We start from the raw sequence: 53,677 nt of genomic DNA, 5'->3' as shown, positions 1-53,677 counted from the left end.
GCCTCCAATTCTTCCTTGTTGTCAGAACGATTTCCTCTATCAACTCTGATGCTGAAAAAATGGCATCCAATCCACCGATTGCCCCAGATGCTATGTAAACTCTCCTGCCCGTTTTCCTGCAGACTTCCCTGACTCTGCTGAGAAAATCCCTGTCAGCGAAGGCCCCGGTGCTCAGAACAATTAGGTCTATGCCAGCCTTAAGAATTTTCTCCGCATAGTCCTTAACAGCTTGCTGCGATGCAGCCTCAACGGCCACATCCATCTCCCTCTGGAGGAACTCGTCAATGCCTCTAACCATCTTCTCGTGCTCTCCCCTTACATCCAGAATGGCAGCAATCTCAAATCCGTTCCTTTCAAGCCACTCAGCCAGAAATTTTCCAATTGCCCCGTATCCAATTAAGCCGACTAACATAGCTCAAACATCCTCTCTATCGCCCTTCTCGCTTTCTCGGCAATTTTTTCATCCACTCTAACCACATTTCTCTCCTCAACGAGCGCTTTAACAACGCCATCCATCGTGTTCCGCTTCATCGCCCTGCAGACACTCTCTTTGAGGGGCAGAATGGTTTTGTCGCTCTGCTGTCTCAACCGCTCAATCAGACCTATTTCCGTTCCTATAATCACCTTCTCAGCATCGCTTTGCTCTACAAATCTGACCATCTGGCTTGTAGAGCCCACAAAATCAGCAAGCTTCTGCACTTCAGGTCTGCACTCAGGATGCACTATTATGGTGGCATCCGGATGCTTTTCCCTCGCTGTCAGAACATCCTTAGCGGTGAAAGACTGGTGAACACAGCAGTTTCCATATTGCGGGACCGCTATAACCTCCTTCCCTGTTTTCTCGGCAGCATACCACGCAAGGTTTGCGTCAGGACCAAGCAAAACTCTTTCAGCATCAAGGTTCTCCACAACCTTCGCCACGTTGGCAGAGGTGCAACAAACATCCGCCACGGCCTTTGTCTCTGCGTGGGTGTTTACGTAGGCAACGAAGGGAGCATTGTACTTCTCCTTGGCCTTTTTCACCATCTCCGCATCAATCTGCATTGCCATCGGGCAGATTGCTTCCGTTGAGGGAATCAGCACCTTCTTATCGGGATTCAGGATTGCTGCAGTCTCCGCCATGAAGTCAACTCCGCAGAAAAGGATTATGTCTGCATCAACATCCTTTGCAGCCATTGATAGTTCAAGCTATCTCCAACGAAGTCTGCAACGCCCTGAATTGGCAGTATCTGGTAGTTGTGCGCCAGAATGACCGCATTCTTCTGCCTTTTCAGCCTTTCAATGTCGAACATTTGTTCGGCGAACATATGTTCGATGGAGATGAGATGAATATAAAGTTTTTGAAGTTCTTTTTATCTTGTAGTATCCCGAAATAACTTCACACCCCAACAAGATTGCCACGTGAGGAAGCTAACAAACAAGGACATACTCAGAATAGTGAAACAGTGGCTGAAAGGAAAGCCGATAACAAAGATAGCAGAGTTCTTTCAGGTGACAAGGCAGAGAATCCATCAGATAATCAAACACTTCAAAGAAACTGGTGAGATTCCCTTCCTGAAGAAACCGGGAAGAAAACCCAAGGAAATTGACGAGGAAACAGAAAGAATAATCCTGGAAGCACACAAAAGGTTTAATCTCGGTCCAGTTCACTTAGAAAAGAGAATAGAGGAAGAGTACTGCATTCACATCCCCCACAACACGATCTACAAGGTTTTACTCAACCAAGGTTTGGTGGAGGAGAACATGAAGAAGAAAAAGCAGCGGAAGTGGGTTCGCTATGAAAGAGATCACTCAATGTCTTTATGGCAGGGAGACTGGAAGAGGTTGGAGAGAAGTGGATAATCGCTTTCATGGACGATGCTTCCCGCTTCATCACCTGCTATGGAGTATTTGACTCTGCTACTACTGAGAACACAATCAAGGTGCTCAAGAAAGGATTCGCTGAGTATGGCATTCCGGATGAAATCCTCACAGACCATGGTACCCAATTTGTTGCAGCGAAAAGCAGAGAGAAGGCTAGGCACAGATTCAGGGAGTTTTTGGCCGAGAATGGAGTAAGGCACATTCTTGCGAGAGTGAACCATCCACAAACGAATGGGAAGATAGAGAGGTTCTTTGGAGAGGTTGAAAGAAGAGCTGGAAAGTTTGGCTCAGTTGATGCTGTTGTAAGATGGCATAATGAGATTAAGCCTCATAGAAGTTTGGACTGGGATGAACCTTGCAATGTGTTCTGGTACAAGCTTCCTCCAGAGAGAGTTATGTGGTTTGTGAGGAGGTGGTGGGATTGAAGGGAAAGTGTAAATATAATTTGGGATACCACATTCAGTTCTGCATCACGGAAAAGAATTTTTAAAGTGATAAAAACAAAAGATATGCTCAAAACTCCCAGCGATGCCGCAGTTGCTGGCTGCCTCTCCCTGCTGCTTGAGGTTTCCGGAAATCCCAAGGCGGGCAATGTTGACAGGGAGCACGACTTTGACGACCTTAAATTCGAGCACTTCCTCGCCTCCGCTGCAGGAGCATTTCCAGCTTTTCTGGAAGTTGCGGAGAAAAGGATAATTGGAGAAGGTGTGCTGAGAGCTGTGAAGGAGAGCATGAGGTGGCACAGGGCTGAGAACGTTCACTTCGGCGCCTTCCTGCTCCTTGTTCCCCTCATCTCTTCATGGGACGCAGGCGGTATGGTTGATATAGCCGAAGCTGCAAGAAACAGGCTCAGAAGAACGGACTTCAGGGACAGCTTAAGCGTTCTCGAGGCTTTCAGGCTCAGCAATGCGAGAGTTGTTGAGGCCGGAGAGCTTAATTTGAAGGACAGAAAAACCGAAGAAGAAATTGCGCAGAAAAAAATAAATCTCTACGAGTGGATGAAGATGGCTCCCGAGGAGAACCTGATAGCCAGAGAGCTAGTTGATGGCTTTAAAATCAGTATTGAGGGGGCAAAGTTCCTTTTAAGCTTCGGAAATTCTGGAAAGGCGGTCGTTGAGCTTTACTACCATCTCCTTTCCAAGTTTCCAGACCCGCTCGTGATTGCCAAGATGGGCAGAGAGTATGCGGAGAAGATTACCGAGTGGGCTGAAAAAGCGAGAACAGAAGAAGAAAGAAAAGAGCTTGATGAAAAGCTGCTAAAGGATGGTGCAAACCCCGGGACCATAGCCGACTTAACGGCCTCGTCCATCTTCTTAGCGCTTGCGGAGGGCTGGAGAATATGAGGCTTGCTGATTTTGGATTCACGGATGGGATTAACGAAATTATAGCCATCACCGAAAACGAGGATGGTAGCTGGAATGCAGCACCCATTGGCATTATCGTTGAAGATTCCAGCTCTGATACGGCTAAAGCAAAGCTATACAGAAACAGAACTAGAGCAAATCTCGAAAGGAGTGGAGTTTTGTTTGCCAACGTAACCGATGACGCTTTGGTTTTTGCAGTCTCCTCCTTCGGAAATCTAAACGATGATTGGTACGCATCCCCCAACCCCCCTATCATCAAGGGCGCAATGGCGTGGTGCAGGTTTGAGGCGGAGATGAGGAGTGGTGTGGCGCACCTCAAACTGACCGATGGAGAGATTATTGAGAAAAGGGTGAGGGCAATCAACAGGGGGCTGAGCGCGGTAATAGAGGCTTTAGTTCATGCCACAAGATACGTGGCAATCAAGAGCGATGAGAGGAGAAAGGAGCTGCTCGAAAGGATTCACTACTACAGAGAGATTGTACAGAAGTGCGGGAGCGAGAGGGAGAAGAGGGCCTTCGAAATAATTATGGAAAAAATTGGCTAAATTACTCTTCAGATTTCTCTTCTTTCTTCTTCGGTGGCCAGGGGTGAATCTTCATCTTGTGGTCGCAGAGCTTCTGCACGATGTCGAGCTTCGCCTCGCCAAACTCGGCGTAGTCCTTTTCTCTGATGTAGTCCAGAATCTGCTTCGCCACTTCAGTTCTGACCATCACCGTTGAAAAGCGATTTGGGCTGCCAACGCTGCCCACGCTTACGTCACTCTCAACTGCCGCAAAGTCCTGGCAGACTTTACATCCTGATGGTATGATTTCCTCAAAGTCCTTTACGGGAATTCTCACCTTGCTGCCGTCCTTCATCTCAACGATGAACTTCCCCTTCTTGATGTCCGTCTTAACGGCATTCCTTAAGTCAGCGTTTGCCTTTTCGAGCAGGAATTTGTAGAGGTCGTGGTGGTAGAAGTTTTCCGTGCAGAAGAGGCCGATTGCAAGCTTAACCCTCTCGAACTTCTTAAAGGCCTGCTGCATCTTTCTTACTGCTGAAACCATGCACGGAGTGCCGACAAACCCCACCGCCTCCGATTTAAGCACGGCCTCCTTTAACGCCGGAAGGACGTCGGCGTAGCTATACTTCGTACCGGTAATTTTGCGGTCGTAAAGCTGCTCCGGGGTCTTTATGGTGACAACCCTCGTCCTCCAGTTGGAATCTCTCGCAACAAAGATTGCCCTCTCGATTATCCCCATCTCAAGCGCTGAAGCGGTGAATTCCGTAACCATGGCTCCATCCTGTCCAACGAACCTCTTCGACCTCGCTGCCACAACCTCAATGTACTCTCCAAGACCGTTTTTAGGTGTGTACTCCCATCTCGGGCAGACCTTGATGCAGGCTCCGCAGTCAACGCACTCCTTGACCCAGTTGGGAAAATCGATTGGCGCGTCACCGGCTGTTATTCCATTGACCGGGCAGATTGACGCGCACGCAGCGCAGTGGCAGCAAAGTCCCGCATCGATTACCTCTGCTTTCAGATTGCCAAAATACTTTTTCTTGTGCTTCTTTTCGGGCAGTGCAAACTGCCACTCTCTTGCAATCATTCTCCCACCTCTTCGAGAGTGAGAATCTGCATCGGACACTGCCTCACGCAGAGCCCGCATCCGGTGCACAGGTCGGTCTGAATCTGGAGAACGCATCCCGTTCCTGTGACCTCTTCATCTATTGATATCTCGCATTTCTCAACCTTAATCGCGTTTTGCGGGCAAACATTGGCGCACAACCTGCAACCGAGGCAGCTTTCTGGCTCAGTGCAGGCAGCCTTCCTTTCCTTTACCTTCACAGGCTTTGGCGGCACTTCAAGAGAGTCGAGCTCCTTTTTCCTTACAAGGGTCCAAACTTTGCGGTCTACGTAGTACTCAACAGTCTGCTTCTCCTCCCTGACAATCTCGGGAACCTTGGTGATTTGTTCGCACTCAGTCTCATTTCATCCATCGATTTGAAAGCAACATCATGAACCTTGCTTGTGTTTAAAGCTCCGGTGGGACAGCTATCAACGCAAAAGTGGCAGAAGATGCACTTAGCATAATCGATGCCCGGATACGCCCTATCGAAATACTCCATCTGTATCGCGTTGGCAGGACAGATTTGGGCGCAGCGGAAACAGCTGATGCACTTCTCCCTGTCAAAGACTATAAAGCCTCTGAAGCATTCCGGATACCTCCTCCTCTCTCTCGGATACTCAACCGTTATTCTGTCGGGCTTTATGGCCTGCTTTACAGCCTCGCTGATGGCTTCAGCATGCCTCTTGAGGTTTTCAATCGGGTCAGTTTTAACCTTACTCAGCCTGATCATGACAACCACACTCCTAAGGCGCCTCCAACAACCAGCGCTACGATCGAGAGGGCAAGCATTGAGGTCCACCCTATTCTCAAAGCCTGGTCAAGCCTGTATCTAGCGTAGATTGACCTCACTATGACCAGTATCGAAATCACAACGATCGTCTTAATGAACATCCAAAGCGGACCGTTCAAATCGCCGAGCAGAGGGCAGTAGATGCCGCTCCATCCACCAAGGAACAGAATCGTGAAAAGGAGAGTCATTATGTACAGCTTTTCGTAGGCGAGAACCATGACAAGGCCGAAGAGGATTCCAGAGTACTCAACGAATGGGCCGAAGGCGATTTCCTGATCAGCCTCAGGAATCTCGAAGGGCAGTCTTGAGGTGGCCATCAGCATTGCGATGAGGTAAACGATGAACGCAATCGGATTCAGAAGTGCTCCCGGTATGGCAGACTGCTTCTCAACTGCAACGTAGGCATCTCCGCTGCCGTAAAGGAAAATCATCGAAATAACCGCTATTATGAACGGAACCTCGTAGGCGAAGTACATGAAAGCTTCTCTGACCGAACCGATGTAGGCGAACCTGCTGTTGGAGGCCCATCCTATGGCGACTATTGTGATGGGAATCAGGGCGATGAACGTCACCGTAAGCTGAATTGCGTTGGGTGTGTAGATTCCAACCGCACTTCCAGCGGGAATGAACATTATCGGCAGAAGCACAGGGATGAAGGCGAGAATCGGAAGCTGCACGAAGTAGGGACGATGAGCCTCTCTGTGAACTATGGCCTCCTGGAAGAAGTACCTTATGCCATCCGCAAGAGCCTGAATAGCTCCCCTAATAGGCCTTGCAACCTCAAGAGGACCAACTCTCCACTGAATTCTGGCGGTTAACTTTCTCTCGTACCACACAATGTAGAGCAGATAGAGAGTCAGAACTCCAAGTCCGGGCATTATTATCACGGCAAAGAACGGTTTCCAGAGTATCAGTGCTACGAGAATGTTGATTAGCGGGATTTTCATTAAGTAGTCTACAATCGGTGCAATCAGCGGAATATTCATCATGTTCGAGCTGAAGATTTCGTAAAAATAATTCAAGGCATCAGCAATCATCACAACCACCTCACCTGTCAGCTTCGGGCGGGAAGTAGCCGAAGCTCCCGTATATGGCCTGCAAATCGGCCAGCCTTTCTCCCTTCATGGATTCCATGAAGCCCCTGAGGTAAAGCCATCCAGGGCTTACTATCCTGAGCCTGTACGGAACGTTAGACTCTCCATCGCTGATTATGCTGTAGATTATCGTTCCCCTCGCCCCCTCCGTCAGAGTCGTGTACTCTCCCGAAGGAAGGACAATGTTCGAGAGGCTGTCGAAGAAGGAGCCCCTGATATCCTTCTCGTTTTCAGCAACCTGCTCGCTGATTACTCTTCCCTCAGGCATTTCCTTGATGCACTGCCTTATGATGCTAAGACTCTGCCCTACCTCGTTAACTCTGACCAAGAACCTCGCATAACCGTCTCCGGCATCAGAGACGGGCATTTCCCACGTGAGGTCATCGTAGGCCTCGTAGGGCTCCACCTTTCTCACATCGTACTCAACACCGCTCGCTCTCAGGAAAGGCCCAACGACGCCGTATTTTATTGCCTCCTCCTTGCTGAGAACGCCGACGTCCTGAAGTCTCGCGATGACCGTGGGGTTGTTGATGAAGATTCTCTCGAAGGACTTCAGCCTCCTTTCCATTGCGAGAGTCATGTCGTAAATCCACTTCAGCGTTGCATCGTCAGCATCCCTCCTCACACCGCCGGGAATTATGAAGGAAGAGGTGAACCTTGCTCCTGTCAGCCTTACAAGAGCCTCGCAGATCAGTTCCCTGAGTCCAAAAGGATACATGAAGCCGGTTGTGTGGCCGAGGAAGACTGCAAGAATTGCAGCATCGTATAGGTGTGTTCCCACTCTACCAAGCTCGGCAAGCATCGTCCTGAGGAACTTCGCCCTCTCTGGAACCTCTATGTCCAAAGCTTCTTCAATCGCCCTTACATAGCCAAGATTGAAGTTCGGAGCATCCATTATTGCAGGTCTCTCAACAAGCGGAATGTTCTGAATGTAAAGGCGGTTTTCTGCTAGCTTCTCCATCGACCTGTGAACGTAACCGGGATCGGGAATGACTTCCTGAATTATATCTCCCCTCACCCTCACAATAAGCCTCATGTGGCCGCTGCCGGGATGCTGAGGACCGACGAGAACCAGAAAGTCATCGCTCCTGTAGGTATCCTCCACGTATTCAGGCGGGATGGGGATGAACAGAGACCTTAGTTCTCTTGGGGGCTCCACGGGAATGTCGAGAGCGTATTCCTCCATGTTCATCACCTCACGTAAACCTCCTCCTCAAGCTTGAAGTCCTTTCTCAGCGGGAACTCCGGAGCGTCTGGAGCGAGAAGGAACTTTCTGCCCATCCACGGATTGCCCTCGAAGATTACGCCAAAGAAGTCGTGCATCTCCCTCTCCATGTAATCCGCACTCGGGAACATGCTCGCAAGGCTCTTCACCCTCGGATTCTCTCTCGGAATATCCGCAAAGACGTTGACTATGACCGGCATGAGTTCTTTGACGCTGTAGCTGGAGAAGTGGTACTCCACGATGAACTTGTCCTCATTCGGTACGTCTATCACATTAACGTTCTTAACGTGGTCGAACCCCATCTCCCTCAGCCTCATTGCAGCCCTTGGAATGTAATCGCTTTCCACCTTAACAGCTATTCTGTTCTTTCCGGTAATTGTCACAGATTTGGCCTCCACTTTCGCCTTAATCTCCTCAACCAGCTTCTGGCCGAACTCCCAATCAACCTCCTTCGGAGCGTTCACTATGACTGCCGGTGCCTTAGATATTTTCTTCGGTGATTTTGGCAGAACTCTTGGCTTTCTGCCAGCCTCCAGAGGTACTTCGGGGAATGTTGCGGAGGTCTTTGCCTCGCCGGTCTCTATCTTGAACTGAAGCTGCCTTATCCCCCTGAGCAGGGCCTCAGGGGTTGGGGGACAGCCGGGAATGAAGAAGTCAACCGGAACTACGTCGGATGGTTTGACCATGTGATAGCCATTCCAGAAGATTCCTCCCTGCAAACCGCAAGCCCCCATCACGATGACGAACTTCGGATCAGGCATCTGCTCCCATGTTATCCTCAAAACTTTCGCCATCTTTCTTGTGATTGCTCCCTCAACAATTATGAGGTTCGTCTGCCTCGCGATACCGTAGTTGAGGGCGCCGATCCTCTCTCCGTCATAACCACAGGCGAAAGCGTGAGCAAGTTCAGCTCCGCAGCATGCTGTAACGAGGTGGACCGGCCACAGGCTCCACTTGGTTCCCCACTTCTTAATAGGGCCAAGCGGGCCTCCTCTAACAAATTCGATGAATTCATCCATTGATATCACCCCTCAATTTGGCAATTTCAAGCGAGTAGTTGTAGGCTACATGCAGCGCTGGTAAAAGCAGAATGAATGCAAGAACTGTCAGAGCTATTACGTCCAGCGTAGGTGTTCCCGAAAGCAGCAGAATTATGACCAGTATTGGTTCAAAGGCCATGAACATTATCATGAAACCTATGTACTGCATCGGTAGCGTCCACTTCTGCAACCCTACCGGAGGGTTTCCTGCCTCGAATCTTGAAACTTTAACCTCAGTCGGCCTGTATCTGGGCAGAATTTTTGCAAGTGCCAGTACCGCAATGTCCGTGATCAGAGCGACTGCAACGACGATTACCACAACCAGCGTGTTTTCAAGCATCGACATGCTTCACACCCCCTTCATCATCGAAACAACGTCCACAAACCACATTGGCGGTATCAGCGTTATCAGCATTGCAATTGATGCAAACAGCACTACCGCACTCGTCAGATTGAATTTCCAGCCGGTTCCGAGCAATCTTGCAAGTCTAACGTAATAGGGAACTGAGATTGCGGAGTTAAGCACGAGTATTACCGCCAACCAGATGAACTGCGAGTAGACGAGGGAGTAAATTATGAACAGCTTGCTCCAGAACCCCATGAGCGGCGGCAGGCCGATGAAGGAGAATGTCAGCATATACGCTGTTATCGGAGATGTTCCCTCATTCTTTATGCTTGCGAAGTACCCCACCTTGCCAAATGAGTTTACGAAGAGCTGGAGCAGACCTCCCGCAATTGCAAAGTAAACGTACTCCTTCCCTGCGGTTACTGCGGCAAAGGTCGCAAGAATGTAACCCATGTTCGCAACGGTTGAGTATGCGAGGATTCTACTGGGTTCATTCGTTGTTAAAGCTCCAATGTTTCCGACGAACATCGATGCAGCAGCGATCAGCCCAACCACGATGAGGAGGAGTCCGAGAGATGGCGTTGCGGTTGCAACGACTATCTTGTAGGCGATGATGAATGGAACAAACTTTGCAAGCGAGGCTATTATCGAAATCGGAATGGGGTCTGCTGAGGCGAAAACGTCCGGAACCCACTCGTGAACCGGAGCTATACCCACTTCCATGCTCAGGCCGACAATCAGCATTAGGAAAGCCAAGGAGTAAACCAAAGTATTCGTCGTTGAATACAGTAGAACCGCTCCGGTTATAAAGAGGACTGTGGCGATTACCATGAAAGTAACGTACTTGATGCCAACATCCACATTCAGTCCCCTGTCGCTAACCATGACAAGCAGGTAAGTCGGAGCCGAGACGACCATGAACAAAGCGAGCATCATTGCAAGGTCATCAACAACAAAGGCGTAAATCGTCGCCACTGCCATTATCGCGACCAACGCGTAATCCACACCAGCAATTTGGTTCTGCCTTATGGCGTAGAGGGAGAAGATGTTCAGCAGCGCCACGAAAAGAATTAAAGCTGAGTAAGCGTTTCCGCTTGCCATCATTGCAACAACAGCAACTACGCTCGCCACAAGCGATATTCTGATGTCCTTGTAGCTGAGAGCTGCTCCAACTGCGAGGATTATCAGCGATGCAAGCAACTCTATCATGCTATCCACCCCGCCGCGACTGCAACAACCACAATCAGCATTACGAAGCCAATCACAATCTGCAGATACCTTTCAAGCCTTCCGTTCTGGATGAACCTCACTCCGTGAGAGTAAACCTCAAACATTCCGGGAATTGCCTGATGACAGGTAAAGTCTATCAGCATGTTTCCGTAATCCACAACCTTCGCTATCGCCCAGCCAATTTTCGGCACAATGTAGTCATTGAGGAACATCATGTACATCCTGTCACCGAAGAACTGTCCCAGCGGTGATTTAATCTGCGGCTTGAAGAATCCGAAAGCGTAGGCCACGAGGACGATCATGCCCACTGCAAAGGAGGATGGCAGTAACCCCTCCTCGACGAACTCTTTAAACGGCTCCTCTGGAGACGTCAGAATTGCTGCAAGGATTACGAGAAGCATTGAAACCATGATAAGATACGCCGTGCTCATTATCTGTCCGCCGTGAAGGTGGAGGTGCACCTTCTTGCCCTTGAAGAAGTTCATGCTGAGGAACTTGCCGAGGAAGCCTGAGTAGATTGCTGAAATCGTTACGAGAAGGGCAAGTGGAATTATGCCGAACTCGTGCTCAAGGTGGTGCATGACACCATCCATTCCTGACTTCACCCAGTAGGCTGTGAAGGGCGGAATTCCTGAGAGGAAGATTGTGGCAACAACCGTCGCAACAAAGGCCCACTTGAGCTTCCTCGCCACCTCAGTGTCTCCACCAAGGAACCTGTCGTGGGTCTCGTGGATGAGATGGCCCGCGACAAGGAAGAGCGTTGCCTTGGCGAAGGCGTGGGTGATGAGGTACCAGAATGCTACCAGCAGAGCGAACTTCCCGACCCAGTAGCTTGCCGCTGCCGATGCGAACATCAAACCGAGGCTGGACATTGTTGAGGCCGCAAGCAGAACCTTCCTTTCAAGGGAGCTTGTTGCAACAAGAGCGGCGTAGAGGGATGAGACCAAGCCGAGGAACAGCACGAGAACGTAAACGTATTCGTAGCCCTCAAGGTGAAGCTCCCAGGGCTGGATGTACCAGCTGAGCCTCATGAAGAGATAGGTTCCGGCTGCAACCATTGTGGCTGAGTGGAGCAAAGCGCTCACAGTTGTCGGGCCTGTCATGGCCGTCATCAGCCACTCGCTGAAGGGTAGCTGGGCTGACTTCGTGAAGGGCCCCATGAGGAAGGCCACAAGGAGGATTACGACTCCGGCAACGCCTATTTTCTCCTCCAGCCCAGCCCAAGGAATCTCGGTAATGTTTAGCGTGCCTGTTAAGGCGAACAGGGCACCGATGGCGAAGAACATCGGCATGTCTCCCACTCTTATCGTGGAGATTGCTCTCCACCCTCCGGTGCTGGGTGACCAGAACATGTTGAGGCCTGCAACCTTTCTCTTCAGAATTCCGACGTAGCTTAGCTCGTCATCATCCCTGAACCAGTGGCCAATCAACCCCCATGAGGCAATTCCCAGACCTTCCCAGCCTATGAGGAGCATCAGGAGGTTGTCGCTGTAAACAACGAGGAGCATTGATGCGGTGAAGAGGTTGAAGAAGAACCAGTACCAGCCAAGCCTGTAGTCGTCCCTCATGTACTCAAGGCCGTAAACGCCAATCAGGAAGGCTATCACAGCAGTCAAAGCCCCCATCAGCTTGCTTAGGTAGTCGAAGATGAACACGAAGTTTATGTTGAAATCCGGCAGCCAGTAGATGGTGTACTTGATTGGCTCGGCTTCAGGTGAAAGTTCTCCTACGTTAAAGAGTATGTAGAGAGCGACGCAGAGTGAGACGAAAAGGCCCAGAACTGAAAGAACGGGTAGCTTTCTCGCCCACTCAGGGCGGGGGTCCATTCCCCACGCTATTGCGATGGGAAAGCTGGCTATGATTGGCGTGAAGAAAAGCAATGCGAGAAGTTCAGCCATCATCGGAAGCTCAACCATTTCGCTCATGGCATAACACCTCCAATTCCGAGAACAACCTTAAGACCGCTGAGCAGCGCAGTTGAGAGTGGAGGGAATATGAAGGCGACGCTGAAAAACGCCACAACGTAGAGCGGGACGTCGAGCAGTCTGCTGACTTTCGGCTTCTCGTAGCCAGCAGGCGTACCGTAGTATATAACCTTCATCGTGTAGAAGCTGTATAAGCCCGAAATTATGAACACCACTACGACTGCAAGAATCACCGCAAGGTTGAACCCGTATATTGTAGTGAGCCCCGCAAGGATGTAGAACTCCCCGAACATGCCTATTGTGAGAATGCCGCTTAGAGTCATGAAGCCGAGAAGGGCTGCGTTGGCAATTGTCGGGACGTACTCATGCATACCGCTCATCCTGTTAATATCTCTGAGACCGTGGAATGACGCGATTATCGCTCCCGCCGTCATGAAGAGGATCGACTTTCCGAAGGCGTGGCTGATGTACTGTATAACCACACCAAGAAGCCCGTAGCTGCCGAGGCACAGGGCGATGAGAACGTACCCCATCTGTGAAACGGTTGAGTATGCGAGCAGCCTCTTGTAGTCCTTCTGCTTGAAGACCGAGAAACCGGCGTAAATGCTGGATACTATTGCGTATGCAATTATGATGTCTCTGTATTGGTCAATGAATGAGGAATCGATCATGTAAACTCTCAAAAGGACGTATCCGGCAAGACCGACGGTAAGAGGGCTTAGCAAGGCACTGACAGGTGTTGGTGCTTCAGCGTGCGCCCACGGCAGCCAGATGTGCGGCCCCAGCCCCGGAAGCTTCACAAGCATTCCGAGGAAAATCAGCAACCATGCCGTAAAGCCAACGGCCTTGACAGCGTTGAACGCCATCGTGCTGTTTTCGAAGCCTATTATCAGGATACCGAGCAGCGCCAGAACTCCTGCAATGTGCGTCCAGACAAAGTACAGAACGGCAACCCATTGCCTGTTTCCGTAGCCGTACATGTATATCAGCAGGAAGGAGGCAAGAAGGGAGATTTCCAAGAAGATGTAGAGCAAAATGAAGTTCCCAGCATAGACAAGCCAGAGCATTGCCACGGCGTATAGATTGTAGAGGAACCAGTACTTCCTGAACTCCCACTCTATGCTTCTAATCTCCCCATCGTGAAGCATCTCCTCGAATCTGTGCTTCATGTAAGGCAGCGAGTAGAAGGCAACCATCGCAGAAACGAGACAGATCGTGAAGCCGAAGGCGTTGCTTATCGGATCAGCGAGAAGGTAAAACTCGCCGACGGGTGCAGGCAGGCTCATTATGGGCACTTCAATGGTTTCTTTTGTTGTCAGCAGAAATCCGAGAGTAACAAACATCGGAATCAAGAAGGAGATTGCCGAAAGCCATGTCGCGGCTTTGGGCTTTAAAGCGGGGAGAATGAATGCAACCACAAGGGGGATGATGAGGGAGAACACGAGAATTTCAGCCGTCATAAGCTATCCCCTCCTACAGCCACCTTATCTACATCGATACCTCTCTTCCTCCTGTCAAGCAGTATTATCGCCGTCACAAGAACCATGAGCTCTGTGCTGCTCGTAAAAGCCGTTATTATCGCTACTGCGTAAGCCATTGGAGGGTTAATTGAGAACAGAGGAACTATGGCGAGGAACACAGCAGCGAACATCAGCTCAAGGCTGATCAGAAGGCGAATCACATCCCTGGCAGAAATTGCTGTGAGGTAGGCAATCAGCAGAATCGCTCCCGAGGTTGTCAAAATTACCGCGAAATTGGACACATCAGGCACCATCACAGGTCAACCCTCCGTGCGAGTTTTATTGCCGAAAGCATCATCAAAACGACCAGAGTGAAGAGGAAAGCGACAACGAAGAAGTAGTCGGTTGCAACCGCCGAGAACACCTCCGGATTCACGACCTCAATGCTCTCCACAGCCATACTCGCGTAGGCTAAGGCGAGAATCGCAAACACGACTATAACCGGCACAACCCAGAAGATGTTGACCTTCCTCGAAACTCCCGCCCTGTAGGTGGCTGCAATGGCCACTGTTACGATGCCAACGGCTCCAACGAATATCAAAGCTATTATAACGACCACTGGTTGGATGTTGAACGCCGCGTAAATCGCTGCAACGAAGAGCATCGTCACCGACATGTAAAGCGCAGCGTAAAAGTTATCCTTCGTCAGCAGAACACCGATGGACGACGCAACGGCAAAAAGACCGGCGACAGCTATTATCAGTGTGTCGATGTTCATGTCCCGAAGTCACAGCCACACACTAATAAATTTTACTAAATCGATAGTATTTCAGCTTTATTACATGAAAAAATTATACATTATAAATGGAACCAAATTTTCTAATCAAATCAACCCCGTTTTTAAAGCCGCGAGAAAAGTCGATCTTCAGGAGTGCGAACTCGGAAATGGAATACGGCAAAGCGCAGGAGCCGATTGTTACAACCCTACCATCCTGCTCAGCCTTCAGAACTTTCTGGGGTTCGTGAGCCCTGATTATAACCTTAACCCCAAGTTCCTTCAAAAGCATTTCGGAATTCTTCTTACCGAAAAAGTACATCACCCCCCTGTTGTAGTTCTCCCCGCACTCCTCCCTCTCCCACGGGTCGTTCCACATGATTTCTAAAGCCGTGATGTCGTCAGGCCGCTCGATTTCCTTTCTTGATATTCCCTCAGCGTGAATCCTGCACTGCTTGGTTGGCACACCACCGTGGGCCATCCAGATTTCGCCCTCAACAATTGCAGAGAGGGGCATTTTGTTCCACATTCTGATCAGGCTCTCGTAAACCTCCTCACCCCGCTCCCCGAATTTTTCCCTCAGCTGGTAGGGAAGCTGGTGGGGATAAACTCCCGTGCTTTCGTGGTTTCCCCGCAGAAGCAGAGCTTTGCCCTCAAGAAAAAGCCTGAGAACCTTCTCGTAGCACTCGACAGGATAATCTCCCCTGTCCGCATAATCCCCAAGAAATATCGCAAGACCTTCAATCTCCCTTTCAATCTTTCTCAAAGCCTCTATGTCAGCATGAACGTCTCCCACTACGGTTATGACATCCTCCTCCACAACAACCATTCTCTCCTTTGGCATCATCGCCGCAGCATCATCGATGAGCTCAAGCAAATCCATGTGTGTAGTTGACTGAAAATTTAATAAATGCTACTTGAGAAAACATGGCATGGAAAGGAAGTGCCCGCTCTGCGGTGGAGAGATGGTGAGGAGCAGGACCAATCAGGCAGGCTATTCAAGATACTTCTGGAGGGCTCCATGGGAAAAGGGACTGGCAAAGCTGGGGAGAGGAATAGATGCCTATCCATGGCTCTGCATCAAATGTGGGGCTGTGATTCCCTACGTTGAGGAGAGCACGCTTGAAAAGTTAAGAAAAGAATATGAGAGGTTGAGGGCAAGCGGCTTCAGGTTCTGAATCAGCTCACTATCTCCTTTGTCACCTTCGCTATATCCATCTCCGAAACTCTTCTGGCTGAGGGCAGCAGAGCGAGGAGGATTATTGCAAATACTGCCAAAACTGTGGCGGCGAAGGTTCTTGGATAGATGACCATCGGCATGTAGTAAAGCTCGCTTTCAAAGGAGGAGAAGAAGAAGTAGGCTGTTGAATAAGCAATTGGTAAGGCAAAAACAAGCCCGAGGATTGCAACAAACAGGTTTTCTAAAATGAGCGAAATTATGATTTCTCTGGAAGTGTAGCCCAGCATCCTGAGCGTTGCAAGCTCCCTGCTCCTCTCAATCACGCTGATGCTGGTAGTGTTGAAAACGGCAGCAAAGCCGAGTGATACGCCAAAGAAGAGGGAGAAGGCTATGAAAGCGTAGAAAAATCCCATGAGCTCCTCAATGGATTCCTGTGCCTCTATCACTGTGCTCACCTTCTTCACACCATCCATCTGCCTGATTTTCTCAGCAATTTCCGCAATTCTTCCCTCGTCTGCATCAACCACAATCCTGTTGAACCCATCAACTCCTGAAATCCTGCTGAAGTAATCCAAGCTTGCCGTTGCGACAGAAAGCAGAGGAATCATCTCCACGTCCTCCACTTCAGCCTCAAGTTTTCCAAATTCGGTGTAAACGGAAACTTTCTCACCCTCCACCAGCGAGAGGTTCTTCATGGCTGTTTTTGAGAAAATTATGCCTTCGGACGGGATTAGCTTCTCCCCCTCAGCATTGTAAACGTTGTAGAGAGTCTGAAAGTTCGATGCTATGAGCAGGGTTGGGACTGCCTCACCACCCTTTTCAACGTAAATGGGCATCTCAACGGCAGGCTCTGCAAAAAGCACACCGTCCATCTTCCTTACCTTTTCTAAAACTTCTTTCCCATCATAGCCCTCAAGGCTCACCTTGATGTCGTAGGCGTAAACCTTTCCGAACTGCAGCTGCATGACGTAGTCAAAGGAGTCAACGAAGACCATGGAGTTCAGAATGAGTGAGGTGCAGGCAACGATGCTGAAGATTGATATCGCAGTTCTCCTCTTGCTTCTGAAGATGTTTCTCAAAGCCAATCTGAAAATCAGGCGCATCCTCCAGATTCTGGAGAAGAGGGCGTCAATCCTTGCAATGAAGCTAACTGCTGCAACCTCAGCGTAGCCCCTCAACGCCTTTACAATGTCAACCCTCGAAGCCTGATATGCAACCAGAAAGCCGGAAATTGTGGGGGTGAGAGTGCCTGCCATCAGGGAGAGGGAGTAAACCTCCAAGTGGGGCTTTGAGACGTAGTAGGGGAGGTTGAGGAAGGTGATGTATTGGGAAGTTAATAGCTGCGAGGCAAAGAAGCCCGCCACCAGTCCAGCGGTGGAGGCAAAGAAGCCCATGAGGAGAGGGTATTGCAGGTAGTGCAGCATTATCTCGTTTCTTGTGAATCCGAGAGCCCTCATCACAGCAATGTTGCCGAGCTGAAGCCTGAAAATTCTCGAAAGCAAAGCGTAGGTCATGAAAATTGAGACAAGGATGAAAAATGCTGGAAAGAGCACTGCCAGTCCCCTGAACCCCTCAAGGTCTTCCTTGAGGAGCTTTCTGCTCACCTGATTTTCACCCGTGTGAAACTCCTCAACCTTGTCGCCGAGAATTGTTAAAACTTTCCTGAGAATTTCCTCATTCCTCTCCTTTTCAGCCACCCTTATCTTGAGCTCGTTGAACTTCAACCCTGCTTTTAGCATGTCCTTTTCCGGAATGTAAACGATTGCGTATGAGCCGGGAGAGGGAGTGAAGGTCTCCTCCCCCTCTTCATAAATCAGGATAAACTCAGGTGAGTAAACAAGAGCTTCCAGGGGCTTTTTGTATTCAAAACCTGCAAAGCTCACCTCCAAGGGAGTGTTAACCTCTATGCCGTAGTAGTCTGCGAATTTCTTTATAACCGCAAATCCCCTCTCCCCCTCAGCAACGTAAAGACGGTTGATTGTTTCTTTTTCTGGAAGGGAGATTACAAGGGCTGCGACTTCTTTGCCATCAACTTTAACCTTTCCCGAAACCGAAATCCTCGGCTGAACCTCCAAAACACCATCCAGTTTTTTCACCCTCTCAATTTCCTCCTCCGTTATCTCAACCGCCTTAACTGAGATGTCCTCGAAATTGCTGCTCTCGTAAAAGCTCTCGTAGGTGTCGTTGAGGTTCAGGTAAGAAAGGTAGAAGGCGCAGAAAATTGTAACGCCGAGAAAGAGGATGAAGGTGGTGGCTGCAAAAAGCCCCTTCTGCTCCTTAATGTCCCTGAGGAGCTTTTTCCTCAAAATGCTACCACTGGATTTCATCGGGGTCAGCCGGATGGAGATTCCTCTCAACCCTCTCAACCTTTCCATCCCTCAGATAAACCACCCTGTCGGCAATGGCTGCAATGGCGGAGTTGTGTGTGACGAGAACAAAGGTTATTCCCTCCTTCCTGTTTATCTCTCTCATGACCTTCAGCACAGCCTTTCCAGTTTCGAAGTCCAGACTGCCAGTTGGCTCGTCAGCGAGAATTATTGGCGGGTTCTTAACCAGAGCCCTTGCTATGGCAACTCTCTGCTGCTCTCCACCGCTCAGCTCTGCCGGGAAGTGCTCCGCCCTGTCAGCAAGTCCGACCATCTTCAGCACCTCATCCACATCCCTCGGGCTCTCAACCAAATCTGCTGCAATCTCCACGTTTTCCCTTGCAGTTAATGTTGGAATGAGGTTGAAGAACTGAAAAATGAAGCCAACGTTATTTCTCCTGTGCATGGTGAGCCTGTCTTCATTGTAATTCGTGATATCCTTACCATCAAAAATCACCCTTCCCCTTGTTGGCCTGTCAATTCCCCCAATTATGTTCAGCATCGTCGTCTTACCGCAGCCTGAGGGGCCCAGAACGACCATGAACTCTCCCCGCTCTATTTCAAGATTTATCCCCCTGAGAGCGCTAACCTCGACCTTTCCCATCTGGTAAACTTTCCAGACATCCTCAAGCCTCAGCATTCAGGCCTTCCTCCTCATTCTGAGCCATGCGATTGCAGCTACAACTCCAATGAGAGCCAAAAGTCCGGCAATCACTCCAGAGCGGTCGGCGGAGAAAACGTAGACCTCAAATTCCCTCTCAGCTTTATGCTTTTCAAAGGTTTTGTCCATGTAGGTTATTTCTGCAACAATCTTCTGGCTTCCTGCCTTCAAAGCCCTCATTTCGAAGGTTGCGGTTGCAGAATCACCGCTGCTGAGAGAGCCGATGAAGTAGCTCCTCCTTCCCTCAAGCCCTTCTGGAAGTATAAGGTTAACCGCAACGGCCTTGGCATCCTGCTCTCCGCTGTTCTCCACCTGAATGGAGAGCTTAAAGCTGTCTCCCTCAACCACCCTTTGTGGAGAGGTGTAAACTCCAGCGAGGTCAATGGAGATTCTGCCGTAGTCCGAGATGTAAAGTGGTACGGAGAAGTTCTTGGCAAAGCTTTCAGTCCTCAAAACAAGCTTAACATCATACTCACCGCTCTCTCTTGGTGATTTGAGTGAGAAGTTAATCACGGCCTTTTCTCCAGCCTCAACAGTTCCGACATACTTCTTCTTCTCTCCATCAAACCTCTCCGCCTCTAATGATGCCGTTAGTCCTGAAAGTTTGGAGTTCTTTGCCGTAATTGCAACTTTAAGGCTGAAGTCCGAGTCAGCGTAAACCTTCTCCGGAAAAGTGGAAACTTCAAGGGTTACCTCAGGCTCTGACACGATTTTGACTAAAACGGGAACCTCAGCAACCCCCTTTTCACCAAACTCGCTCCTGTAATCAACAATGATTTTAGCCTCATAAACTCCCGCTACAGCATCGGAATCCGCCTTCAGTCCCAGAACAACTTTCTTCGTTTCCCCTCTGCTCCATGATTCAATAAGGGCGGTGTCTGAAGTTATGAAATCCGAATTGAGGATGATTACTGCACTCTCAACATCTCCTCCCAAGTTTCTAAGCATAACCTCCGCTTCTCTGCTCTCATCCGGCCGAATTTCGATTGTGCTTCCGGCATAGATGAAGGGCAAGTCGTAAACGGCAATACCAAAAACGCCCTCAATGCCAAACTCACTTCCGCTCTCGTTCCTGTAGCTCAGGCTTGCCTTTAACGCATACAAACCTGATTTCTCCGCATAAGCCTTTATCTGAGCTGAAGTGCTCCCAGCAGAGAGGTCGCCAAGGTCCAGATAGACTGAAGAGGTTTTCTCCCCACTGTCGGGATTTATGAGGTAAAACCCCTCCTCATTCTCTGTAACGTAAAGGCTCAAGCCTCTCGCATTTTCTCCAGCATTGGAGATGTCTATGGAGATTATGAAGTATCCGATGGAGGGATTTTCGGGTATTGTATGGTGGTTGAGGGTTATGACAGGCTGTGCAGTCGCCTGAGCTGCTAAAGCTAAAAACGCCAGCAAAGCCAAAACAAACCTCATGCTCTCACCCTCCTGCTCTCGACAAATTCCATCGCAATTTCTCTGTATTTCTCCAGCTTTCCAAGGTCGAAGTAGAGGGAGTAGATAGACAGGCCGTCGAGCATGGCCATTAAGGCAATCGCCGTCTCCCTCGGATGGCGGCAACCCTCAAAGAGTGAGGCTACTTTCTCAAGGGCTTCACCAAACATTCTTTCAAGCTCCTCTATCCTGACCTGACTCAAAGCATACATCATGAACTCTATAAACTCCCTCCTTTCGGCGATGAAGCCAATGCCGTAGTCAACGACTTCCTCAACACTTCTCGGATTGAACTCCTCCATCATTTTCCTGAAAGCATGCATCACAGCCTCCTCAAGAAGCTTCTGCTTGCTTTCGAAGTGGTAAAAGATGAGGCTCTTCGACACCTTTGCCTCTCTCGCTATCTCCTCAATGCTCACTTCGTGCGGCGGCTTTTTCATGTAAAGCCTTAGGGCAGCTTCGATTATCCTGACTGACTGGTCAGTCATAAGGTTACTTTGTAGTCAGAAATTTAAGATTTTTCATTAAAATCGGTCGTGTGATATCCGAAATAAATCACTGTGCTGGGTATAATAGCGGAGATAAAAAGCAGGTTTCCCTTTATGGTTTCATCTCTGGCCTTTAAGGCTATCTCCTGATTTTTCCGGGGAGAATGTACTCGTATCTGCCGAAGAGAGCCTTTGTAAGGATGAATCTGTGCACTTTCCTCAGGTTAAGGTAGAGGCTCCAGATGAAGGCATCCTCTTTGTAGTACTTCTCCACTTCTTTGGCTGTAATTGCCTCAAAGTCGTAGCCGTTGAGCTTGAAAAACTCGTTGGCGAGGTTAATAGCTATGGGAATCAAATCCTCCCTCCCCTCCTTGTAAAGGTTGGCTATCATGTCCACCACAACTTTCCTGAAATCGAAGTACCTGTCCAGTATATCCTGCAGAAAAATCTTTTTCAGCAGAATTCTTATTCCCGGGGGGCAGGCCTGCAGGAAAACCTCCGTATCAAGCTGATGAATTCCATTTTTCCGAATCATTGGTGTTGAGGTGTCAAAGTAGTAAATCTCCTCCATTATGGCCCAGTTGGATATCTGTCCGTCAATGCCTATCTCCAGCCCCTCTTCCCTTCTCTCGGCATTAAAATCCCAGACCTTCTTCATTTCGGCAAGAACTCTGCCAAAAACCTCTTCTGCCTCATCTGCTTTGGCCGTCTGAATAACCTTGTTCCCCACATTCCCGACCATTTTCTGGGCTATGTAGAGGACTGTTTTTCCATCCCTTCTTTCAACAAAGGTCGCATCACTATCAGGCACCCTCAACCCAGCCCCTTCCAGCAGCTCAATATACTCAAAATAGACTTCAATGTACCTCTTCACCTGCTCGACTGATTTGAAGTTTGGGATTCTTTTTAATGCAATTCCCGGAAGCTCAGGCAGCTCAAACACGGTGCTTATTTCACCGTAGCCAATTATTTTGATGTTTTCTGGTTTGGCGGGATTTAACCTTTCTTCAAAGTTCCTCAAAACCTCAACATCAACCTTCATAGCATTTTTCTGATAAACTCAACCATCTCCCGCCTTTGAGAGGCTATCTCCATCGCTCCTGCCAGCTTTTCTCTGATGTAATCAACCTCCTTCTCTCCCACAATCAGCGGAGGAAGGAACTGCATGACAGAGGTGTCGTTGTTGGCGTAAACTGCCAGAATGCCGCTGTGGTAGCAGGAAATGGAGAGCAGAGGTCCCCAGCCTTCTTCGACCATCTTAATTCCAATAAAGAGACCCTTCTGCCTTATCTCATCTACAAAGTCGTACTCATCCTTCAGTTTTCCCAGTATCTCAGACAAAGCTTCGCCAGTTTTCCTCACGTTCTCCAAGAAGGACTCTCTTGAGGTGATTTCGAGCACTTTCTCTGCAACAACGCATCCAAGCTCAGCTCCTCCAAAGGTTGAAACGTGGATAAAGGGATTCTCCGCCATGAAGTCATCCAGCCCCTCCTTAAAGCATGTGGCCGAGATGGGATAAACGCCGCCTGACAGACCCTTAGCTGTAACAATCACGTCAGGAACTACTTTGTAATGCTCAATTCCCCACATCTTTCCCGTCCTTCCCAGTCCCGTTTGAACCTCATCCATAATCATCAAGCAGCCCTTCTCGTCGCATATCTCCCTGACCCTTCTGTAGAAATCTTCAGGTGGCAGGGGCATGCCAAGGGTAGCAGGAATTGTTTCGAAAAGCACAGCTGCGGTATCATCATCAACCGCCTTCTCAACAGCTTCAGCATCACCAAAGGGAACTTCAACAAAGCCCGGAGCTAAGGGCTCGAAGGGCTTTCTGTACTTTTCGTCCCCGGCAGCGAGGGCAAAACCAGTGTGGCCGTGGTAACCGCCCTTAGCATAAATTATCTTTTTTCTGCCCGTATGACCTCTTGCCAGCTTTATTGCAAAATCAATTGCCTCCCCACCACCCACACCAAAAACAGTCCTGCTTATGTCTCCGGGCATCAGTTCAGCGAGCTTCTCTGCCAACCTCGCCCTCTGCTCGCTGATGAGGTGGTGATTGCCAATGTCAAGCTCATCCAAGGCCTCAACAAGCGTTTTTACGATTTCAGGATGTCTGTGGCCGAGATTGAAAACTCCTCCATTGCAGTGGCAGTCCATAAGCTTTCTCCCATCCAGATCCCAGTACCACACCCCCTCCCTTCTTGCAGGAACGAAGTCGATGCCCACCATTGAGAAAAACTTGGCCTTGTAGGGCGAGACGTGCTTTGAAAAAGCCTCAATGATTTCCGCCTTACCCCTTCTACCTGTAAAGCCCATGCAAAAAATAGAAATAAATCATTAAATATTTTTCCTTCAGCCATAACATACTTCTTTCCAATCGCAATCCTCGCAAAAAACCCGCCATTCATTGAGAACTTTCTCAATTCTCTCTGCCACCTCTCTCCATGTAGTTTTCTCTGAAACACCAAGCAGTCTTACCGCTGCTTTATCCATCTCCCTCACCCTCTCCTCCGAAGTCTCATCCTTACCGCAATAACCTCTGTTGTAGGGGCATGCCACGCAAATGTCATCAACTCCAGCAACAACCTCCACTGTCTCCCCACTTTCCAATCTCTCCATTATCTTTTTAACATTCTCTACAAACTCCCCGCTGTAGCCTTCTCCTCTGAAAAACTGAAGGCAGATGAGGTGGTGTCCTCTGAGCTTCATGCTTTTCAGTTGTAAAGAAACAAATTTAGCTGACGGAGGAATATTTATATAGCCCTACTTTTCCACCAATTTTGGTGGTGGCCATGGCGGGCGAAATCAGGGAAATCACCCAGACATTTGAGAGGATAAGTGCTCACTCACACATTCGCGGTCTTGGACTGGATGAAAATCTCAGGGCTAAGGATGTTGCCGACGGTCTTGTGGGGCAGAAGAGGGCGAGAGAGGCGGCGGGAGTTATAGTGAGGCTCATCAAATCAGGGAAAATGGCAGGCAGGGGAATACTGATGGCAGGCCCGCCGGGAACTGGAAAAACCGCCATTGCAGTAGCCATAAGCAAGGAGCTTGGAAAGGATATCCCATTCGTTCAGGTTTCAGCGAGCGAGTTCTACAGCGCGGAGATGAAGAAGACTGAAGCTCTCATTCAGGCGATGAGAAAGGCAATCGGTGTGAGGATAAGAGAGACGAGGACTGTGCTTGAAGGAGAGGTTGTTGGCCTCGACTACAACATGGTTCCCAACCCCTACAACCCCACACAGAAGATTCCTGAGTCTGCAACACTCACTCTGGCAACAAAGGATGAGAAGAGAACCTTCAGCGTTGGGGGAAGGCTTGCGATGCAGTTCTTCACTCAAGGAATCGAGGTTGGAGATGTCATAGTTATTGACAAGGAGACGGGGAGAATAGGGAAGCTTGGAAGGAGCGAGAAGGCGAAGAAGAAGTATGATCTGGGGGATGATGAGGTCGTTCCCGTCCCATCGGGAAAGGTGGAGAAGGAGAAGGAGTTCACGTATGTTGTAACATTGCACGACCTGGATGAGGCAAATGCGAGAAGGACGAGCATATTCAGCCTCTTCTCCCCGCCGAGCAGGGAAATCGACAATGAAGTTAGAGAAGCTGTGGATGAGCAGGTAAAGAGGCTCGTTGAGGAGGGCAGAGCTGAGCTTGTTCCGGGAGTGCTTTTTATCGACGAAACACATCTCATGGACATCGAGCTCTTTGCCTTCATGAACAGGGCAATGGAGTCGGAAATGGCGCCAATAATAATTCTCGCCTCCAACAGAGGATTTTCGAGGATTAGAGGGACCGATATTGTTGCTCCGCACGGCATCCCGCTTGACTTGCTTGACAGGCTGCTGATCATCACGACAGAGCCCTACAGCAGGGAGGAAATCAAGACAATAATAGAGATAAGAGCAGCCGAGTCCGGAATAATGCTCAGCAACGAGGCGATGGAGAAGCTCACTGACATAGGGGAGAAGACGAGTTTGAGGTATGCGGTTCAGCTCCTCGCCCCAGCCTACGAGTTTGCCAAGATGAGAAACTCAGGAAAAGTGGAACTTGAGGACGTTGAGAGGGCTGCAAGCATCTTCGCTGATGTTAGCCAGAGCTCAGCCTACCTGAAAAAGTGGGAAGAGAAGATGCTCGGCATGTGATTTTAATTTTTTCTTCGGCAATGGTTTTATATTTCTAATACAAATAAATCCTGAATATGGAATTCCTAAAACAGAGGGCCCTTCGCTTCTACTCCAAGGCCAACTTTACGATGTTCTTCGCAGAGCAGGCGGTGCAGCTCGGCTTGAAATTTATAATCGCAAAAAAGTATGGTGAAATACTCTTGACGTTGAATACTCTCAAGAAATAGCAGAAAAAAGCTTATCGGTAGCCAGAAGAGTTCTCGACCTGCTATGATCGACTACTACAGAAAGCTTAAAGAAAACGAGAAGTTCTTCGAAAATGCTCACGCTATTGCGAGGAAATAAAAGAAAAGGCCAGGAAGATTCTTGGCGATTGCGAAGTTTTCATAGTTGGAAGCTTCGCGAGAGGGGAGCACACTCTGAGTTCTGATCTCGACATTCTCATTGTGTCCTCAAAAATCCCCGAAAAATGAAATTTGAGGATTACTCCAGAATAGTCAAGTTTCTGACCGATGACAGCAGAGTAAACATCCACCTTCTTGCCAGAGCAAAATTCGATGAGATGAAAGAAGATTTACAGCCCGATGATTGAAGTTTAAATCAGCCCCCTCTTCACAAGCTCGTTGTAGCACTTCCTCAAGACCTTTCTTATCTCCCCCCTTTTTCTCGCCCCTCCGAGCTTTCTCGCAGCCTTTCTTATACTTCCGTAACTCAAAAAGGTTTCGAGCACCAGCCTGTCCCTCTCATCAAGCTCAAGGTGCTCAAGACTCCTTCTTGCAATCTCCTCCAGGTCAGCATCGCCGTAGTAAAGCTTGTGAGGATTGACGGCCTGTAGAGGCTCAAAATCGAAGTGTATGACGTAAACCTCACCGTCATAGCCCATTTTTTTCATCTCCTCCATCAGCTCCTCCGCATTCCTGAATCCGTCGAGCCTCGCTTCCTCATCTGTAATCTCAGATACATGCCTTTTTTTGATAGCCTTAATCTTCGCCTTCCCGATAATCTTTCCTCCGCTGTGCACCAAGACTTCATCACCCTCCTTCAAATTCGTCCACTTCCTGATCGTCAGCCTCTTCCTTCCCTCAATCAAGGCTTTGGCGTATTTTCCCTTAAACTCAAGGTGCTTCATTCTCCAACCACTCCGCAATCGTTCGGTCGTACTCTGAAGTGAATCGAAAAACTTCCGCAGCGTTGTACCTCTTCTTCCCTTCCAAAACCTCCACAAGCTTTTGAAAACTTTTCAAATCGTAGGCTGCCGGAACTCCTGCCTTTGCCGCAGCCCTCAAGAGGGAAATGCCGCCAATGTCAATATTCTCCCTGCAAGGATTCTCTCTGAGGTTGTAAGGAATCACCACCACCGCTTTTATCTCGCCGGAGAAAATCATCTCGTAAATTTTTGGGTGTAGTGTTTTGATTGACTTGCTTTCTGCGATACCAGTAATCTCTGATAATTTGAGAGCATTAACACCCTTCTCCTGCAGATAATCCGCTGTTCCCTCTGTGGCGAGGATTTCATAGCCCATCTCTGCAAGCCTCTTGGCGAGGCATTCAATCCCCTCCTTAACGCTTGACGAAATCAGAACCTTCACCTTTCCACCCCAATTATTATACCGTCCTTGGTGCTAACAACCTCGAATTCGACGAACTCCCCAACCCTCTTGTCAGTGTTGACAGCAATGCTCCTCCCCCTCGCCACGCAGACCTTCTCACCTTTGAGCCTTCCCTCACACACCACCCTCGCCCTAACTCTCTCGCCCCTCCTGAAGGGGCAGCTCAGCTTCGGCCTCTTCTCCATCCCGAAATCCTCAGGACCCAGAACAAGCTTAACGCCGTATTCTTTCTCATACTCCTCAAGCCTCCGGTAGAACTCCTTAAACGGCATGCTCTTCCCCGCTTTCCTGCCATAGCGGTAGGGAATGTACTTCTGAATTCCAAGGGGTGGGTACTTCTTCCCAGCCCCTATCTCGAGGGCAAACTCAATTATTTTCGGAATCTCCCTGTCATTGTAGCCCGGAACCCAGACAGGGGCTATAAGCAAATCCATCTTGCTGCTGGCAATCATCTCAGCAACCTCTTTCACCTTCTTCACGCTGTATGCTCCATGCAGAGTTTTTGCCGTCTTTTCGTCAAGGGAGCTCAATGAAAGGTTTATTCTGGTGACGTAATCTTCTATGGCCGAAATTTTCTCCTCAGTAAGCAAAGTGCCGTTGCTCTGAATTGACACAACCTCAACTCCCTTCATCCTGCTCGCTTTCTCGAGAAAATACTCCATGTATGGGTAGAGGAAGGGCTCTCCCTGCCCGTCGAGATGGAGCTCCACACCCTTTCCCTTGAACTCAACAACCTTCCCAAGCTCCTCAAGCATGTAGTCGGGGTCAACGATGAAGTCGGCATTTCTCGTTTTGCTGCCTTTGCCCTCATCAACGCTGCAGAAGATGCAGTTGAGGTTGCAGCCGGTGATGTTTCTAACCTGCAGGAGGTTCGCCCCCCTGTCTATTATTCCGAAAGCTGAGTGTCCCAGCAAGGGAATTCCGCTCTCCTTGGTAACGAATACAAGCTCCCTCCCCGTAACTCTGTTCAGAACTCTCTTCTCGTCAGCAAAGGAGACTATGTACTCCTTCGAGTACCTCTTCTCAAGCTTGCTGTAAACGTCCTTCGGAATCCCTTATCTCCACAATGTCCCGGAGAATGAAAACCTTGTCTTTGCTATCTTCTCTTTCCTTCAGCATCCTACATTTTCAGAGCTTTCAAGGCTTTTATACCTTCTTCGGTAGCTTTGTAGCTGCCAGCCTCCTGCTCAACCAGACCATCCTTTTCAAGCTCATCCAAAAGCCACTTGACAATATTCAACGGAATCCTTGTGCTTTTTGCAATTCTGCCAGCATCAAGCTCTTTCTTTGCCAAAAGATTCATTATCTTCAGCTTTCCGGGACTCGATGCAATCGAGCCTGCCTTCATAAATGCACATTGGGCTCCAAAATATAAGGACTTTCGCCCCGCAAACATAAAAGTAATTACAAAAATATAATTTTTCTATACAAAGATAACTTTAAGAATAAGAGGGAGAAGTGTTGAACGGTGGGTGAAGTGATCGAGGCTGAGAACATGGAGGAACTCGATATCAGCGTTAAGGAAGTACTTAAGATTATCGGGAGGAAGGGTGTGAGCGACATCCTCTACAGTCTAAGCGATGGCCCAAAGAAGTTCTCGCAGCTGATGTTCGACACAAAGCTCAATCCAAGCATTCTGGACAGGCATCTGAAAGTTCTGCTTAAGGTGGGTCTCGTCATTAAAGAGGATAAGCACTACAAGCTCACGGAATCCGGCACTAAGGTTGTGGAAACGATAGACGACCTTTTAGAGCTTTTCAAGAAGAGCCTCGGTTAGCTGTTCTCCTTCTTCCAGTTGAGATAGTTGCAGTAGGGGCATCCGAGATTCCAGTATCCCTTCTTTGTCCTGATTTTGACCTCCTTGATTTCGTGCTCCTTGCACTGCTTGGCTGTGATGTACAAAGTCCCATTCTGGGGAAGTGGAAGGGTGAAGGTGCAGTCAGGATAGTTGCTGCAACCTATGAACCTCTTACCGGCCTTGGACTGTCTCACCACAAGCTCTCCACCACATTCTGGACATTTTCCAACAATTTTATCTTTCTTTACACCCTCCCTCAGATCTTTGCTGAGCTTTCTGTAATCTATTGCCCTTAGTATCTGCAGGAGCATCTCCCTTGACTCGTCCACAACCTCCGGCTCCCTCTTCTTCCCCTCCGCGATGAGGTCCATCTCGTTTTCAAGCTTAGCGGTCATGTCTGGCAGCGTTATCGTCTCCGCAGTCTCCTTGAGCACGTTTATTACAGAAAAGGCCGTTTCGCTCGGCCTGAAGGGGTTACCGTGAATGTAGCGTCTGCTGACGAGCTTCTGAATAATCTCGTGCCTCGTTGATTTCGTGCCGAGATTGAGCTTCTCCATCATTTTGATCAGGGATGAAGCAGAATATCTCCCCGGAGGTTTGGTTTCCTTCTCCTCAAGTCTTTTCTTGAGTATTCTCAGGACGTCACCTTTCTTCAGCAAGGGTAGCTCGGTTTCCTCAGCTTTTGAGTAGATGTAGATGTCCCTCCAGCCCGCTTCAACGAGCTGTCTGCCGTTGGCAACGAACTTTACGCCGTTGCTATCGAGAACGACTCTTCTAACGTCCCAAACGGCTTTGGGTGCGAGGGTCGCGAGAAACCTCCTTACCACAAGCTCGTAAATCGTCCACTCATCCTTTGAAAGCTCCCCCCTCTTCGCAACACCGGTGGGATATATTGGCGGGTGGTCCTTGGTTTCCCTTCTGCCTCTTGAAGGCGTTATTTTATCCTGAGATAGCACGATTTGAGCTTCCCTCGGAAAAACTGATGAGAGCGCAGAAACGATTTCAATGAGGTTTATGGTGGGGGGATAGACGGTGTTATCCGTTCTGGGGTAGCTGATGTAGCCGTTCATGTAAAGGGTTTCAGCGATGTTCATCGCCTTGTGGGGGGACATGAACTTCGATGCTTCCCTCAAGAACTCGGTGGTGTTGAAGGGCGTTGGCCTGTTCTCCTCCATTCTCCTTCTTGTGAATTCCTCAACTTTCGCCGTTTCGCCAATCTTGGCGAATAATTTCTCAGCTTCCTCCTTGCTGCCGTACCTCTTTGGGTGCTTTGCGATGAATCCTTCAAACTCCGCAAAAATCTCGTAGTACTTCTCGGGCTTGAAGTTCTGAATTTCCAGCTCCCTGTCCACAATCAGCCTTAGAGTGGGCGTCTGCACCCTTCCGACGCTCAGGAAGTCCTTGCCCATCCTGCCGGAATGAACCGAGATGAGCCTGGTGAGTGTGGCACCCCATATCAGGTCTATCTTCTGCCTTGCGAGCGCAGCGTTGGCCAAGTTGAAGTCAACTTTAACGGGTTTTGAGAAGGCTGACCTTATCTCCTTCTCCGTAACAGCACTGTACCTCACCCTGTCAACCTTAACAGTTGGATTAACCGACTTGACGATTTCCAGAGCCTCAACTCCTATCAGCTCACCCTCTCTGTCGTAGTCCGTTGCGACCGTAACTCTGTCCGCCTTCTTGGCAATTTCCTTCAAAATAGAGGAAATCGTCCTCTCCTTGACCTTTTTCACCAGCTCTGCCTGAAGAAGTTTCTCAAGAGGAGTTTTGGTCCAGTTATTCAGCTCCTTCGGGAAGTCAAGCTCAACTATGTGGCCTTTCAGCCCAACAACGTAGGCGTCGTTTGAAGGAGAGTGGTAGTAACTCACCCTACCCTTTTTCAGCGTTTTAACGTCTTTGAAGAGAATTGACGCAATCCTTCTGGCAGTGTTGTCCTTCTCAGTTATTATAAGCCAGCTCATAACCAATCGAGACTTCTCGTCTTCAAATCCCTCCTCTTCCTTTCCATGAACTTTATTACTGTTGAAGTGTGCGCCCCTTCGACAAGCATCATAATTGCCTCCCTTGCAGCAGCAACGTTTTCGGGATCGCCAATTATCGCCACGTGCTTGTCTGAGATGGAGATGTTTACGTTCAGCATGTCTTCAATCTGCTTTCTCATCTTCCCCTCCTTGCCGATTATCCTGCCCTTAATCCTCCTCAATGCGTTGTCGGAAAGAAAATCGGAGAGATTGATCACCTCAAGAACCAAATTTTCGTCGTAGAGGAGCTTAAGAGCTACGTCGGGGGAGAAACCGTGTGAGATTGCGGAAACAACATCCCTCGCCCTCATGAATCCAAGAGCGTCCTCGCACTCGATTTTGACAACGTTATGCTTGCCCAAAACGGTTAACTTGCAGCCAGTCTTCTCCTCAATCAGCTTTTTAATCTCCCCATCCTTGCCTATCAGCACACCAACCCTATCCTCCGGAATTTCCAGCTCAACGACGTTCATCTCACTCACCCTTAACCTCCTTCAGCATCTCCTCAAAATCAGCCTTGACGCCGTACTTTGAGAAGAAGCGGATTATATTCCTTACATCTCTCTCCAGATAACTTTCAGCCATGGGATGCCTAAGAGTTACAGCCTGTCCCATGTCGATGAAGTAAACCTTATCGATATACATAATGTTGTACTCACTCAGGTCAGCGTGAACGAGTTCGGCTTCCTGATAGAGCCTTTTAACGTTCTCCACAACATCGTTGAATATTCCCTCAACATCAAGCTCCTTCAGCTCCCTTCCCAACTCCACAAGCGTCGGAGCCGGGAGTTCGTCTTCACCTATAAACTCCATTAGCAGAACGTTTTTCATATACGTGTAGGGCTGAGGAACGCTAACCCCGGCCTCCTTGGCCCTTTCAAGGTTTCTGAACTCCTTCTCCGTCCAAATGAAGACCTTCTCCTTCGGAGAGATTCTCCTCATGTCAAACCTCTCATCTCCGTAAAGATATTCATCCATCTTGTCAAACTCGCTCGTCTCTATGCGGTATATCTTGACCGCCATCGCCACCGGTTTGCCATCAAAAACTCCATCCGCATAGAAAACGTTCGCCTCCTTGCCGGTGCTGATAACACCTCCCATGGCCGTAATGTAACCTTTAGCCGATAGCTTGTAAAGCGTTTTCAGCGTTCTTCCATCAAGCACCTCAGCGTAAATTTTCCTCTCCTCTCCGTCCTTCTCCTTTATCCTGAGCTTATCGAGGTAGCTTTCGATTTTCTTCAAATCCTTCACAAAGTACAACTTCGGGCCGTATTTTATAAATCTAATGACAGAGTGTGTTCATGAATAATATCTCCATCCCGTTTGAAAAGCTTGGAAATGCCAAAAAAGTCGGAATACAGCTTCCCGATGGACTTAAGAGAAGAGCCATAGAAATAGCTCAGCTCATTGAGGATAGGGGGTACGATGTTGTAATCTCCGGCGAGACAAGCTTTGGAGCGTGCGACATCGACCTCTCTATCCTCGAAGTAGTTGACGTTCTCCTGCATTTCGCCCATACACCCATCCTGAAAGATGAAAGGGTCGTTTACGTGCCGTACTTTATCGAATACAACCCAAAAATTGACCTGAAAGTTGATGAAAGGAGAATCGCTCTCATCGCAACGGCTCAGTACGTGCACAAGCTCCCCGAGGTTGCAGAGTGGCTAAGAGGCAAAGGCTACGAGGTTGAAATCGGCAGTCCAAGGGGGAGGGTTGTCTATCCGGGACAGGTTCTTGGTTGCAACTACTCGGTTTTGAGAGGCAGTAACGCCGATGCGGTTGTTTTCATTGGCGATGGGCTTTTCCATGCCACGGGAGCGGCGATGTACACCAAGAAAAAGGTTTACGCCTACAATCCCCTTTCGGGTGAACTTAAGGAGGTTGATGCCAGGAACTTTGAGAAAAAGAGGTACCTAGAGGTCTCGAAGTGCGTGGGGAAGAGTAAAGCAGGTATTCTGGTGTCTTCAAAGCCCGGCCAGAGAAGGCTCAGGCTTGCTGAAAAACTAAAGAAAATCGGAAGGGAAAATGGGCTGTTCTGCAGCATAATCTACCTTAACAACGTAAGGGCCGAGGAGCTATACAACCTGCCCTTTGACTTCTACGTCAACACCGCCTGTCCCCGGATAGCCTACGATGACGGGGCGAGGTTTGAGAAGCCGGTAATAAGCCCCCAGGAATTCGAGCTTTTGCTCGGCCTTAGAGAGTCAATCGCAATGGACGAGATAGAGTTTTAAATAGTTGATAATTAGTTTGGGTGTGGACAGAGAGAAAGCTGAAAAGCTAATCGCGATGAACAGGGCTTTCAAAATTCTGAGGGAGAGGCAGAGGGCTAACTTGAGGCTCTACCCTGAGGTAAAGGAGCTGGCAAAAAAGGTGAGAGAGGAAAGAGAAAATGACGTTGGTAATAATGAGCTCCTCAGAAAGGTGATGGAAAGCCTCGAAAGGAGAGGTTTTGACGTTTATCTCACCCCAACTTCTTATGAAGCGGTGAAAAAAGTTTTGGAAGTTGTTGGAGAGGAGAAGCTTGTTGTAAAGTCGAAGTCTAATGTCACTAAGGAAATACGGCTTAGGGAAGAGCTTGAGAAGAGGGGGATGGAGGTAATCGAAACGGACATCGGAGACAGGCTTATACAAGTGCTAAATGAGCATCCCTCTCACCCAACAGGACCCGCTGTGCACCTCTCAGTTGAGAGCATTGCAAATCGGCTTTCGGACTTTTACGGAACCGAAATCCCGCCAAAGGCGAAAAAATCGTTGAATTTTTGAGAAAGGACATTGAAAATGCGGTCGAGAGGGCAAATGTAGGAATTACCGGGGCCAATGCGGTTACTGCAGAGGGGAGCGTGGTTATCCTTCACAACGAGGGGAACGTCTTCGAAGTTCTTTCGAGGCCTGAAAAGTGGATCGTTGTAACCGGAATAGAGAAGATATACAGCAGTGTTGAGAGCGCTGTGAAAGCGGCAAAGCTTCAGAGCTTCTATGCAACCGGTGAAATTCTCCCGTCTTTCATCGAAATTGTTTCAGGAGCCGCAAAAACGGCCGACATAGAAAAGAAGCTGATAAAAATGGGAAGGCCCAAGGAGATTACAGTAATTCTGCTGGACAACGGGAGGAGCAGCATTGCAAACTCTGATTACAGGGAGTTGCTTTACTGCCTTGGCTGCGGAAGCTGCGTCGCGAACTGCCCCGCTCACTCAGTTTACGGTGAAAAATTTTCCGGTGGGAGGTTTGCGCTTTTCGATGCCCTTACAGGGGGAAAAGATGCTTTGAAGCTGTGCCTCTCCTGCGGGAGGTGTAGGAAGAGCTGTCCGATGAGCTTGGACATTCCAAAAATGATAAGCAACCTTAGAGAAGGCAGTGAAGTTTACAACTTCCTTCTCTCCCACCTCCGCTGGATGAACGAGAGGCTGAAACTGGAAATTCTGAAAATCGCCATGGGGCTTTAGAAAGAAAGATTAACATTGGAGTTGCGGAAGAGACAATGGAAGTTTGGCCCGTGCTCGTTGAACTGAAGATTCCCGAGAACGTGGGGTTCATTGCGAGGGTTGCGAAAAACTATGGCATAAAGAGGCTCTGTCTCTACAAATGCAGGGTTACGGAAGAAAGCTACCACACCGCCGCTAACGCGAAAGATGTGCTGGAGAATGCTGTTGTAGTTGAGGACCTGCAAGAATTTCTCCAAAGGATGAATCTGATCGTCGGAACGACCGGAATTCCGGGAGGGGACTACAAGTACCTGAGAAAGGAGCTCCTTGCTCCAGAAGACCTGCCTTCCGTTGCCAAGGGCAGGGTTGCCGTTCTTTTCGGAAGGGAGGACTACGGACTTTACAACGAAGAGCTTGAAATGTGCCACGTCCTTGTCAGAGTGCCGACGAGCGAAGAGTATCCTGTTATGAACGTCAGCCATGCCGCGGCAGTTATACTTTACTTTCTCAGAGAAATCGAAAGAGTTCAAGAGGATGACGAGATTGCCACCTTTAGGGACATCGAGGTTACGCTCTCGAATCTCGTCGAAATGCTGAGAATGGTGCAGTATCCGGAGCACAGGATAAAGAGAACCGTTGTAATCTTCAGAAGAATACTCGGAAGGGCCGGAGTTAAGAAATATGAGGTCCACAGCCTGAACGCAATCTTTCGCAAAACCGTTAGCTACATAAAGAGGATGAATAGAATATAAGCATGAACAAATACTGGACATTGGTTCTGCTGCTTTCAATACTTGTTGTTCTCGCACTAACCTTCTACTTCTTCACACCGCTGCTCGACGGCATTGTAATGGGCGTCGTCTTTGCCTACGTAGCCAAGCCGGTAAAGAGGAAAATCGAACATGTCGGCAGGATCAAGGCGTCCGTCATCGCCACCGCAATCGTCATCCTCCCGATATCGGTTTTGATGTTTTACGGGCTGATACAGGGACTAAACCAGGCCATTTATCTCATAACGCACTACAAAGTAATAGAATCCGGCATTCTCAACATTCTGAGCAAAATGGGCATAGAAGAGGGTGAAGAGTACGTGAAGTGGATTACCTCAAACGTTTTCTCCATTTTGCAGAGCAGCATTCAACCATCAGCGGTTGAAATAACAAAGAAGGCAACCCTCCTGATTCTGAACTTTTTCATATCCATCGTGGTTTGCTTTTACGCTCTCGCGGACATGGAAAACTTCGTTCGCAGAACGACAAGCGTTGTTCCGGAGGACAGAAGAGATGAGTTCAGGAGATTTGTTGAGGAAATTGACGTTACCTTCGAATCCCTCTGGTTCGGAAACTTCGTAGTTGCCATCCTCATCGGGCTTGTGAGCCTTCCGTTCTTCCTTTACTTCAACGTGCCCTTCGCCCCCCTGCTCTCAGGCTTGATGTTCCTCGCCGCCCTGATTCCGATTTTCGCGGAGTGGATGATTATACTCCCCGTCTCGCTATATCTGCTTCTTGTAGACGTCGGTAGGGGGCTGAGCTTTCTCCTGATAGGCGTTGTTTTCCTCTACGTTCTCCCAGAACTTATTCTTCGCCCGTACTTTGTCGGGTACACCTCAAAAATTCACCCTCTTGTTCTGATGCTCGCCTTCATTGGAGGTGGGCTGGTTGGAGGTATCAGCGGCTTCTTCATCGCCCCGATGATAGTTGGGCTCGCAACCGCCATCTACAACTACTACACAAAAGAGGAATTAGCGACCGAGAATCATGATCCTGAATCTGTCTGAAGCCCTCGCTGCAGCGTTGGCCACGTAACCCAAATGAACGACCCAGGTTACCATCAGCTGAATGTCAAGCGGATTGGAATTTTCCAGGTTGAACAACTTCGTGTGCAATCCGATCTGGATCAGGTCGCACTCGTGCTCCAGCTGCTCGATGATGGGGACGTACTCCAAAGCTCTGTTCACCTCCTTCTTGCTGAAGGAAGTTTCAACAAGCTGCATTATTCTCTCAACCATCTCCTCGTAGTTGTTCACAATCTCCATCAGCTTTGAAAGCAGAACCAAGAACTCGTCCCACACATCTTCGGGAGCGCTGACCTTCCTGAAGGTGACCATGTGCCCCACATGCTCGCAGTTGTTGAGTATGTCATCCTGAACCTTCAAAAATTCAAGCAAGTCGTGCCTGTCAACGGGAAGCATGAGGGATTTGGTCACGTTCCCTCTGATTTCTTCCTTAATCTGGTCGGCATGGTGCTCAAGCTCATCTATCTCCTCTCTCAGCTCCTCAACCTCCTCGTAATTCCCTCTCCTCAGAGCTTCAAACTGCTGCTGGAGCAGCCCGACAGCTCTACCACACATTCTGGCGTGCTGGGCTAAGGAGCGGAATGGAGAGTACCCGAAAACCTCTCCGACTGATCTGAAGAACTTCATACGAACACCACCATCATGGTGTAAAGGCTTATCGTCATCGCTGCTGCCACCGGAACCGTTACAATCCATGAGAATATAATCTTTTGCACGATTTTCAGGTTCACACTGGCCAAACCACCAGCAAGACCCACACCAATCACGCTGCCAACGAGCGTGTGCGTTGTTGACACGGGCATGCCGAAGTTGGATGCAAGCAAAACAGTTGTTGCAGTTGCAAACTCAGCGGAAAATCCTCTCGTGTAAGTCAGTTCTGTAATCTGCTTCCCAACAGTCTCGATAACCCTGTATCCCCATGTGGCAATTCCCACAGCAATTCCGAGACCGCCGAAGAAAAGTACCCAGAAAGGTACTCCACCGCTGTAGCCCATAATTGCGGCAATGGGCCCCGTTGCATTAGCCACATCATTGCTTCCGTGGGCAAAGGCCATGTAGCAGGCGGTGAGAACCTGAAGATAGCGGAAGACGTGCTCTATACTTTCACTCGCAAATCTGTCAAGAAGGAGGACTCTGATGAGGGAAAAAACAACAAAAGCAAGAGCCGCACCGAAAAGAGGTGAAATCACCCAGCTCAACGCAATTCTTGCCAAAACATCCCACTTAATCTGGTCTAGGGTGAGGTGATTCTGCGAGACCGCTGCAAGACCGAAACCCACCATCGCCCCCACAATCGAGTGCGTTGTGGAGATGGGCAGATGGTAGTAGGTTGAGATCGTGATCCAGAATCCCGCGGAAAGGAGAGCTGCTAAAGCTCCGTAAACCACCAGATTGTGGTCCAGAAGCTCGATTGGAACTATACCTTTAGCAATGGTGTGCGTAACCTTCTTACCGAAAAATACGGCTCCGGTAAACTCCAGTACTGAGGCAATAATTATAATCTGCTTCAAAGTCAATGCCCTGCTGCCATAGGACGTGGCCATTGAGTTAGCAGCATCGTTGGCACCGATGTTCCACGCAACGTAAAAGCCAACAATTCCAGCGACGACAATAAACAAGTCCATGCAGAGCGTTCGAACTCTGATATATATCCTTTTCCTTAAACGGTAGAATATCGATAGGGATATATATCCAATAAATGGCTATATATCATGCTCGAGAACAGGAAGGTGTACTTCAGTGGAAAAAGCAGCTACATTCTAACGCTTCCAAAAAGATGGGCGATGGAAAACGGTATAGAGCCGGGGAGCGAGGTCGTTCTGAGCGTTGGCAAAAACTTCATCACAATATACCCCAAAAATCCGGGACTCAAGATTAAGCGAGTGGAAATTGACGCAAAAGATGTGAAACACGAGGCCCTCTTAAGGAGGATTATTTCCTACTACCTTGCAGGAGTTGACTCGCTCAGAATTAGAGTCTACGATGAAGAGCAAAGGGCTGCGATTTCGAGGGCATCTGAAAGCCTAATGGGTGTTGAGATAGTCGAGGACACAGGGAAAGAGGTTATTCTGGAAATTTTCCTCGACAACTCAAGGCTAAAGCCAGAAGGAATAATCAGAAGGATGGGGAACACCTGCGTGGGCATGGTGTCGGACTTCTGCACAGCCCTGAGGAAGTACGACAGATACCTTTGCAGCTCAATAATCTTCAGGGAAAGAGAGGTTGACAGGCTTTACTTCCTGCTTCTAAGGCAGTTAAAGCAGGCAACTCTCCACGCAGATGTTGCTGCACAGCTCGATATTCCAATTGAGACCATACAGGAATACAGAACTGTAGTTAGAACTCTGGAGAGGGTTGCTGACCACGCCGCAAACATGGCTGAAAGCCTTATTGAGCTCGGAAAGCCCGTCGACTACCTTTGCGATTTCGTCGAAATAGACCTCGAAATGCTCAGAACTGCAATGGTTGCATTCATTGAGAACGAGCTGGAGCTTGCAGAAGTTGTTCTGGAAGAGTTTGACGACATTCAGGATATAGAGAGAAAGTACTACAGCAGCATTCTGAATGAGGACGTTGAGGAGGCACTGAACCTGAAATCAATTGTTGACAGCCTTTCAAGAATTGCCGGCTACTCAGCAGACATTGCCGAGGTCGTTGTTAACATGGTGGTGGTATAGTTAGTGTTAAAAACAGAGAAAAAGACTATTCAATACCTATGGTAGGCGAAACGATGCTCAGGTTTCTGGAAGTTGTCTCCGAGCACATAAAAAACCTGAGAAACCATATCGACCTCGAAACGGTTGGTGAAATGATAAAATTAATTGACTCCGCCAGGTCTATTTTCGTCATAGGTGCCGGAAGGAGCGGTTACATCGCCAAAGCCTTCGCAATGAGGCTGATGCACCTCGGATATACCGTTTACGTCGTAGGAGAGACCGTAACTCCGAGAATAACCGACCAGGACGTTCTTGTAGCCATTTCTGGCAGCGGTGAGACTACGTCTGTTGTGAACATAAGCAAAAAAGCCAAGGACATTGGCTCGAAGCTTGTTGCGGTAACCGGTAAGAGGGATTCGAGCCTTGCGAAGATGGCTGACGTTGTGATGGTCGTGAAGGGGAAGATGAAGCAGGAGAGGGACGAGATACTTTCCCAGCTCGCTCCTCTCGGAACCATGTTTGAGCTCACCGCCATGATTTTCCTCGATGCGCTCGTTGCTGAAATCATGATGCAGAAGCATCTTACCGAAAAAGATTTGGAGGCGAGGCATGCTGTTCTTGAATGAGGTGGTATTTTGAAGGAGCTTATCGCAAAACTGAGCAACGCTCACGGAATTAGCGGTTATGAGGATGAAGTCAGAGAGATCGTAAGGGCGGAGCTTGAAGACTGGGCTGATGAAGTAAAGACGGACAGCATGGGAAATCTGATCTGCACAAAGAATGGAGGAGAGCCGGAGATAATGGTTGCAGCGCACATGGACGAGATTGGCTTTGCCGTGAAGTACATTGATGATAAGGGGTTCATCAGGATTGCTCCGATCGGCGGGTGGTTTTCCCAGATTGCTTTAGCTCAGAGAGTCGTTTTGTACGGAAAAAAGAAGGTTTACGGTGTTATCGGCTGCAAGCCTCCCCACCTGATGAAGGATGAAGAGAGGAAGAAGGGAATCGAGATAAAGGACATGTTCGTCGATATCGGGGCTAGCAGCAAGGAGGAAGTGCTTGAGATGGGCATCAACGTAGGCACTCCCGTTGCCCTTGACAGAGAGATCGTGGAGCTGGCAAATGGCAGAATAACGGGCAAAGCCTTCGACAACAGGGTTGGTGTTGCGGTGATGATCGAGGCGGTGAGAAGGGCAAAGGCTGACATCACCATCCACGCGGTCGCGACGGTTCAGGAGGAGGTCGGTTTGAAGGGGGCTAGAACTTCGGCCTTCGCCATCGAGCCCACAGCCGCAATTGCAGTTGACACCTGCGTCGCTGCAGACTTTCCCGGCAGCGAGTCGGCGCACATGGACGTCAAGCTCGGTAAGGGAGCGGCAATCACAGTCATAGACGCATCGGGGAGGGGGTTGATTGCCTCTCCAAAGGTTTTGAGGTGGCTGACCGAGACAGCTGAAAAATACGGCATCCCCTATCAGCTTGAGGTTGCTGAGGGCGGAACCACCGATGCAACTGCAATTCACCTCACAAAGGCCGGAATTCCAGCAGGGGTTGTCAGCGTGCCTGCAAGATACATTCACAGCCCTGTGGAGGTTGTTGACTTGAAGGACGTTGAGAGCGCTGTAGAGATTGTGGCAAGAGCAATCGAGAACGCCAAAAACTACTTCTGAAGGAAATTTTTTATTCCGAGAGGTTCGAGAACACACAGACATCTCCAATTTCTCTGAGGAGGTGATGCTTAATGAAGGTCTGGCTGGTAGGCGCTTATGGTATAGTTTCTACGACGGCCATGGTCGGAGCGAGGGCCATAGAGAGGGGCATCGCTCCAAAGATCGGACTCGTTTCAGAACTTCCGCACTTTGAGGGTATTGAAAAATATGCTCCCTTCTCATTCGAATTTGGCGGACACGAAATCAGACTGCTTAGCAACGCTTACGAGGCAGCGAAGGAGCACTGGGAGCTCAACAGACACTTCGACAGGGAGATTCTGGAGGCCGTGAAAAGTGATCTTGAAGGCATAGTTGCGAGGAAGGGTACTGCGTTGAACTGCGGTAGCGGAATAAAGGAGCTCGGAGACATAAAAACGCTTGAAGGCGAGGGATTGAGCCTAGCAGAGATGGTTTCGAGGATTGAGGAGGACATCAAGAGCTTCGCTGACGACGAGACAGTTGTTATAAACGTGGCATCAACAGAGCCCCTGCCCAACTACAGCGAAGAGTATCACGGCAGCCTTGAAGGCTTCGAGAGGATGATCGACGAGGACAGGAAAGAATACGCATCTGCAAGCATGCTCTACGCCTACGCTGCATTAAAGCTCGGCTTACCGTATGCGAACTTCACACCCAGTCCGGGTTCCGCAATCCCGGCATTGAAGGAGCTTGCGGAAAAGAAGGGAGTCCCGCATGCAGGCAATGACGGCAAAACCGGCGAAACGCTGGTCAAAACAACCCTCGCCCCCATGTTCGCCTACAGAAACATGGAGGTCGTGGGCTGGATGAGCTACAACATCCTCGGCGACTACGACGGAAAGGTGCTGTCGGCCAGGGACAACAAGGAGAGCAAGGTTCTGAGCAAGGACAAGGTTCTGGAGAAGATGCTTGGCTACTCACCCTACAGCATCACCGAGATACAGTACTTCCCGAGCCTCGTTGACAACAAAACCGCCTTCGACTTCGTGCACTTCAAGGGCTTCCTCGGCAAGCTGATGAAGTTCTACTTCATCTGGGATGCGATCGATGCGATCGTAGCTGCCCCGCTAATCCTCGACATCGCGAGATTCCTTCTGTTTGCGAAGAAGAAGGGTGTGAAGGGCGTCGTGAAGGAGATGGCCTTCTTCTTCAAGAGCCCAATGGACACCAACGTGATAAACACACACGAGCAGTTTGTTGTGCTCAAGGAGTGGTATTCAAATCTGAAATAATTTTTTACTTTCCCCAAAGCTCCTCATCGTCAAAAATAAAGAGGTCTTCTATCCTTGCGTTGAAAACTCTCGCTATTTTGTACGCCAGCCTTAGAGACGGGTTGTACTTCCCCTTCTCAAGAAAAACAATGGTTTCTCTCCTCACCCCTACCTTCTTCGCCAGCTCCTCCTGCGTCATCCCGTACTTCGCCCTGAACTCCCTTATTCTCGTTCTCATTTTCCTCACTACGCAATCCAACTCAATCCAACGCCCTAAAGCTGTAGTAGCCGTAAAAGATAAGATATAGCACGAGAACGCAGCAGACCGCAAACTCAAGAGCGAGAGCAGCCTCCGTGTGTAAATCAAGGGCCAGCATCACTGCTCCGCTCAAAGCCGCTCCGATGCTAAAAATTTCAACCGTCCTCCTCGAAGCCCTCTCGCCAACCCTTACAGTCCTCTCATCCTCCACAACCTCATCAACCCTTCTCTTAACCAGTGAGAGCAAAGCAACTCCTGCCAGCACTGCAATTACTGTAATAAACCATTTTCCACTCTCAACCGCATAGCCTACCGCTGCCCCAACGGCCATTGCCGTAGCAACTCCTATTTTACCGTACCTCATGATTCCACCTTTGTTAGGTTTTTCTAACATAATGTTAGAAATACATAACATTAAAATTCTTTCGCTTGCTATGACAAAAAAAGACAAAATTAGATGGGAATCAACAGCCTCAGATAGCCTATATACGGAACTCTGAACTTTGCAACGCCTATAATCCAATCCTCCTTTACGGGCAGAATTTTCTCACCGATTGGAGAGAACGCTGCAGGAACAGCCTGATCAGGAAGCTGATTTGTCCTCACGTTGTCTCCCTGGGTTATGTAGCCGTCGCTCTCAGCTATCTGGTTCGTCAGAACGAGCTTGCCGTTCACGATCGCCGGGATGTAGTCTCCCTTGTGAACGTAGGCGATGGCTCTGTGGATGATCGGCTTTCCGTAGCCGTTGGGCTTGTAAACTATAACATCCCCGTAATTCCCAAAGCTCATGTATCCCGTCTCCTTTCCCTCCTCCCACGTCACAATTCCACCCGTGCGTGAGGGGCTGAGGAGGAAGACGACGTCGCCCGGATAAAGATGTGGCTCCATGCTACCAGACTCAACCGCAACCATAAAGGGCCAGGTGCCAGTGATTGCTATACCTCCACCCACCACAACCGCAACGATAATTAACGTTGAGACGACATCTTTCAGAAACTGGTAGGTCTTGGATTCAGTGTCCATGCTTTAAGGAGGAGATGGGATGGTAATTAAAAATATCGATGCCGCAACAGTGGCGAAGAAGTTTCTGGTAAGGGGGTACAACATAGACCCCAAAGCTGCTGAGCTAATTTGCAAATCCGGCCTCTTTAGCGATGAACTCGTTGACAAGATTTGCCGCATAGCCAATGGGGGTTTCATCATAGAAAAGAGCGTTGTTGAGGAGTTCTTACGAAACCTATCAAATCTGAAGCCAGCAACCCTAACGCCCAGGCCGGAGGAAAGGAAGGTGGAAGAGGTAAAGGCCTCCTGCATCGCTCTCAAGGTCATAAAGGACATAACGGGGAAGTCCAGCTGTCAGGGAAACGTGGAGGACTTCCTTATGTACTTCAACTCCAGACTTGAGAAGCTTTCAAGGATAATAAGGAGCAGGGTAAACACCACCCCCATAGCCCACGCCGGGAAGGTTAGGGGGAACGTTAGCGTTGTGGGGATGGTGAATGAAGTCTACGAGAGGGGAGACAAATGCTACATACGCCTTGAAGACACAACAGGAACCATAACCTGCGTTGCAACCGGAAAAAACGCTGAGGTTGCAAGAGAGCTTCTTGGTGACGAGGTCATCGGCGTAACAGGATTGCTGAAGGGCTCCTCACTCTACGCAAACAGAATAGTTTTTCCCGACGTTCCGATTAACGGGAACGGAGAGAAGAAGAGGGATTTTTACATCGTTTTCCTCTCGGACACGCACTTCGGAAGCAAGGAATTCCTCGAGAAGGAGTGGGAAATGTTCGTCAGGTGGCTTAAGGGGGAGGTTGGAGGAAAGAAAAGCCAGAATCTCGCTGAGAAGGTTAAGTACATTGTAATTGCGGGCGATATCGTTGACGGTATCGGTGTTTATCCCGGTCAGGAGGATGATTTAGCGATAAGCGACATCTACGGCCAGTACGAGTTTGCAGCCTCCCATCTTGACGAGATTCCGAAAGAGATCAAAATAATAGTCTCTCCCGGAAACCATGATGCGGTCAGGCAGGCCGAACCTCAACCAGCGTTTGAAGGCGAGATCAGGAGCCTGTTTCCTAAAAACGTTGAGCATGTTGGAAATCCCGCATACGTCGATATAGAGGGTGTGAAGGTTCTGATTTACCACGGGAGGAGCATAGACGACATAATTTCGAAAATTCCGCGCCTGAGCTACGATGAGCCTCAGAAGGTCATGGAGGAGCTGCTGAAGAGGAGGCACCTCAGCCCGATTTACGGTGGAAGAACACCTTTGGCTCCGGAAAGGGAGGATTACCTCGTTATTGAGGACGTTCCCGATATTCTTCACTGCGGACACATCCACACCTACGGAACGGGGTTTTACAGAGGCGTTTTCATGGTCAACTCCTCCACCTGGCAGGCGCAGACCGAGTTTCAGAAAAAGGTCAATCTCAACCCGATGCCCGGCAACGTTGCGGTTTACAGGCCGGGAGGAGAGGTTATAAGGCTGAGGTTCTACGGTGAGTAAAATGTACCTCGTTCTGAGCTGGAGATACGTGGAAAGCCTCTGCAGGAAAATTGCGTTTGAGATCGTGGAAGACAAGTTCATCCCCGAAAGAATTGTCGCGCTCGCCAAGGGCGGCATTTTCGTTGGAAGTTTGCTAAGCGACTACCTTGGGGTTTCCAGGATCGTCTGCCTGGACGTGAAAGACGGCAAAGAAAAGGTCGGGGGTAGCAGGCTGCTGGTGGTTGATGACTTCATCAACACGGGAAAGACGATGAGCAGGGCTTTAGAGCTTGTTGAGGGTGATGAGGTCAGGACAGCATCCCTTCTGATGCTGGAAAAGTCAGACTTCATTCCGGACTACCTCGGCGACTACCTTACCGAATACTACTGGGTTATCTTCCCGTGGAACGTTTTTGAGGACATTTCTAGCCTCATTTCCGAGATACTGCGTGAAGAAGGGGAGATGAGCCAGTCAAAACTCAGAAGAATCGTTTCCGAGAGGGGGTTAAACATTCACTCCCTTGAGGCCGTTTTCCCCGGAAAATTTGAGGACGTGCTCGAGTTCATGGAGCTGAAGGGCCTGATAGAAAAGAGAACTGAGGGAGGTAGGGTTTACTGGAGGCTGAGCGAATGATCGGCATAATCGGGGGCACGCACATTCTCGAAATTAAGGTTCTGAAAGATGTTGAGGAGACGAGAATTGAGACTCCCTACGGAACAGCGGAAATCGATGTTGGAAGGGTTGATGGCATTGACGTGGCAATAATTCAAAGGCACGGGAAGAGAAAGGACAAGCCGCCTCACAGAATAAACCATGCCGCTAACTTCTACGCCCTGAAGTCGCTCGGCGTTAAATACGTCATCGGCATGGGCTCCGTTGGAGCTCTCAGGGAAGAGTACAGCCTGCCATCCCTCATCATCCCCCACGATTACATCGACTTCTTCAGCGGCGTTACTATTTACAACGACTCGCTCGTCCACGTCACGCCCGGGTTTGACGAGTATCTCAGAGAGGTGCTTGTTGAAGTTGCAAGAAAAATTTCAAGCTTTCCGGTGATTGACAAAGGAGTTTACTTCCAGACGCGAGGCCCGAGACTTGAAACCAAGGCCGAGATTGCGATGATAAAGAGCTTCGCAGACTGCGTGGGCATGACCGCAGGGAGCGAGGCAACCATAGCCAGAGAGCTTGGACTGAGTTACGCCATCGTCTGCACGATGGATAACTACGCCCACGGAATAAAGAACCAGAGCATCGATTACAGGGAAATAGTTGAGAAGGCTAAGGAAAATGCGAGAGAATGCCTCAAAATTGTTGAGGAAGCTGTTAAAAAGGTCTGGGAAGAGAAAATCCAGAGGACATAAATCTTATATAGAAACTCATATACATCATTGTAGATGTACGCCGCCCTGATAGAATCAGTCGTCAAGATCCTTCAGAAGGCTGAATTTTCCGTTGCAGACTTAGCTGAGACTAAGCCGAGATGCTTCGATATCGTGGCGAGAAAAGATGACGTGGTTTTGCTCATAAAAGTACTCTACAATGTGGACTCTCTCAAACCTGAGGCGGCGGAAGAGATGAAGAAGCTGACGAAAATCCTTCAGGCAAGCCCCATCGTTATCGGGGAGAGGTTCAAGTTCGACTTTCTTGAGAGGGGTGTTGTTTACACACGCTACGGCTTACCGGTAATCAACCTCGCCACCTTCTACGACTTCATCGTGGAGGGGATTTACCCCTACGTTTACTCCGCTCCCGGCGGTTACTACGTGAAGCTCGACAGCGAGAGAATAAGGGAGGCGAGGGAGAGGTTAGGACTTAGCGTAGGAGACATGGCAAAGATGCTCGGAGTTTCGAGGAGGACTGTAAAGAAGTACGAAGAGGGGACGGACACCACTCTTTCGACGGCAGCAAAAATTGAGGAAATCATCGGTACCTTTGCGATAAAGGAAATAGACCTGCTCAACTTTGTTGAGGCTGACATTAGCGAGGAGGAAGAGGTTGAGGGGGAGGAAGGGGAGATAATAGAGCAGCTTAGAGTTATTGGGCTTTCGGTGTATCCGGTAAGGCAGGCTCCCTTCGATGCAGTCTCGCAGGCTAAAGAGGATCAGATTCTTACGGGATTCAAGCAGGTTAGGGAGATTGAGAAAAGGGCAAGGCTCCTCGGAAGGATATCAGAAGCGATAGATGCTGAGGCTGCGTACATCACCGACAAGGCCTGCAAGAAGAAGGTTGAATCTGTTGTTTTTGTCTTAAAAGAGGAGCTTTACTCCGTCAGCAGCGCGAAGGACTTTATCTCCCTTCTGAAAGAAAAGAGCTGTGAGGAGTGAGGTGGTGAACATGCTGGAGTACCTGTATCCGCTCAGAACGTATTTGATAGTTTCGGGTGTTGAGAAGCCGAATGTAATGACTGCTGACTGGGTTGTGCCTCTGTCCTTCAGTCCGCAGCTTCTCGGAGTGGCTATTGGACACAGCAGGTACACGCATTCGCTAATAAAAGAGTGCGGGGAGTTCGTGGTCGCCGTTCCAACAATTGAGCTTCTCAAGGACGTGTGGAAGGCTGGAACGCTGAGCGGAGCGAAGGAGAACAAGATGGAAAAGCTCAGCCTGACGCTGGTCGAGTCAAAGAAGGTTAAGGTGCCTTCAATCAAAGAGTGTCAGGCAAACCTTGAGTGCAGGGTGGTGAAGGAGGTCGAGACGGGAGACCACACACTGTTTGTAGGAGAAATACTTCACGTAACTCACGGCGATGCCTTCAAAGACGGAAAACCGGACATAAACTACAAGTTCGTCATGCACGCAAGCTTCGGAAAGAACTTCACAACCAACTCAAGCGAGAGGTTCGAGCCATAGACTTTGCAAAAACGCGAAAGTGTTATTTAATTAGCCCCACCTAAAATATAGCAATGGAGAGGATAGAAGAGTACCTTGAGGCGATTTACGACATTCAGGAGGAGACGAGCAAGGTTGCAAAAACAGGTGAACTTGCAAAAATCCTCAACGTAAAACCATCCAGCGTTACGGAGATGCTAATAAAACTCAGAGATATGGGATACGTGGACTATCAGCCGTACAAAGGAGCAAAGCTTACAAGAAAGGGGGAAGAGCTTGCAAGGAGAATTAAGAAGTACTATCTCGCTCTCTACCACTTCTTTAAGGACTACCTCGGCATACAGGACGAGCTTGCAGAAAAGCTGAGCTGCGAATTGGAGCACCACATTACAGAAGATGCATTCGTCAGGGTGTGCAGAATAATTTCTGGAAATTGTGAGGTTTGCGAGAGCTGCACCCAGGAGTACCTCAGTCTATCAGACGCCACCGAGGGGGAGTACGAGGTCATCGTAGCCCCGTCATACCTGGCAAAAATCGGCCTTAAGCCGGGAGAAATTGTAAGCGTTGTGGACGACGAGGTTGAAACTCCGCTGGGCAAATTCAGGGTTGACGAAAGTGTCAAAAAACTCGTCATTCTTTCCAGATTTTGATAGCAAAGAGCTTCTCAAAGAAAAGTCCCCTCTCTCCAACGATTTCGTATCTAAATCCCCTCTCATCAATTAAATCAAAAACGTCCGGCTCGTTCTGAGAGGATGCAATTAAGATTGCCCTCCCTCTTTCAGCCATTATCTCGTCGAGCGAGTCCAGAAACTTTTTGATTACCTTAACCCCCTTCTTACCGCCGTCAATGGCAACATCAAGCCAGTCTCCTCTTCTCAGCTCATCCTCAAGCTCCACGTAGGGAGGGTTGAACAGAACAAGGCTGAACTTCTTCCTTATCCCCTTCGCAATGTCCGTCATCACAACATCAAGGCCCTTCCTCCTCAGCTCCATGGCGGCGAAGGGTGAGATGTCTGTTGTCAGAATGCATTTGCATTTTCCTTTAAGCCTCTCAGCAACGAACCCGCTCCCCGCACCTACTTCAATGACCTCATCGTCGGGCTTGAGCTCCCTCAACGCAGCCTCAAGCAAAAGTTCGCTGTCCTCAGCCGGCTCGTAAATCATTCTCCCACCACAATCTCCGCAAACTTCCTCGCTCCGAGCTCCTCAGGCCTTTTTTCGGCCAAGTTTTTATTCACTGCTAACTCCACACCGTATCTCTTTCTGAACTCCTGCACTATCTTCCCCATCCTCTTCCTTCTCATGCTGAAAGCGAAGGTGACAAATTTCTCAAAAAGCTCCCTGTTCTCTACAAAAACCTCCGGCTCGGGTACTATGCGGACTATCGCCGATTCAACCTTCGGGGGTGGGTTGAAGCTGCTTGGCTTTACTATTTCCAGTATCTCCGCCTTGCAGTAGGTTTTCGATATAACTCCGAGCCTGTTGTCTTCACCGCAGAGCCTCTCAGCAAACTCGCGCTGATACATCACGACTGCAAGCCTGAAGTCGGTCTTCAGAAGCTTGAATGTAAGAGGGGAGGATATCTTGTAGGGTATGTTCGCCACGAACTTCGTAAAGTAAGGAAAGTCCACTTTCAGCGCGTCTCCCTGTATAAGCCTGAACCTGCCCTTCCCTATGAAATCTGAAAATCTTTCTCTCAGCCTTTTAACCATCAACGGGTCCTTCTCAATCCCCACAACGCTGCATTTTCTAAGGAGTGCTGAGGTGAGATTGCCCGTCCCGCAACCCACTTCCAGAACCACATCGTCTTCAGAAAGCTCCGCATACCCCACAATCCTTGAAATGACTCTCCTGTCCACGAGCATGTGCTGTCCGAGGCTTTTACGCAGTTTCATGCAGCTTTCCAACCTCCAACCCGATTTCGAGCCACGCCCACGCCCAGACAACGCACTCGAATGCTCTGACTAAATCCCCCTTCTCCAGAAAATACCGGGAGTCGCTGATGTAGGCCTCTATGTTCCTCATGAACCCCTCATCGCCCTCAATCTCCTTCACCCTTTCCTCAATTCTCTCCAGCCACTTCAGCGTCTCCCTTCTCAGTTCCTCCTCCACCAATCTTCCTCACCCTCAGCGTAAGACCTTCTCTAGCAATTACCTCAACCTCATCGCCCTTTTCAAGCTCTTCATCGCTCACGACCTTCCAGATTTCCCCTCTGACTCTTGCGAATCCTCTGCCGTTGGAGAACTCCAGAACCTCCCCTTTCTCCCCAACGACCTCTCCAACGCTGCTCTTCTTCTTTCTGATCTGAGCAATCTTGATGATCATGAAGGTCATTATTCCTCCAAGCCCGATTCCCATCCCTGCAACGAACTTGGGAAAGGCATCGTAGAAGGACTCAGGCATTAAAGGTTCGTTGAAGAGAATGAGAAGCCCGAGTACAACCGAAACCACCGAGGCAGCACCGAGAACGCCATAGGTTGGTGTCATTAGCTCGGCAAAGAGGAAAATTACGCCCAAAACGATGAGGAGCAGGCCGAGGTGATTTATCCCAATCACCCCAAGTCCTGCTAAAGCCAGAATAAGGCAGATAGCTCCAACAGTCTCGGGCACGAGTCCGGGGGATGTGAGGCCGAAGATTAGAAGGTAGATTCCGAGAAGGAGGAGAATCGCCGCGAGCTGCGGGCTCGAGATTATCTCGTAAATGCTGGCCTGCAGCGGCTTCTTGACCTCAATAACTCTGTAGGTGTCGAACTCGAATGTTACAAGCTTTCCGTCGATCTCCGCGCTTCTCCCCTTAAGGCCCTCAATGGCCTCACCCTCCGTGTTTGCAATGTAGTCGATTATTCCCTGCTCCAGAGCTTCTTTTGCTGTCAGCGTTAAAGCCTGAGTCACGAACTTCTCCGCAACACCCTCATTCCTCCCCCTCTCCCTTGCAATGTCCTTAACATAACCCGCAATGTAGTTCACGGTCTTGTTCTCAACCTCAGCGCTTGCAAATCCCACGCTTACAGGTGTGGCTGCCCCCACCGCCGTTCCGTCAGCCATCACCGCAATGTGCGATGATAAAAGGATGATTGAGCCTGCCGAGGCACACATAGCCCCCCTCGGGACAAAAACGACAACGGGAACCTCGCTGTTTAGGAACATCTTGACTATCTTCTGGGTTGAGCTAAGCAGCCCTCCGGGAGTGTCGAGAACAACGAAGAGGACGTCAAACCTCTCCCTCAAAGCAAAATCGTACGCGTGCTGCAGAGTCAGATACGTTCCCTGGTTTATCTCTCCCCTCACCTCAACCTTCGCCACCCTAAGCTCGGCTGCATTGACTGGAGCGATGAGAAGAGCGAGAAGCAAAACAAAAAGTGGTGAAAGCTTCATGGCATCTCTTAGACTCGGCACAATTTAACCTTTGCTACATCCTCACACTTGGCTGAGGGTTGAAGGGCGCGAAGCAGTCGGGAGAGATGCGCAGGTCGAGGACGAACGGCCTTTCCGAGTTAAGCATCTCCCCTATCGCATCCTCTATTTGGGAGTCCGAGCTGACAGTAACTCCGTCAGCGCCAAAAACTCCCGCCAGCTCGGCGAAGTCGGGATTTGTGTGGAGTGTACCGTAAACCCTTCCCATTTTCTGAACCTTCTGCCTGAAGTAGAGCACCCTGTATGAGTTGTCGTTGACGACAACGACCTTTACGGGAATACTTTCCCTCACCGCCGTCTCCAAATCCTGCACAGTCATCATGAACTCTCCATCACCAACCACTGCTATGGCGGTGTAGCCGAGAAGCGCTGCGGTCATTGCAGCGGGAAATCCGAAGCCCATGGCACCGTGATTCGTTGCCGCCAAGTAGCTTCTCGGCCTCCTCGCCTTCACGTAGGCCTGAGGGTACAGCACATGCATCCCCTGTCCTGCCGAAACAACGGCATTTTCAGGTAGAGCCTCATTGAGCTTCTTGAAGAACTTTGCGGGGTTTGCAAAGCCTTTGTACTCCATGTTCACGGCATTCTCAACCATTTGCTCCCAGCTCTTTCTCCAGACTTCGATTTCGTGCAGCCAGCTTTCAGGCGCTCTGTAACCTTCAACTTTCTCAATAAGCCTTCTGAGAAAATCAACCGCGTCACTGTAGCTTACAAGCGCGTAGTTCAGCTTCTTCCCCGCCTCCCTGTCAAGCGTGACTGCAACAACCTTTCCGGACGGCATCCAGTTGTAGCCGTAGGTTGTGACGTCCGTGAGCTGGCAGCCGAGGCAGAGCAGGAAGTCCGAGTTTCTCAAAGCCTCATCAGCATGGATGCTCCCCCCTCCGAAGCCTGCTCTGCCCAAGCAGAGCCTGTGATTATCATCCAACGCCCCTCTACCGTTGCCCGTTGTGGCGACGGGTATCGACGTCTTCTCTACAAGCTGCGTTAGAAGCTCGCTCCCTTCCTCGCTGTTCACACCGAATCCTGCAAGTATCAGCGGTTTCTTAGCTTCCCTGAGCATTTCAGCAACGCTCTCGATTTCGGCATCACCTGCCCTAGGTTTCTCGGCCTCAATTCTGACATCCTCGCTGCTACTCTCTTCAAGCCAAACATCCTCAGCAAATTCCACATAAACGGGCCCGCACTCCCTGACGGCGATGGAGAATGCCTTGGCAATGATGCTCTGAGCTTTTGCCGCATCCTCAACCCTGAAAGTCGCCATGGTTATCGGCCTCATTACGGACTGCTGGTCAACCTCGAGCATCGTGTTCTTTCCGTAGAGCTTCCTCTTAGCCCCTCCCGAAATCACCACCATGGGTGAGCCGTCCTTGTAGGCGTTGGCAACGCCTATGGCTGCGTTGAGTGTGCCGGGGGCGGCGTGAACTAAACTGACTCCCGGAAAGCCCGTCAGCCTTCCTTCGGCATCGGCCATCGAGGCGGCAACCTGCTCGTGACGGCAGGAGATGTACCTTATCTCCTCCCTGTAATCGTAAAGCGCATCGACGAAGTCAACAATAGACGTGCCGATAATGCCGTAAACCCTTCCAACACCAAAATTCTTCAAGCATTCCGCAACAGCGTGTGCAGCGTCCATAATCTCACCTGCTAACGACGTGCTTAACCTCCTCTCCCCTCAGCGCCCTTCCAATGTTCTCCATCGCCTCCCTTATTATCCTGAGCCTCGCCTCATTCGTCGCTCCGGCTATGTGGGGCGTGAAAATGACGTTGTGGCTCTTAAGCTCAAGCAGCTCGCTCCCCTCAGGGGGCTCCTTGGCGAAGACGTCGAGAGCGGCTCCTGCAATCCACCTCTCCTTTATGGCCCTTACAAGAGCATTCTCGTCAACAACTTCCCCTCTCGCAACGTTTATCAGAATTGCAGAGTTCTTCATCATTTTCAGCTCTCTTTCGCCTATCATACCCCTCGTTTCCTCCGTAAGTGGAACGTGAAGGCTGACGATGTCCGCCTCTCTGAGCAGCGCATCGAAATCTCTGAACTCCACTCCATACTCTTCGATGTCCTCAGCCCTCCTCACGTCGTGGTAGATGATTTTGACACCCCAGCCCTGAAGTCTTTTGGTAACCTCCCTGCCCTGGGCCCCCATACCGATGATGCCCCACGTTTTGCCGTGAAGCTCGTAAACTCCGAGGTTTGCCATCTCATCCTGCTCCCACCTACCGCTTAAAACGCTGTTGTGGGCATAGATTAGCCTCCTGAGCAAAGCGAGAGCGAACATTACCGTATGCTCCGCAACACTCAAGGCGTTTACTCCCCCAACGTTTGCAACGGTTATGCTCAGCTTCTTTGCAGCCTCTACGTCGATGTTGTTGTATCCAGTCGAGGGCTGCTGAATGAGCTTGACTTTCTCCATAGCTCTCATCATCTCTTCAGTAATCGGTATTTTGAAGGTGTAGTCCCCTATAACAATATCCGCATCCCTCACCGCTTCGAGAATTCGTCGCTCGTCGTATTCACCTATAACAACAACCTCAACTTCTCCGGAATAGACTGAGCCAATCAGCCCCTTCAGCAGGGGCTCGGCGATTGGAGAAAAACTTACAACTTTTACCATGACAGAATTGAACCCAGAAAAGATAAAAAGGTTTTGAAGCAAAAGCCAAACTCTTAACTACTCCTGCTCCTGATAGGCCTTCAGAACCGCATCCACTATCTTATCTCTCGCCTCCCTGCTAACCGGATGGAAAACGTCCTGAAAGCTCCCATCCTTCATCCTTCTGCTGGGCATGCTCACCCAAAGCCCTTTTTCTCCCTCAACAACCTTCAAACCCTTCACAACAAACTCGTTGTCAAAACTCACAGACGCATAGGCCTTTACGCTTCCGTTCCCCTTCGACTTATATATCCTAACTTCTGTTATTTCGGCCAATTCTAACCCTCCTTTCAAATTTCGTTACTCTCAAACAAAGTGGTATATAAGAATTTTGATTGCAGGAAACGTTAGATTAAATTACCACGCTCTCATAATAAGCCCATGAACCTCGCCGAAGTTGTACGATTTCTCGACGATTTTTTGGAGATTAACAGCTATCAGGATGTTTCAAACAACGGACTGCAGGTTGAGGGTAGCGAGGAAGTGAAGAAGGTCGCCTTTGCCGTTGACGCATCCATGGAGAGCTTCAGGGCTGCAAAGGCTGTAAATGCGGACATGCTCGTCGTCCATCACGGCCTTATCTGGGGCGGTATAGGCTACATAAGGGGAATTGTGAAAAGAAGGATTGAGTTTCTGCTGAGAAGCAACCTCTCCCTCTACGCAGCCCACCTTCCGCTTGATGCCCACAGGGAGGTGGGGAATAACGCCGTGATTCTAAGAAAAATTGGCGCAGAGCCGCAGGAGGAGTTTGGAGAGTACAAGGGCGTGAAGATTGGCTTCTCGGCAAAGCTGGAAAAGGCAACTGCAGTAGGGGAGATTGCGGAAAAGCTTGGCCCGGCGATGGTTCTGCCCTTTGGGGAGG

Annotated in this window: 64 protein-coding genes and 2 pseudogenes (2 of these 66 cut by a window edge); 25 read left to right on the top strand and 41 right to left on the bottom strand. The window is 49.4% G+C overall.

The window, feature by feature from the left end:
• Positions 1–412 carry the 5' portion of an aspartate dehydrogenase gene (gene nadX / locus AF_RS09250; RefSeq protein WP_010879332.1) on the bottom strand. It extends 299 nt beyond the left edge of the window, so the window shows 412 of its 711 coding nt (coding positions 1–412); the start codon lies at positions 410–412; its stop codon lies off the left edge, out of view.
• Positions 406–1,307 (bottom strand): annotated as a pseudogene (gene nadA, locus AF_RS09245) (quinolinate synthase NadA). Before nadA ends, nadX begins: the two are co-directional and overlap by 7 nt.
• A 94-nt stretch (positions 1,308–1,401) precedes the next feature.
• Here nadA and AF_RS09240 point away from each other — a divergent pair.
• The 3 genes and pseudogenes from AF_RS09240 to AF_RS09230 all read left to right on the top strand — a co-directional run bounded on the left by AF_RS09240 (position 1,402) and on the right by AF_RS09230 (position 3,772).
• Positions 1,402–2,288: pseudogene (locus tag AF_RS09240) on the top strand (IS481-like element ISA0963-7 family transposase).
• A gap of 84 nt (positions 2,289–2,372) precedes the next feature.
• Positions 2,373–3,206, top strand: coding sequence for a triphosphoribosyl-dephospho-CoA synthase (locus AF_RS09235; protein ID WP_010879330.1), 834 nt, complete (start codon positions 2,373–2,375; stop codon positions 3,204–3,206).
• Positions 3,203–3,772 carry a DUF447 domain-containing protein gene (locus AF_RS09230; RefSeq protein ID WP_010879329.1) on the top strand — a complete coding sequence of 190 codons (570 nt, stop codon included), beginning with the start codon at positions 3,203–3,205 and terminating at the stop codon, positions 3,770–3,772. The genes AF_RS09235 and AF_RS09230 overlap by 4 nt, the downstream gene beginning before the upstream one ends.
• Position 3,773: 1 nt before the next feature.
• Here AF_RS09230 and AF_RS09225 read toward each other — a convergent pair whose 3' ends face one another.
• The 13 genes from AF_RS09225 to AF_RS09170 all read right to left on the bottom strand — a co-directional run bounded on the left by AF_RS09225 (position 3,774) and on the right by AF_RS09170 (position 15,606).
• Positions 3,774–4,817 (bottom strand): Coenzyme F420 hydrogenase/dehydrogenase, beta subunit C-terminal domain, encoded by a 1,044-nt coding sequence (locus tag AF_RS09225; RefSeq protein WP_143274451.1) that lies wholly within the window; start codon positions 4,815–4,817, stop codon positions 3,774–3,776.
• Positions 4,814–5,056 carry a 4Fe-4S dicluster domain-containing protein gene (locus tag AF_RS13570; protein ID WP_244372760.1) on the bottom strand — a complete coding sequence of 81 codons (243 nt, stop codon included), beginning with the start codon at positions 5,054–5,056 and terminating at the stop codon, positions 4,814–4,816. Before AF_RS13570 ends, AF_RS09225 begins: the two co-directional genes overlap by 4 nt.
• Before the next feature lie 65 nt (positions 5,057–5,121).
• The gene (locus AF_RS13565) at positions 5,122–5,568 is read right to left on the bottom strand and encodes a NuoI/complex I 23 kDa subunit family protein (protein WP_010879327.1); all 447 of its coding nucleotides are present in this window, start codon (positions 5,566–5,568) and stop codon (positions 5,122–5,124) included.
• A complete protein-coding gene (gene nuoH / locus AF_RS09215; RefSeq protein ID WP_231487483.1) occupies positions 5,565–6,665 on the bottom strand; it encodes an NADH-quinone oxidoreductase subunit NuoH in 1,101 nt (366 codons plus the stop codon). The genes AF_RS13565 and nuoH overlap by 4 nt, the downstream gene beginning before the upstream one ends.
• 10 nt (positions 6,666–6,675) lie before the next feature.
• Positions 6,676–7,908, bottom strand: a complete 1,233-nt coding sequence (locus AF_RS09210) for an NADH-quinone oxidoreductase subunit D (RefSeq protein ID WP_048064737.1) — start codon at positions 7,906–7,908, stop codon at positions 6,676–6,678.
• A 5-nt stretch (positions 7,909–7,913) separates the two neighbouring features.
• Entirely contained in the window at positions 7,914–8,966 is a 1,053-nt protein-coding gene (gene nuoB, locus AF_RS09205) for an NADH-quinone oxidoreductase subunit NuoB (RefSeq protein WP_048064471.1), read from the bottom strand.
• The gene (gene ndhC, locus AF_RS09200) at positions 8,959–9,333 is read right to left on the bottom strand and encodes an NADH-quinone oxidoreductase subunit A (protein ID WP_010879323.1); all 375 of its coding nucleotides are present in this window, start codon (positions 9,331–9,333) and stop codon (positions 8,959–8,961) included. The genes nuoB and ndhC overlap by 8 nt, the downstream gene beginning before the upstream one ends.
• A 3-nt stretch (positions 9,334–9,336) precedes the next feature.
• Positions 9,337–10,542 carry a proton-conducting transporter membrane subunit gene (locus AF_RS09195; RefSeq protein WP_048064736.1) on the bottom strand — a complete coding sequence of 402 codons (1,206 nt, stop codon included), beginning with the start codon at positions 10,540–10,542 and terminating at the stop codon, positions 9,337–9,339.
• Positions 10,539–12,488, bottom strand: a complete 1,950-nt coding sequence (locus AF_RS09190) for an NADH-quinone oxidoreductase subunit 5 family protein (protein ID WP_010879321.1) — start codon at positions 12,486–12,488, stop codon at positions 10,539–10,541. The genes AF_RS09195 and AF_RS09190 overlap by 4 nt, the downstream gene beginning before the upstream one ends.
• Positions 12,485–13,948: a complex I subunit 5 family protein gene (locus AF_RS09185; RefSeq protein ID WP_010879320.1), complete on the bottom strand. Its 1,464-nt coding sequence runs from the start codon at positions 13,946–13,948 to the stop codon at positions 12,485–12,487. The genes AF_RS09190 and AF_RS09185 overlap by 4 nt, the downstream gene beginning before the upstream one ends.
• Positions 13,945–14,262, bottom strand: a complete 318-nt coding sequence (locus tag AF_RS09180; protein WP_048064470.1) for an NADH-quinone oxidoreductase subunit K — start codon at positions 14,260–14,262, stop codon at positions 13,945–13,947. Before AF_RS09180 ends, AF_RS09185 begins: the two co-directional genes overlap by 4 nt.
• Positions 14,262–14,726: an NADH-quinone oxidoreductase subunit J gene (locus tag AF_RS09175; RefSeq protein WP_010879318.1), complete on the bottom strand. Its 465-nt coding sequence runs from the start codon at positions 14,724–14,726 to the stop codon at positions 14,262–14,264. The genes AF_RS09180 and AF_RS09175 overlap by 1 nt, the downstream gene beginning before the upstream one ends.
• Before the next feature lie 73 nt (positions 14,727–14,799).
• On the bottom strand, positions 14,800–15,606 hold the full coding sequence (locus AF_RS09170; protein ID WP_010879317.1) for a metallophosphoesterase family protein: 807 nt from the start codon (positions 15,604–15,606) through the stop codon (positions 14,800–14,802).
• 49 nt (positions 15,607–15,655) lie between these two features.
• On the opposite strand from AF_RS09170, the gene AF_RS09165 reads away from it, so the two are divergent.
• Positions 15,656–15,901, top strand: coding sequence for a hypothetical protein (locus AF_RS09165; RefSeq protein WP_010879316.1), 246 nt, complete (start codon positions 15,656–15,658; stop codon positions 15,899–15,901).
• A gap of 1 nt (position 15,902) precedes the next feature.
• Here the strand turns inward: AF_RS09165 and AF_RS09160 are convergent, their stop codons facing one another.
• From AF_RS09160 to AF_RS09130, 7 genes are all read right to left on the bottom strand, one after another.
• A complete protein-coding gene (locus AF_RS09160; protein WP_010879315.1) occupies positions 15,903–18,278 on the bottom strand; it encodes an ABC transporter permease in 2,376 nt (791 codons plus the stop codon).
• Entirely contained in the window at positions 18,214–18,909 is a 696-nt protein-coding gene (locus tag AF_RS09155) for an ABC transporter ATP-binding protein (RefSeq protein WP_010879314.1), read from the bottom strand. Before AF_RS09155 ends, AF_RS09160 begins: the two co-directional genes overlap by 65 nt.
• Positions 18,910–20,346: a COG1361 S-layer family protein gene (locus AF_RS09150; RefSeq protein ID WP_010879313.1), complete on the bottom strand. Its 1,437-nt coding sequence runs from the start codon at positions 20,344–20,346 to the stop codon at positions 18,910–18,912.
• Complete coding sequence (locus tag AF_RS09145) at positions 20,343–20,852, bottom strand: TetR/AcrR family transcriptional regulator (protein ID WP_010879312.1); 510 nt, start codon at positions 20,850–20,852, stop codon at positions 20,343–20,345. The genes AF_RS09150 and AF_RS09145 overlap by 4 nt, the downstream gene beginning before the upstream one ends.
• A gap of 139 nt (positions 20,853–20,991) precedes the next feature.
• Positions 20,992–21,894, bottom strand: coding sequence for a DUF6206 family protein (locus tag AF_RS09140; protein WP_010879311.1), 903 nt, complete (start codon positions 21,892–21,894; stop codon positions 20,992–20,994).
• On the bottom strand, positions 21,891–23,165 hold the full coding sequence (locus tag AF_RS09135) for an aspartate aminotransferase family protein (protein ID WP_010879310.1): 1,275 nt from the start codon (positions 23,163–23,165) through the stop codon (positions 21,891–21,893). The genes AF_RS09140 and AF_RS09135 overlap by 4 nt, the downstream gene beginning before the upstream one ends.
• Before the next feature lie 36 nt (positions 23,166–23,201).
• The gene (locus AF_RS09130) at positions 23,202–23,558 is read right to left on the bottom strand and encodes a DUF1284 domain-containing protein (RefSeq protein WP_010879309.1); all 357 of its coding nucleotides are present in this window, start codon (positions 23,556–23,558) and stop codon (positions 23,202–23,204) included.
• Positions 23,559–23,641: 83 nt separating this feature from the next.
• Here AF_RS09130 and AF_RS09125 point away from each other — a divergent pair, with 83 nt between their 5' ends.
• The 4 genes from AF_RS09125 (at position 23,642) to AF_RS13755 (ending at position 25,565) form a co-directional block, all read left to right on the top strand.
• Positions 23,642–24,991, top strand: a complete 1,350-nt coding sequence (locus tag AF_RS09125) for a RuvB-like helicase (RefSeq protein WP_010879308.1) — start codon at positions 23,642–23,644, stop codon at positions 24,989–24,991.
• Between the two features lie 56 nt (positions 24,992–25,047).
• Entirely contained in the window at positions 25,048–25,200 is a 153-nt protein-coding gene (locus AF_RS13135; RefSeq protein WP_156029576.1) for a HEPN domain-containing protein, read from the top strand.
• 114 nt (positions 25,201–25,314) lie between these two features.
• Entirely contained in the window at positions 25,315–25,446 is a 132-nt protein-coding gene (locus AF_RS13555; RefSeq protein WP_307772164.1) for a nucleotidyltransferase domain-containing protein, read from the top strand.
• Positions 25,443–25,565: a hypothetical protein gene (locus AF_RS13755; protein WP_257640128.1), complete on the top strand. Its 123-nt coding sequence runs from the start codon at positions 25,443–25,445 to the stop codon at positions 25,563–25,565. The genes AF_RS13555 and AF_RS13755 overlap by 4 nt, the downstream gene beginning before the upstream one ends.
• 3 nt (positions 25,566–25,568) lie before the next feature.
• Here the strand turns inward: AF_RS13755 and AF_RS09110 are convergent, their stop codons facing one another.
• From AF_RS09110 to AF_RS09095, 4 genes are all read right to left on the bottom strand, one after another.
• The gene (locus tag AF_RS09110; RefSeq protein WP_010879307.1) at positions 25,569–26,102 is read right to left on the bottom strand and encodes an ASCH domain-containing protein; all 534 of its coding nucleotides are present in this window, start codon (positions 26,100–26,102) and stop codon (positions 25,569–25,571) included.
• On the bottom strand, positions 26,089–26,562 hold the full coding sequence (locus AF_RS09105; protein WP_010879306.1) for an inosine monophosphate cyclohydrolase: 474 nt from the start codon (positions 26,560–26,562) through the stop codon (positions 26,089–26,091). The genes AF_RS09110 and AF_RS09105 overlap by 14 nt, the downstream gene beginning before the upstream one ends.
• On the bottom strand, positions 26,559–27,497 hold the full coding sequence (locus AF_RS09100) for a radical SAM protein (RefSeq protein WP_244372758.1): 939 nt from the start codon (positions 27,495–27,497) through the stop codon (positions 26,559–26,561). Before AF_RS09100 ends, AF_RS09105 begins: the two co-directional genes overlap by 4 nt.
• Positions 27,498–27,703: 206 nt before the next feature.
• On the bottom strand, positions 27,704–27,931 hold the full coding sequence (locus AF_RS09095; protein ID WP_010879303.1) for a DUF2250 domain-containing protein: 228 nt from the start codon (positions 27,929–27,931) through the stop codon (positions 27,704–27,706).
• Between the two features lie 120 nt (positions 27,932–28,051).
• On the opposite strand from AF_RS09095, the gene AF_RS09090 reads away from it, so the two are divergent.
• The gene (locus AF_RS09090) at positions 28,052–28,360 is read left to right on the top strand and encodes a helix-turn-helix domain-containing protein (protein ID WP_010879302.1); all 309 of its coding nucleotides are present in this window, start codon (positions 28,052–28,054) and stop codon (positions 28,358–28,360) included.
• Here AF_RS09090 and AF_RS09085 read toward each other — a convergent pair.
• From AF_RS09085 to rio1, 3 genes are read right to left on the bottom strand one after another with little or no spacing between them, the layout of a single operon-like run.
• Positions 28,357–30,342 carry a DNA topoisomerase I gene (locus tag AF_RS09085; RefSeq protein ID WP_048064469.1) on the bottom strand — a complete coding sequence of 662 codons (1,986 nt, stop codon included), beginning with the start codon at positions 30,340–30,342 and terminating at the stop codon, positions 28,357–28,359. The two genes, AF_RS09090 and AF_RS09085, sit on opposite strands and share 4 nt — an antisense overlap.
• Positions 30,339–30,875 carry a KH domain-containing protein gene (locus AF_RS09080; RefSeq protein WP_048064468.1) on the bottom strand — a complete coding sequence of 179 codons (537 nt, stop codon included), beginning with the start codon at positions 30,873–30,875 and terminating at the stop codon, positions 30,339–30,341. The genes AF_RS09085 and AF_RS09080 overlap by 4 nt, the downstream gene beginning before the upstream one ends.
• Position 30,876: 1 nt before the next feature.
• On the bottom strand, positions 30,877–31,653 hold the full coding sequence (gene rio1, locus AF_RS09075) for an RIO-type serine/threonine-protein kinase Rio1 (protein WP_010879299.1): 777 nt from the start codon (positions 31,651–31,653) through the stop codon (positions 30,877–30,879).
• Between the two features lie 50 nt (positions 31,654–31,703).
• Here rio1 and dph2 point away from each other — a divergent pair, with 50 nt between their 5' ends.
• From dph2 to AF_RS09050, 5 genes are read left to right on the top strand one after another with little or no spacing between them, the layout of a single operon-like run.
• On the top strand, positions 31,704–32,636 hold the full coding sequence (gene dph2, locus AF_RS09070) for a diphthamide biosynthesis enzyme Dph2 (RefSeq protein WP_010879298.1): 933 nt from the start codon (positions 31,704–31,706) through the stop codon (positions 32,634–32,636).
• Between the two features lie 22 nt (positions 32,637–32,658).
• Positions 32,659–33,168: an LUD domain-containing protein gene (locus AF_RS13750; protein WP_048064467.1), complete on the top strand. Its 510-nt coding sequence runs from the start codon at positions 32,659–32,661 to the stop codon at positions 33,166–33,168.
• On the top strand, positions 33,165–33,848 hold the full coding sequence (locus AF_RS13745; protein WP_048064466.1) for an LUD domain-containing protein: 684 nt from the start codon (positions 33,165–33,167) through the stop codon (positions 33,846–33,848). Before AF_RS13750 ends, AF_RS13745 begins: the two co-directional genes overlap by 4 nt.
• Positions 33,849–33,883: 35 nt before the next feature.
• Entirely contained in the window at positions 33,884–34,579 is a 696-nt protein-coding gene (locus tag AF_RS09055) for a TrmJ/YjtD family RNA methyltransferase (RefSeq protein WP_048064465.1), read from the top strand.
• 2 nt (positions 34,580–34,581) lie between these two features.
• Positions 34,582–35,604 (top strand): AI-2E family transporter, encoded by a 1,023-nt coding sequence (locus AF_RS09050; protein ID WP_010879296.1) that lies wholly within the window; start codon positions 34,582–34,584, stop codon positions 35,602–35,604.
• Here the strand turns inward: AF_RS09050 and AF_RS09045 are convergent.
• Positions 35,569–36,249 (bottom strand): TIGR00153 family protein, encoded by a 681-nt coding sequence (locus AF_RS09045; RefSeq protein WP_048064464.1) that lies wholly within the window; start codon positions 36,247–36,249, stop codon positions 35,569–35,571. The genes AF_RS09050 and AF_RS09045 overlap by 36 nt on opposite strands.
• Entirely contained in the window at positions 36,246–37,247 is a 1,002-nt protein-coding gene (locus AF_RS09040; protein WP_010879294.1) for an inorganic phosphate transporter, read from the bottom strand. Before AF_RS09040 ends, AF_RS09045 begins: the two co-directional genes overlap by 4 nt.
• A gap of 87 nt (positions 37,248–37,334) precedes the next feature.
• Here AF_RS09040 and AF_RS09035 point away from each other — a divergent pair, with 87 nt between their 5' ends.
• From AF_RS09035 to AF_RS09020, 4 genes are all read left to right on the top strand, one after another.
• Entirely contained in the window at positions 37,335–38,300 is a 966-nt protein-coding gene (locus tag AF_RS09035; protein WP_010879293.1) for a phosphate uptake regulator PhoU, read from the top strand.
• Positions 38,301–38,353: 53 nt separating this feature from the next.
• Complete coding sequence (gene hxlB / locus AF_RS09030) at positions 38,354–38,905, top strand: 6-phospho-3-hexuloisomerase (protein ID WP_010879292.1); 552 nt, start codon at positions 38,354–38,356, stop codon at positions 38,903–38,905.
• Between the two features lie 9 nt (positions 38,906–38,914).
• The gene (locus tag AF_RS09025) at positions 38,915–39,949 is read left to right on the top strand and encodes a M42 family metallopeptidase (protein WP_048064463.1); all 1,035 of its coding nucleotides are present in this window, start codon (positions 38,915–38,917) and stop codon (positions 39,947–39,949) included.
• 71 nt (positions 39,950–40,020) lie between these two features.
• Entirely contained in the window at positions 40,021–41,199 is a 1,179-nt protein-coding gene (locus tag AF_RS09020) for an inositol-3-phosphate synthase (RefSeq protein WP_010879290.1), read from the top strand.
• A gap of 4 nt (positions 41,200–41,203) precedes the next feature.
• Here AF_RS09020 and AF_RS09015 read toward each other — a convergent pair whose 3' ends face one another.
• The 3 genes from AF_RS09015 to AF_RS09005 form a co-directional block, all read right to left on the bottom strand.
• The gene (locus AF_RS09015) at positions 41,204–41,416 is read right to left on the bottom strand and encodes a helix-turn-helix transcriptional regulator (protein WP_010879289.1); all 213 of its coding nucleotides are present in this window, start codon (positions 41,414–41,416) and stop codon (positions 41,204–41,206) included.
• A 22-nt stretch (positions 41,417–41,438) separates the two neighbouring features.
• Positions 41,439–41,801 carry a DUF2178 domain-containing protein gene (locus AF_RS09010; RefSeq protein WP_231487479.1) on the bottom strand — a complete coding sequence of 121 codons (363 nt, stop codon included), beginning with the start codon at positions 41,799–41,801 and terminating at the stop codon, positions 41,439–41,441.
• Between the two features lie 89 nt (positions 41,802–41,890).
• Positions 41,891–42,460 carry a S26 family signal peptidase gene (locus AF_RS09005; RefSeq protein WP_010879287.1) on the bottom strand — a complete coding sequence of 190 codons (570 nt, stop codon included), beginning with the start codon at positions 42,458–42,460 and terminating at the stop codon, positions 41,891–41,893.
• A gap of 19 nt (positions 42,461–42,479) precedes the next feature.
• On the opposite strand from AF_RS09005, the gene AF_RS09000 reads away from it, so the two are divergent.
• Genes AF_RS09000 through AF_RS08975 form a run of 6 tightly spaced genes read left to right on the top strand, consistent with a single transcriptional unit; the run spans position 42,480 to position 47,402 of the window.
• Entirely contained in the window at positions 42,480–43,946 is a 1,467-nt protein-coding gene (locus tag AF_RS09000) for a DNA-directed DNA polymerase II small subunit (RefSeq protein ID WP_010879286.1), read from the top strand.
• Between the two features lies 1 nt (position 43,947).
• Entirely contained in the window at positions 43,948–44,559 is a 612-nt protein-coding gene (locus tag AF_RS08995; protein WP_010879285.1) for a phosphoribosyltransferase, read from the top strand.
• A complete protein-coding gene (gene mtnP / locus AF_RS08990) occupies positions 44,556–45,287 on the top strand; it encodes an S-methyl-5'-thioadenosine phosphorylase (RefSeq protein WP_010879284.1) in 732 nt (243 codons plus the stop codon). Before AF_RS08995 ends, mtnP begins: the two co-directional genes overlap by 4 nt.
• 33 nt (positions 45,288–45,320) lie before the next feature.
• Positions 45,321–46,250 (top strand): transcriptional regulator, encoded by a 930-nt coding sequence (locus AF_RS08985; RefSeq protein WP_010879283.1) that lies wholly within the window; start codon positions 45,321–45,323, stop codon positions 46,248–46,250.
• Positions 46,251–46,260: 10 nt separating this feature from the next.
• Complete coding sequence (locus tag AF_RS08980) at positions 46,261–46,773, top strand: flavin reductase family protein (protein ID WP_048064733.1); 513 nt, start codon at positions 46,261–46,263, stop codon at positions 46,771–46,773.
• A 53-nt stretch (positions 46,774–46,826) separates the two neighbouring features.
• On the top strand, positions 46,827–47,402 hold the full coding sequence (locus AF_RS08975) for a metal-dependent transcriptional regulator (protein WP_010879281.1): 576 nt from the start codon (positions 46,827–46,829) through the stop codon (positions 47,400–47,402).
• On the opposite strand, the gene AF_RS08970 is transcribed toward AF_RS08975, so the two are convergent.
• Genes AF_RS08970 through AF_RS08940 form a run of 7 tightly spaced genes read right to left on the bottom strand, consistent with a single transcriptional unit; the run spans position 47,383 to position 53,091 of the window.
• Positions 47,383–47,916, bottom strand: coding sequence for a HemK2/MTQ2 family protein methyltransferase (locus AF_RS08970; RefSeq protein ID WP_010879280.1), 534 nt, complete (start codon positions 47,914–47,916; stop codon positions 47,383–47,385). The two genes, AF_RS08975 and AF_RS08970, sit on opposite strands and share 20 nt — an antisense overlap.
• Entirely contained in the window at positions 47,913–48,647 is a 735-nt protein-coding gene (rsmA, locus tag AF_RS08965) for a 16S rRNA (adenine(1518)-N(6)/adenine(1519)-N(6))-dimethyltransferase RsmA (RefSeq protein ID WP_010879279.1), read from the bottom strand. Before rsmA ends, AF_RS08970 begins: the two co-directional genes overlap by 4 nt.
• Complete coding sequence (locus AF_RS08960; protein ID WP_010879278.1) at positions 48,634–48,864, bottom strand: DUF357 domain-containing protein; 231 nt, start codon at positions 48,862–48,864, stop codon at positions 48,634–48,636. Before AF_RS08960 ends, rsmA begins: the two co-directional genes overlap by 14 nt.
• Positions 48,815–50,128, bottom strand: a complete 1,314-nt coding sequence (locus tag AF_RS08955; RefSeq protein WP_048064462.1) for an NfeD family protein — start codon at positions 50,126–50,128, stop codon at positions 48,815–48,817. Before AF_RS08955 ends, AF_RS08960 begins: the two co-directional genes overlap by 50 nt.
• Before the next feature lie 34 nt (positions 50,129–50,162).
• On the bottom strand, positions 50,163–51,800 hold the full coding sequence (locus AF_RS08950) for a thiamine pyrophosphate-binding protein (protein WP_010879276.1): 1,638 nt from the start codon (positions 51,798–51,800) through the stop codon (positions 50,163–50,165).
• Positions 51,801–51,804: 4 nt separating this feature from the next.
• Entirely contained in the window at positions 51,805–52,776 is a 972-nt protein-coding gene (locus AF_RS08945) for a 2-hydroxyacid dehydrogenase (RefSeq protein ID WP_010879275.1), read from the bottom strand.
• A gap of 57 nt (positions 52,777–52,833) precedes the next feature.
• Entirely contained in the window at positions 52,834–53,091 is a 258-nt protein-coding gene (locus AF_RS08940) for a SpoVG family protein (protein ID WP_010879274.1), read from the bottom strand.
• 105 nt (positions 53,092–53,196) lie between these two features.
• On the opposite strand from AF_RS08940, the gene AF_RS08935 reads away from it, so the two are divergent.
• Positions 53,197–53,677, top strand: partial view of a Nif3-like dinuclear metal center hexameric protein gene (locus AF_RS08935; RefSeq protein WP_010879273.1) — the 5' portion only. 257 nt of this gene lie beyond the right edge of the window; the window shows 481 of its 738 coding nt (coding positions 1–481); it begins with the start codon at positions 53,197–53,199; the stop codon falls past the right edge of the window.

The sequence above is a fragment of the Archaeoglobus fulgidus DSM 4304 genome, assembly GCF_000008665.1.
In the GTDB taxonomy this organism is placed as follows: domain Archaea; phylum Halobacteriota; class Archaeoglobi; order Archaeoglobales; family Archaeoglobaceae; genus Archaeoglobus; species Archaeoglobus fulgidus.
Note: the sequence above shows the minus strand (reverse complement) of the source record. Positions and strands in the feature narration are given on the sequence as shown.

Excerpts from the sequence above, each read along its gene's own strand:
- AF_RS09235 (WP_010879330.1), top strand. The coding sequence starts at position 2,373 with ATGCTCAAAACTCCCAGCGATGCCGCAGTTGCTGGCTGCCTCTCCCTG.
- AF_RS09210 (WP_048064737.1), bottom strand. The coding sequence starts at position 7,908 with ATGGAGGAATACGCTCTCGACATTCCCGTGGAGCCCCCAAGAGAACTA.
- AF_RS08980 (WP_048064733.1), top strand. The coding sequence starts at position 46,261 with ATGCTGGAGTACCTGTATCCGCTCAGAACGTATTTGATAGTTTCGGGT.
- AF_RS08995 (WP_010879285.1), top strand. The coding sequence starts at position 43,948 with ATGTACCTCGTTCTGAGCTGGAGATACGTGGAAAGCCTCTGCAGGAAA.
- hxlB (WP_010879292.1), top strand. The coding sequence starts at position 38,354 with ATGCTCAGGTTTCTGGAAGTTGTCTCCGAGCACATAAAAAACCTGAGA.
- AF_RS09020 (WP_010879290.1), top strand. The coding sequence starts at position 40,021 with ATGAAGGTCTGGCTGGTAGGCGCTTATGGTATAGTTTCTACGACGGCC.
- AF_RS09050 (WP_010879296.1), top strand. The coding sequence starts at position 34,582 with ATGAACAAATACTGGACATTGGTTCTGCTGCTTTCAATACTTGTTGTT.
- nuoH (WP_231487483.1), bottom strand. The coding sequence starts at position 6,665 with ATGATTGCTGATGCCTTGAATTATTTTTACGAAATCTTCAGCTCGAAC.
- AF_RS08970 (WP_010879280.1), bottom strand. The coding sequence starts at position 47,916 with ATGATTTACGAGCCGGCTGAGGACAGCGAACTTTTGCTTGAGGCTGCG.
- rsmA (WP_010879279.1), bottom strand. The coding sequence starts at position 48,647 with ATGAAACTGCGTAAAAGCCTCGGACAGCACATGCTCGTGGACAGGAGA.
- AF_RS09195 (WP_048064736.1), bottom strand. The coding sequence starts at position 10,542 with ATGATAGAGTTGCTTGCATCGCTGATAATCCTCGCAGTTGGAGCAGCT.
- AF_RS09125 (WP_010879308.1), top strand. The coding sequence starts at position 23,642 with ATGGCGGGCGAAATCAGGGAAATCACCCAGACATTTGAGAGGATAAGT.
- AF_RS09140 (WP_010879311.1), bottom strand. The coding sequence starts at position 21,894 with ATGAAGGTTGATGTTGAGGTTTTGAGGAACTTTGAAGAAAGGTTAAAT.
- dph2 (WP_010879298.1), top strand. The coding sequence starts at position 31,704 with ATGAATAATATCTCCATCCCGTTTGAAAAGCTTGGAAATGCCAAAAAA.
- AF_RS09180 (WP_048064470.1), bottom strand. The coding sequence starts at position 14,262 with ATGGTGCCTGATGTGTCCAATTTCGCGGTAATTTTGACAACCTCGGGA.
- AF_RS09085 (WP_048064469.1), bottom strand. The coding sequence starts at position 30,342 with ATGAGCTGGCTTATAATAACTGAGAAGGACAACACTGCCAGAAGGATT.
- AF_RS09080 (WP_048064468.1), bottom strand. The coding sequence starts at position 30,875 with ATGAACGTCGTTGAGCTGGAAATTCCGGAGGATAGGGTTGGTGTGCTG.
- AF_RS09230 (WP_010879329.1), top strand. The coding sequence starts at position 3,203 with ATGAGGCTTGCTGATTTTGGATTCACGGATGGGATTAACGAAATTATA.
- AF_RS09225 (WP_143274451.1), bottom strand. The coding sequence starts at position 4,817 with ATGATTGCAAGAGAGTGGCAGTTTGCACTGCCCGAAAAGAAGCACAAG.
- AF_RS09015 (WP_010879289.1), bottom strand. The coding sequence starts at position 41,416 with ATGAGAACGAGAATAAGGGAGTTCAGGGCGAAGTACGGGATGACGCAG.
- AF_RS08950 (WP_010879276.1), bottom strand. The coding sequence starts at position 51,800 with ATGGACGCTGCACACGCTGTTGCGGAATGCTTGAAGAATTTTGGTGTT.
- AF_RS09110 (WP_010879307.1), bottom strand. The coding sequence starts at position 26,102 with ATGAAGCACCTTGAGTTTAAGGGAAAATACGCCAAAGCCTTGATTGAG.
- nuoB (WP_048064471.1), bottom strand. The coding sequence starts at position 8,966 with ATGGATGAATTCATCGAATTTGTTAGAGGAGGCCCGCTTGGCCCTATT.
- AF_RS09155 (WP_010879314.1), bottom strand. The coding sequence starts at position 18,909 with ATGCTGAGGCTTGAGGATGTCTGGAAAGTTTACCAGATGGGAAAGGTC.
- AF_RS09160 (WP_010879315.1), bottom strand. The coding sequence starts at position 18,278 with ATGGAAAGGTTGAGAGGGTTGAGAGGAATCTCCATCCGGCTGACCCCG.
- AF_RS09005 (WP_010879287.1), bottom strand. The coding sequence starts at position 42,460 with ATGGACACTGAATCCAAGACCTACCAGTTTCTGAAAGATGTCGTCTCA.
- AF_RS09165 (WP_010879316.1), top strand. The coding sequence starts at position 15,656 with ATGGAAAGGAAGTGCCCGCTCTGCGGTGGAGAGATGGTGAGGAGCAGG.
- ndhC (WP_010879323.1), bottom strand. The coding sequence starts at position 9,333 with ATGTCGATGCTTGAAAACACGCTGGTTGTGGTAATCGTCGTTGCAGTC.
- AF_RS09175 (WP_010879318.1), bottom strand. The coding sequence starts at position 14,726 with ATGAACATCGACACACTGATAATAGCTGTCGCCGGTCTTTTTGCCGTT.
- AF_RS09035 (WP_010879293.1), top strand. The coding sequence starts at position 37,335 with ATGCTCGAGAACAGGAAGGTGTACTTCAGTGGAAAAAGCAGCTACATT.
- AF_RS08975 (WP_010879281.1), top strand. The coding sequence starts at position 46,827 with ATGGAGAGGATAGAAGAGTACCTTGAGGCGATTTACGACATTCAGGAG.
- AF_RS13755 (WP_257640128.1), top strand. The coding sequence starts at position 25,443 with ATGAAATTTGAGGATTACTCCAGAATAGTCAAGTTTCTGACCGATGAC.
- AF_RS09150 (WP_010879313.1), bottom strand. The coding sequence starts at position 20,346 with ATGAGGTTTGTTTTGGCTTTGCTGGCGTTTTTAGCTTTAGCAGCTCAG.
- AF_RS09045 (WP_048064464.1), bottom strand. The coding sequence starts at position 36,249 with ATGAAGTTCTTCAGATCAGTCGGAGAGGTTTTCGGGTACTCTCCATTC.
- AF_RS09000 (WP_010879286.1), top strand. The coding sequence starts at position 42,480 with ATGGTAATTAAAAATATCGATGCCGCAACAGTGGCGAAGAAGTTTCTG.
- AF_RS09010 (WP_231487479.1), bottom strand. The coding sequence starts at position 41,801 with ATGAGGTACGGTAAAATAGGAGTTGCTACGGCAATGGCCGTTGGGGCA.
- AF_RS09095 (WP_010879303.1), bottom strand. The coding sequence starts at position 27,931 with ATGAAGGCAGGCTCGATTGCATCGAGTCCCGGAAAGCTGAAGATAATG.
- AF_RS13565 (WP_010879327.1), bottom strand. The coding sequence starts at position 5,568 with ATGATCAGGCTGAGTAAGGTTAAAACTGACCCGATTGAAAACCTCAAG.
- AF_RS09170 (WP_010879317.1), bottom strand. The coding sequence starts at position 15,606 with ATGGATTTGCTTGAGCTCATCGATGATGCTGCGGCGATGATGCCAAAG.
- AF_RS09055 (WP_048064465.1), top strand. The coding sequence starts at position 33,884 with ATGGAAGTTTGGCCCGTGCTCGTTGAACTGAAGATTCCCGAGAACGTG.
- AF_RS08985 (WP_010879283.1), top strand. The coding sequence starts at position 45,321 with ATGTACGCCGCCCTGATAGAATCAGTCGTCAAGATCCTTCAGAAGGCT.
- AF_RS13135 (WP_156029576.1), top strand. The coding sequence starts at position 25,048 with ATGGAATTCCTAAAACAGAGGGCCCTTCGCTTCTACTCCAAGGCCAAC.
- AF_RS09190 (WP_010879321.1), bottom strand. The coding sequence starts at position 12,488 with ATGAGCGAAATGGTTGAGCTTCCGATGATGGCTGAACTTCTCGCATTG.
- AF_RS08945 (WP_010879275.1), bottom strand. The coding sequence starts at position 52,776 with ATGGTAAAAGTTGTAAGTTTTTCTCCAATCGCCGAGCCCCTGCTGAAG.
- AF_RS09040 (WP_010879294.1), bottom strand. The coding sequence starts at position 37,247 with ATGGACTTGTTTATTGTCGTCGCTGGAATTGTTGGCTTTTACGTTGCG.
- AF_RS09185 (WP_010879320.1), bottom strand. The coding sequence starts at position 13,948 with ATGACGGCTGAAATTCTCGTGTTCTCCCTCATCATCCCCCTTGTGGTT.
- AF_RS09130 (WP_010879309.1), bottom strand. The coding sequence starts at position 23,558 with ATGAAGCTCAGAGGACACCACCTCATCTGCCTTCAGTTTTTCAGAGGA.
- AF_RS09135 (WP_010879310.1), bottom strand. The coding sequence starts at position 23,165 with ATGGGCTTTACAGGTAGAAGGGGTAAGGCGGAAATCATTGAGGCTTTT.
- AF_RS08955 (WP_048064462.1), bottom strand. The coding sequence starts at position 50,128 with ATGAAGCTTTCACCACTTTTTGTTTTGCTTCTCGCTCTTCTCATCGCT.
- AF_RS09145 (WP_010879312.1), bottom strand. The coding sequence starts at position 20,852 with ATGACTGACCAGTCAGTCAGGATAATCGAAGCTGCCCTAAGGCTTTAC.
- mtnP (WP_010879284.1), top strand. The coding sequence starts at position 44,556 with ATGATCGGCATAATCGGGGGCACGCACATTCTCGAAATTAAGGTTCTG.